Origin of the sequence: Morganella sp. GD04133 (genome assembly GCF_029835375.1) — a bacterium.
GTDB classification, from domain to species: domain Bacteria; phylum Pseudomonadota; class Gammaproteobacteria; order Enterobacterales; family Enterobacteriaceae; genus Morganella; species Morganella morganii_B.
In genome coordinates this window covers 1-57,671 of the sequence record NZ_JAODZS010000021.1, presented here as the reverse complement: position 1 = coordinate 57,671, position 57,671 = coordinate 1, and the positions used below count along the sequence as shown (strand labels likewise).

The 57,671-nt window shown below is 52.8% G+C and carries 52 protein-coding genes and 1 tRNA gene (1 of these 53 running past the window's edge); 20 read left to right on the top strand and 33 right to left on the bottom strand.

Annotation, left to right across the window (positions count from 1 at the left end):
• The 5 genes in view from N7387_RS11895 to N7387_RS11875 are tightly spaced (at most 42 nt apart) and all read right to left on the bottom strand, a layout consistent with a single transcriptional unit that may run on beyond the window.
• Positions 1-290, bottom strand: partial view of a TerD family protein gene (locus tag N7387_RS11895; protein WP_004238854.1) — the 5' portion only. It extends 289 nt beyond the left edge of the window; only the first 290 of its 579 coding nucleotides appear in the window; the start codon lies at positions 288-290; its stop codon lies off the left edge, out of view.
• Between the two features lie 42 nt (positions 291-332).
• On the bottom strand, positions 333-1,367 hold the full coding sequence (locus tag N7387_RS11890; protein ID WP_072871906.1) for a TerC/Alx family metal homeostasis membrane protein: 1,035 nt from the start codon (positions 1,365-1,367) through the stop codon (positions 333-335).
• A 22-nt stretch (positions 1,368-1,389) separates the two neighbouring features.
• The gene (locus tag N7387_RS11885) at positions 1,390-1,845 is read right to left on the bottom strand and encodes a tellurite resistance TerB family protein (protein ID WP_025153947.1); all 456 of its coding nucleotides are present in this window, start codon (positions 1,843-1,845) and stop codon (positions 1,390-1,392) included.
• Positions 1,846-1,864: 19 nt separating this feature from the next.
• Entirely contained in the window at positions 1,865-3,022 is a 1,158-nt protein-coding gene (locus tag N7387_RS11880) for a TerD family protein (RefSeq protein ID WP_262862558.1), read from the bottom strand.
• Positions 3,022-3,609, bottom strand: a complete 588-nt coding sequence (locus tag N7387_RS11875) for a TerD family protein (protein WP_262861561.1) — start codon at positions 3,607-3,609, stop codon at positions 3,022-3,024. Before N7387_RS11875 ends, N7387_RS11880 begins: the two co-directional genes overlap by 1 nt.
• A gap of 294 nt (positions 3,610-3,903) precedes the next feature.
• Between N7387_RS11875 and N7387_RS11870 the strand changes: the two genes are divergently transcribed.
• The 6 genes from N7387_RS11870 (at position 3,904) to N7387_RS11845 (ending at position 9,549) form a co-directional block, all read left to right on the top strand.
• On the top strand, positions 3,904-4,962 hold the full coding sequence (locus N7387_RS11870; RefSeq protein ID WP_279799148.1) for an ATP-grasp domain-containing protein: 1,059 nt from the start codon (positions 3,904-3,906) through the stop codon (positions 4,960-4,962).
• 7 nt (positions 4,963-4,969) lie between these two features.
• Positions 4,970-6,112, top strand: coding sequence for a phosphoribosyltransferase domain-containing protein (locus tag N7387_RS11865; protein ID WP_279799146.1), 1,143 nt, complete (start codon positions 4,970-4,972; stop codon positions 6,110-6,112).
• Complete coding sequence (locus N7387_RS11860; protein WP_279799144.1) at positions 6,102-6,887, top strand: hypothetical protein; 786 nt, start codon at positions 6,102-6,104, stop codon at positions 6,885-6,887. Before N7387_RS11865 ends, N7387_RS11860 begins: the two co-directional genes overlap by 11 nt.
• Positions 6,880-7,959: a cysteine protease StiP family protein gene (locus tag N7387_RS11855; RefSeq protein WP_279799142.1), complete on the top strand. Its 1,080-nt coding sequence runs from the start codon at positions 6,880-6,882 to the stop codon at positions 7,957-7,959. Before N7387_RS11860 ends, N7387_RS11855 begins: the two co-directional genes overlap by 8 nt.
• Positions 7,956-8,903, top strand: coding sequence for an HpcH/HpaI aldolase/citrate lyase family protein (locus tag N7387_RS11850; RefSeq protein WP_279799140.1), 948 nt, complete (start codon positions 7,956-7,958; stop codon positions 8,901-8,903). The genes N7387_RS11855 and N7387_RS11850 overlap by 4 nt, the downstream gene beginning before the upstream one ends.
• Positions 8,904-9,066: 163 nt before the next feature.
• A complete protein-coding gene (locus N7387_RS11845) occupies positions 9,067-9,549 on the top strand; it encodes a tellurium resistance protein TerW (protein WP_279799139.1) in 483 nt (160 codons plus the stop codon).
• A 53-nt stretch (positions 9,550-9,602) separates the two neighbouring features.
• Here N7387_RS11845 and fbaA read toward each other — a convergent pair whose 3' ends face one another.
• The 7 genes from fbaA to dnaQ form a co-directional block, all read right to left on the bottom strand.
• Positions 9,603-10,679 (bottom strand): class II fructose-bisphosphate aldolase, encoded by a 1,077-nt coding sequence (fbaA, locus tag N7387_RS11840; protein WP_025153957.1) that lies wholly within the window; start codon positions 10,677-10,679, stop codon positions 9,603-9,605.
• A gap of 79 nt (positions 10,680-10,758) precedes the next feature.
• Positions 10,759-11,922: a phosphoglycerate kinase gene (gene pgk, locus N7387_RS11835; protein ID WP_025153958.1), complete on the bottom strand. Its 1,164-nt coding sequence runs from the start codon at positions 11,920-11,922 to the stop codon at positions 10,759-10,761.
• A 69-nt stretch (positions 11,923-11,991) separates the two neighbouring features.
• Positions 11,992-13,014, bottom strand: a complete 1,023-nt coding sequence (epd, locus tag N7387_RS11830) for an erythrose-4-phosphate dehydrogenase (RefSeq protein ID WP_279799135.1) — start codon at positions 13,012-13,014, stop codon at positions 11,992-11,994.
• A gap of 265 nt (positions 13,015-13,279) precedes the next feature.
• Positions 13,280-15,274 (bottom strand): transketolase, encoded by a 1,995-nt coding sequence (tkt, locus tag N7387_RS11825; RefSeq protein ID WP_262862552.1) that lies wholly within the window; start codon positions 15,272-15,274, stop codon positions 13,280-13,282.
• A gap of 369 nt (positions 15,275-15,643) precedes the next feature.
• Positions 15,644-15,720: transfer RNA gene (locus N7387_RS11820), tRNA-Asp, on the bottom strand.
• Between the two features lie 166 nt (positions 15,721-15,886).
• Entirely contained in the window at positions 15,887-16,159 is a 273-nt protein-coding gene (locus N7387_RS11815; protein ID WP_279799133.1) for a YkgJ family cysteine cluster protein, read from the bottom strand.
• The gene (gene dnaQ, locus N7387_RS11810; protein WP_274370222.1) at positions 16,141-16,875 is read right to left on the bottom strand and encodes a DNA polymerase III subunit epsilon; all 735 of its coding nucleotides are present in this window, start codon (positions 16,873-16,875) and stop codon (positions 16,141-16,143) included. Before dnaQ ends, N7387_RS11815 begins: the two co-directional genes overlap by 19 nt.
• A gap of 61 nt (positions 16,876-16,936) precedes the next feature.
• Here dnaQ and rnhA point away from each other — a divergent pair, with 61 nt between their 5' ends.
• Positions 16,937-17,407, top strand: coding sequence for a ribonuclease HI (gene rnhA, locus N7387_RS11805; protein ID WP_262858938.1), 471 nt, complete (start codon positions 16,937-16,939; stop codon positions 17,405-17,407).
• Positions 17,408-17,410: 3 nt separating this feature from the next.
• Here rnhA and N7387_RS11800 read toward each other — a convergent pair whose 3' ends face one another.
• Positions 17,411-18,142: a class I SAM-dependent methyltransferase gene (locus N7387_RS11800; RefSeq protein ID WP_262858937.1), complete on the bottom strand. Its 732-nt coding sequence runs from the start codon at positions 18,140-18,142 to the stop codon at positions 17,411-17,413.
• 40 nt (positions 18,143-18,182) lie between these two features.
• On the opposite strand from N7387_RS11800, the gene gloB reads away from it, so the two are divergent.
• Both gloB and mltD read left to right on the top strand, forming a co-directional pair.
• The gene (gene gloB / locus N7387_RS11795) at positions 18,183-18,938 is read left to right on the top strand and encodes a hydroxyacylglutathione hydrolase (RefSeq protein WP_262858936.1); all 756 of its coding nucleotides are present in this window, start codon (positions 18,183-18,185) and stop codon (positions 18,936-18,938) included.
• Positions 18,939-19,021: 83 nt separating this feature from the next.
• Positions 19,022-20,419 carry a murein transglycosylase D gene (gene mltD / locus N7387_RS11790; protein ID WP_279799128.1) on the top strand — a complete coding sequence of 466 codons (1,398 nt, stop codon included), beginning with the start codon at positions 19,022-19,024 and terminating at the stop codon, positions 20,417-20,419.
• Positions 20,420-20,636: 217 nt separating this feature from the next.
• Here mltD and N7387_RS11785 read toward each other — a convergent pair whose 3' ends face one another.
• The 8 genes from N7387_RS11785 to dgt form a co-directional block, all read right to left on the bottom strand.
• Positions 20,637-22,022: a DASS family sodium-coupled anion symporter gene (locus N7387_RS11785; RefSeq protein ID WP_279799126.1), complete on the bottom strand. Its 1,386-nt coding sequence runs from the start codon at positions 22,020-22,022 to the stop codon at positions 20,637-20,639.
• A gap of 334 nt (positions 22,023-22,356) precedes the next feature.
• A complete protein-coding gene (gene eno / locus N7387_RS11780; protein WP_279799124.1) occupies positions 22,357-23,655 on the bottom strand; it encodes a phosphopyruvate hydratase in 1,299 nt (432 codons plus the stop codon).
• 73 nt (positions 23,656-23,728) lie between these two features.
• Positions 23,729-25,366, bottom strand: a complete 1,638-nt coding sequence (pyrG, locus tag N7387_RS11775; protein ID WP_072871922.1) for a CTP synthase (glutamine hydrolyzing) — start codon at positions 25,364-25,366, stop codon at positions 23,729-23,731.
• Between the two features lie 223 nt (positions 25,367-25,589).
• Positions 25,590-26,378 carry a nucleoside triphosphate pyrophosphohydrolase gene (gene mazG, locus N7387_RS11770; RefSeq protein ID WP_279799122.1) on the bottom strand — a complete coding sequence of 263 codons (789 nt, stop codon included), beginning with the start codon at positions 26,376-26,378 and terminating at the stop codon, positions 25,590-25,592.
• Positions 26,379-26,410: 32 nt separating this feature from the next.
• On the bottom strand, positions 26,411-28,645 hold the full coding sequence (gene relA / locus N7387_RS11765; protein WP_262883072.1) for a GTP diphosphokinase: 2,235 nt from the start codon (positions 28,643-28,645) through the stop codon (positions 26,411-26,413).
• 9 nt (positions 28,646-28,654) lie between these two features.
• Positions 28,655-30,037 carry a 23S rRNA (uracil(1939)-C(5))-methyltransferase RlmD gene (gene rlmD, locus N7387_RS11760; protein ID WP_279799121.1) on the bottom strand — a complete coding sequence of 461 codons (1,383 nt, stop codon included), beginning with the start codon at positions 30,035-30,037 and terminating at the stop codon, positions 28,655-28,657.
• A 347-nt stretch (positions 30,038-30,384) separates the two neighbouring features.
• Entirely contained in the window at positions 30,385-31,506 is a 1,122-nt protein-coding gene (locus N7387_RS11755; RefSeq protein ID WP_279799118.1) for a glutamate-cysteine ligase family protein, read from the bottom strand.
• A gap of 208 nt (positions 31,507-31,714) precedes the next feature.
• On the bottom strand, positions 31,715-33,226 hold the full coding sequence (gene dgt / locus N7387_RS11750) for a dGTPase (protein WP_279799116.1): 1,512 nt from the start codon (positions 33,224-33,226) through the stop codon (positions 31,715-31,717).
• Positions 33,227-33,341: 115 nt separating this feature from the next.
• Between dgt and mtnN the strand changes: the two genes are divergently transcribed.
• The 3 genes from mtnN to N7387_RS11735 all read left to right on the top strand — a co-directional run bounded on the left by mtnN (position 33,342) and on the right by N7387_RS11735 (position 36,023).
• Positions 33,342-34,043, top strand: coding sequence for a 5'-methylthioadenosine/S-adenosylhomocysteine nucleosidase (gene mtnN, locus N7387_RS11745; RefSeq protein ID WP_279799114.1), 702 nt, complete (start codon positions 33,342-33,344; stop codon positions 34,041-34,043).
• Entirely contained in the window at positions 34,040-34,846 is an 807-nt protein-coding gene (gene btuF / locus N7387_RS11740) for a vitamin B12 ABC transporter substrate-binding protein BtuF (RefSeq protein ID WP_279799112.1), read from the top strand. The genes mtnN and btuF overlap by 4 nt, the downstream gene beginning before the upstream one ends.
• A gap of 208 nt (positions 34,847-35,054) precedes the next feature.
• Entirely contained in the window at positions 35,055-36,023 is a 969-nt protein-coding gene (locus N7387_RS11735; protein ID WP_274370211.1) for a macro domain-containing protein, read from the top strand.
• Positions 36,024-36,073: 50 nt separating this feature from the next.
• Here N7387_RS11735 and N7387_RS11730 read toward each other — a convergent pair whose 3' ends face one another.
• The 6 genes from N7387_RS11730 to erpA all read right to left on the bottom strand — a co-directional run bounded on the left by N7387_RS11730 (position 36,074) and on the right by erpA (position 43,199).
• A complete protein-coding gene (locus tag N7387_RS11730) occupies positions 36,074-36,928 on the bottom strand; it encodes a DmsC/YnfH family molybdoenzyme membrane anchor subunit (RefSeq protein ID WP_279799109.1) in 855 nt (284 codons plus the stop codon).
• Positions 36,929-36,939: 11 nt separating this feature from the next.
• Positions 36,940-37,482 (bottom strand): DMSO/selenate family reductase complex B subunit, encoded by a 543-nt coding sequence (locus tag N7387_RS11725; protein ID WP_004235968.1) that lies wholly within the window; start codon positions 37,480-37,482, stop codon positions 36,940-36,942.
• An 11-nt stretch (positions 37,483-37,493) separates the two neighbouring features.
• Positions 37,494-40,073, bottom strand: coding sequence for a molybdopterin-dependent oxidoreductase (locus N7387_RS11720; protein WP_279799107.1), 2,580 nt, complete (start codon positions 40,071-40,073; stop codon positions 37,494-37,496).
• Between the two features lie 32 nt (positions 40,074-40,105).
• Positions 40,106-40,792: a molecular chaperone TorD family protein gene (locus N7387_RS11715; protein ID WP_262858923.1), complete on the bottom strand. Its 687-nt coding sequence runs from the start codon at positions 40,790-40,792 to the stop codon at positions 40,106-40,108.
• Positions 40,782-42,131 (bottom strand): radical SAM protein, encoded by a 1,350-nt coding sequence (locus N7387_RS11710; protein WP_279799104.1) that lies wholly within the window; start codon positions 42,129-42,131, stop codon positions 40,782-40,784. Before N7387_RS11710 ends, N7387_RS11715 begins: the two co-directional genes overlap by 11 nt.
• Before the next feature lie 723 nt (positions 42,132-42,854).
• Positions 42,855-43,199 (bottom strand): iron-sulfur cluster insertion protein ErpA, encoded by a 345-nt coding sequence (erpA, locus tag N7387_RS11705; RefSeq protein WP_025154003.1) that lies wholly within the window; start codon positions 43,197-43,199, stop codon positions 42,855-42,857.
• 239 nt (positions 43,200-43,438) lie between these two features.
• Here erpA and hemL point away from each other — a divergent pair, with 239 nt between their 5' ends.
• From hemL to N7387_RS11690, 3 genes are all read left to right on the top strand, one after another.
• The gene (hemL, locus tag N7387_RS11700) at positions 43,439-44,719 is read left to right on the top strand and encodes a glutamate-1-semialdehyde 2,1-aminomutase (RefSeq protein ID WP_262858921.1); all 1,281 of its coding nucleotides are present in this window, start codon (positions 43,439-43,441) and stop codon (positions 44,717-44,719) included.
• 158 nt (positions 44,720-44,877) lie between these two features.
• A complete protein-coding gene (locus N7387_RS11695) occupies positions 44,878-45,108 on the top strand; it encodes a hypothetical protein (RefSeq protein ID WP_262858920.1) in 231 nt (76 codons plus the stop codon).
• Positions 45,105-45,431, top strand: a complete 327-nt coding sequence (locus tag N7387_RS11690; protein WP_046895115.1) for a phosphotyrosine protein phosphatase — start codon at positions 45,105-45,107, stop codon at positions 45,429-45,431. Before N7387_RS11695 ends, N7387_RS11690 begins: the two co-directional genes overlap by 4 nt.
• Positions 45,432-45,442: 11 nt before the next feature.
• On the opposite strand, the gene N7387_RS11685 is transcribed toward N7387_RS11690, so the two are convergent.
• The 6 genes from N7387_RS11685 to N7387_RS11660 form a co-directional block, all read right to left on the bottom strand.
• Positions 45,443-45,892, bottom strand: coding sequence for a hypothetical protein (locus N7387_RS11685; protein ID WP_240182726.1), 450 nt, complete (start codon positions 45,890-45,892; stop codon positions 45,443-45,445).
• Positions 45,889-46,254, bottom strand: a complete 366-nt coding sequence (locus N7387_RS11680; protein WP_025154006.1) for a tlde1 domain-containing protein — start codon at positions 46,252-46,254, stop codon at positions 45,889-45,891. The genes N7387_RS11685 and N7387_RS11680 overlap by 4 nt, the downstream gene beginning before the upstream one ends.
• A gap of 226 nt (positions 46,255-46,480) precedes the next feature.
• Complete coding sequence (locus N7387_RS11675) at positions 46,481-47,053, bottom strand: molecular chaperone TorD family protein (RefSeq protein ID WP_279799095.1); 573 nt, start codon at positions 47,051-47,053, stop codon at positions 46,481-46,483.
• An 11-nt stretch (positions 47,054-47,064) separates the two neighbouring features.
• Complete coding sequence (locus N7387_RS11670; protein ID WP_279799093.1) at positions 47,065-47,967, bottom strand: DmsC/YnfH family molybdoenzyme membrane anchor subunit; 903 nt, start codon at positions 47,965-47,967, stop codon at positions 47,065-47,067.
• Positions 47,964-48,605 (bottom strand): DMSO/selenate family reductase complex B subunit, encoded by a 642-nt coding sequence (locus tag N7387_RS11665; RefSeq protein WP_279799091.1) that lies wholly within the window; start codon positions 48,603-48,605, stop codon positions 47,964-47,966. The genes N7387_RS11670 and N7387_RS11665 overlap by 4 nt, the downstream gene beginning before the upstream one ends.
• On the bottom strand, positions 48,602-51,022 hold the full coding sequence (locus N7387_RS11660; protein ID WP_279799089.1) for a DMSO/selenate family reductase complex A subunit: 2,421 nt from the start codon (positions 51,020-51,022) through the stop codon (positions 48,602-48,604). Before N7387_RS11660 ends, N7387_RS11665 begins: the two co-directional genes overlap by 4 nt.
• A gap of 388 nt (positions 51,023-51,410) precedes the next feature.
• Here N7387_RS11660 and N7387_RS11655 point away from each other — a divergent pair, with 388 nt between their 5' ends.
• From N7387_RS11655 to N7387_RS11635, 5 genes are all read left to right on the top strand, one after another.
• Complete coding sequence (locus tag N7387_RS11655; protein ID WP_279799087.1) at positions 51,411-52,196, top strand: helix-turn-helix transcriptional regulator; 786 nt, start codon at positions 51,411-51,413, stop codon at positions 52,194-52,196.
• 273 nt (positions 52,197-52,469) lie between these two features.
• Positions 52,470-55,517 (top strand): formate dehydrogenase-N subunit alpha, encoded by a 3,048-nt coding sequence (fdnG, locus tag N7387_RS11650; RefSeq protein ID WP_279799085.1) that lies wholly within the window; start codon positions 52,470-52,472, stop codon positions 55,515-55,517.
• A 9-nt stretch (positions 55,518-55,526) separates the two neighbouring features.
• A complete protein-coding gene (gene fdxH / locus N7387_RS11645) occupies positions 55,527-56,417 on the top strand; it encodes a formate dehydrogenase subunit beta (RefSeq protein WP_279799083.1) in 891 nt (296 codons plus the stop codon).
• Positions 56,410-57,066 (top strand): formate dehydrogenase-N subunit gamma, encoded by a 657-nt coding sequence (gene fdnI, locus N7387_RS11640; RefSeq protein WP_279799081.1) that lies wholly within the window; start codon positions 56,410-56,412, stop codon positions 57,064-57,066. Before fdxH ends, fdnI begins: the two co-directional genes overlap by 8 nt.
• Before the next feature lie 162 nt (positions 57,067-57,228).
• Positions 57,229-57,570, top strand: a complete 342-nt coding sequence (locus N7387_RS11635) for a hypothetical protein (protein WP_279799079.1) — start codon at positions 57,229-57,231, stop codon at positions 57,568-57,570.
• Positions 57,571-57,671: the final 101 nt, after the last annotated feature.

The following is a 57,671-nucleotide window of genomic DNA, read 5'->3' as shown; positions in this document are numbered from 1 at the left end:
ATATCCAGTTTGATGATCAGGGATTCATCATCACCATCGCCCTGGCCGGTGCGGTTGTCGCCGGTATGGGTGACTGAACCGTCAGATGAACGCAGGTTGTTATAGAAAATAAAGTCTGCATCACCACGCACTTTACCGGCGGCGGTCAGCAGAAAGGCAGAGGCATCAAGGTCAAAATCCTGACCATCTGTGGAACGAACATCCCAGCCTAAGCCAATCAGGACGTTTTTCATTGAAGGGGCTGTTTTGCTCAGCGACACGTTACCACCTTTAGAAAGAGAAACGCTCATTTCACTTACTCCTTAGTTAAATCAGTGACGGGTGGCGGATAATTACTTATCCGCACTTTCCGTTTTTTCCGGAAAAACAAAGCTGGCGATAATACCCAGTGCCAGAACCCCGAGCACCACGAACAGGCTGCTGGTGGCCGAAATATGTAATCCGTGACCCCAGAGGCTGTCTGTCGCATTCAGACCCAGTTTCACCGCGATAAAGAACAGCAGCGCAATAACCGCTTTTTCCAGGTGAACCAGATACTGCTTCAGTGCTTCCAGGACAAAATACAGGGTACGCAGGCCGAGGATCGCGAACATCATGGCGCTGTAAACAATCAGCGGCTCACGGCTCACCGCGATAATCGCCGGTACGGAGTCAAACGCAAACATCACATCGGACAGTTCCACCACCGCCACACACAGCATCAGCGGCGTGGCATACAGAGCGGCTTTTTTACCGCGCCCGATAGTGACGTCTTTGTTCTCCGGTTTTGCCAGTTCGGCATCCACTTCTTTCTGCGTCAGCAGGAAAGCGTGTCCGCTCAGCTTCGGCCAGATCGGGAACAGTTTTTTCACCATCCGGTAAGCAATGTGCTGTGAGTAATCTTCTATTTCATCCTGCTCTTCGCGGTTCCGCAGCATCATGACAGCGGTCCATGCAACGATCAGGGCGAAAATGACTTCCACATACGGCCCCAGGCTCAGCAGACCGGTCCCTATCGCCACGAAAATCCCGCGGAAAACGATAGCTCCGATAATCCCCCAGTACAGCACACGGTGACGGAAACGATCCGGAACCGAGAACCAGGAGAAAATCGCCATCATCACGAACAGGTTATCGACCGACAGCACTTTCTCAAGCGCATAACCGGTGACGAACAGGCTCGCAACCTCTGAACCGTGGTGGATATAGAGAAATCCGGCAAAACCCATTGCCACAGCAACCCAGAAAACAGACCAGATTGCCGCATTTTTCAGTGAAACCGGCTTATCGCCCCGGTGCATAAACAAATCAATAAAAATCGCACCGATTGCGAGGACGACGAAAACGGTGACTGTTTCCATCGGAAAACCGATATGTGTTGATTCCATAATTAACCCTTAGGTATAAAAATCAGAGACCGAATTCTGCCGGGTCAAACCCCAGGGCAGCGGCGATCTCTTTTACTGCTTTCTGCTCATCCTGATCGAAGTTACCGTCACTCTTCGCGACTGCAATCCCGACACGCACCGCTAACTGCGCTGCTTCCGGCTGATCCTTCAGCGCCAGGATATATTTCATGGTTTCACCTTTGCCGATTTCCATGTCGAAATCGAAACTGGTGACCAGTTTGTTGAAAAATGTAATCACTTCTTCGGTCTCAAAGACTTTCAGCTCTTCAGAGGATTTCAGAAAACCGATCATTTTCTGTTTTTCTTCCGCGCTGACCCCGTCACTGGAAACCGCGATACGGGCACAGACAGCGATTGTGCCTTCCATAAACTTACGGTTTCTGAAACGGCTGACCTGTTTTGTCAGCTCTTCACGGCCTGAATTAAACGCATTTTTGACCCGGTTAAGTATACTCATTGCTGTATCCTCACTTAAATTATTTCGAACCGGCTTTCCAGCGGAAACCCCACCCGAATGCTTCATCCATATCGCTTTGATTTTTAAAGAAACGGTTAAGACGTTCGACTGTTATCGCCCCGTTCTCATTGACCAGCCGGGCAATCGCGCACATGGTGCGGCGGTCGTCCCCTTCTGTCAGCCGGGTTTCCACCGGCGGCTGCTCCGGTACAAAGACCGTCACCACGCCATCGGTTTTGTCCCAGCTCGGTACGCCCTGATAAATAAAGGCGTAGATGAGGATCTGACGGATATGTTTCCACTCGCCGCCGTTGATATGCAGCCACTCACCTTCTGAAACCGCGCCGGTGCGATCATCGCCCTGCAACTGAATAAACGGTTCGCGCCGGTAATCGCCAAACGCATTACCCAGCGCCTGAATCACCGATTTCTGACCGTTTTGTAATTCAACAAATGCGCCCAGATCCAGGTCAATCCCTTTGTTACCGCCACCGAACACATTACTGAGAAAGCCCCCGGAACGGCTGTTCTGAGCATCCCGGTGCCAGTTCAGATTAATGCGGATTTCACCGAAATTATCCCGCTTGCTCAGACTGATTGACGGCTTTTCTTTGCTCAGCGATATCTTGCTTAAACTGATTTTGCTTTCTGCCGGCTTGGGGGCCGGTGCCGGTGCGGACTCTGCCGCCACATCCACCCCGAAGTGTTCCGCCAGCGGTTTCAGTCCGCCGTTAAAACCCTGGGCAACAAAACGGAATTTCCACTCATTATTACGGCGGTACAGTTCACCGAGGATCAGTGCCGCTTCCTGACGACCGGCGGTATCCACAATGCCGCTGAGCCGTTTTTCGTGATCTGCCTCAACCTGAACTTCCAGGCTGCGCAGACCGGCAACAGTCTGTCCGCCGTCACAGGTAACCACAAACGCGACTTTCTGCACATCCTGACGCAGACGGCTGACATCCACCGTAAAGACGGTATTATTGCCGTTCTGCTGCCAGCTGATAGTGTTGTCATCATTCTGCGGCTGGCCGTAGAAGACCATGTCCGGATCGCCCTGCACTTTGCCGTCAGCATACAGACGGAACGCAGAGGCATCCGCCGCCGCACCGGACAGCACCGTCACCCGCAGTGTTTTCAGCGGTACAGGCGCATTCGCCCCGGGCGTCATGTTCATCAGCGCACCACCGTACTGACGATGTCAGCAGACATGTCGTCAATCGTGCGGCCACGGCATGCAGCACCGTGTGCGGTAAAGTTCCACTCACCGCCGCTGCGGCACAGGGAGGCGATCACGATACCGGTGTGTGAGCCCTGTTCATTCAGCTGATAACGCACCAGCTCTTTACCACTCTGATCCAGCACACGGCAGAAGGCATTTTCCACATCGTTAAATGTCTGACCACGGAAGCTGTTCACCGTAAAGGCCAGATATTCGGTATTCTGCGGCAGACGGTTCAGATCCACACGGATCACTTCATCATCACCGTCACCTTCGCCGGTCAGGTTATCCCCTTCGTGGATCACGGATTGACAATCTGATTTCAGTTTACGGAACCAGATGGTGTCGAGAATACGACCGTTTTTATCCAGCAGGATACAGCTGGCATCCAGATCAATGGAATCGTTACCGCCGCCGAACAGCGAACCGAGAAAACCTTTCTTTTTCTGAACAGGATCCCAGCCGAGACCGAAATGCAGCTGATTTAATGCAGCAGATGCCTTGCTGAGAGATACCGTCTGATTCTTCGTCAATGAAACCATATTTTCATTCCTTAAACGGGAGATAAAACCCGGCAACAGATACTGGTGATAATGAATTTTAAAAAATCATATCATGACGGAGTTCTTTGGCAAGATATATTTCACACTAAATTAATAATGCAATATAAACATATAGTTAATATGAAAATAATGATATTGAAAATTATAGACAATGTCAGATTTTGTCAGCATATTGTCAATTTAAACATAATCATAATATGATTGACATGTTTATTAATCCTAAATAAACTCGCTACTAATCTATCGGATAAAACAGAACAGGAATAAACAATAATGGCGCATGCGATCTGGCTGACGGAAGGGCTCTCTTCCCAGCGTGATCTGATCCGGAATATCAGGCTGTTCGCGCAGACATTACAGGTTGATCTCACGATTTTTGCCTCTCACCGGCAGCCCCGTCACGAGATCCTGTCAGAGGCGGATTTTTCCCTGACTGAACCGGCTGACGATAACGATCGGCTGGGGTTTATCCTGTCTGTTACGGAGAAATACGGTATTCAGGCAATCCATGCCGGGCGGAATACCCCGTGGTTTGAAACGCACAGAAACACTATCACGGCTTCCGGCACCCGGCTGATAACCGGTGTCGCCTCTCTGTCTGATCACGCCGTGGCGGATGATAAAGTCCGCTTTGCTGCTGAGATGGCATCACACGGCCTGCCGGTTGTGCCTTCTGTACCGGTTACCTCTGCGGCGCAATTGCGTGATGCACTCACGCATTCCCCGTTTCCGGGTCTGCCGCTGTGCATTAAACCGGTTCAGGGCATTTACGGTGCCGGTTTCTGGCAGTTTGATGACAACGCGCCACCAATGGCCATGTTCACAAACCCCGAACGGCGGATCACCACACCGCAACAGTATTTGTCCGCCCTTGACAGTGCTGATAAATGCGCCCCGCAGGTACTGATGCCTTATTTGCCCGGCCCGGAGTATTCCGTGGATATTCTGGCTGATAACGGTGACGTGCTGGCTGCTGTTGCGCGGCGCAAAGAGGGTTCCCTGCAATACCTTGAGCATGACGGTGCCGCATTTGAACTGGCCTGCGCCTGTGCGCGGGTAATGAAGGCGGACGGACTGGTGAATGTGCAAACCCGCCATGACCATCACGGGCAGCCGCTGCTGCTGGAAATCAATATGCGGCCGTCCGGCGGTATCGGTTATACCGCGCTGAGCGGGGTGAATCTGCCGGGTCTGTTTGCCCTGCACAGTATCGGGCTGCTTAGTGCGGATGAGGTCAGAGACTATGACCGCACTGCATTTCGTCCGGCAATTGTCCGCCCGCTGACCGAAGCCGTCAGCTACCCGTCTGCCCTGAACAATGCAATACACTGAGGTCACTATGCCCGGTTTTACCCGTCCCGGTTACCACCGGTTCACACTGACAACCGGCACGCTGGAAGTCCGCAGCGATGCCACCCCGGAAACGCTGGATGCGTTGTTCGCAATCGCGGAGCGGCGTAACCCGAAACGGGCATTTCTGTTTGTCAGCAAGGTGCTTGGCCGCCATATCCCGGTCGAACCGGAAATCATGCGCGGTGTTTACCGCCGCCTCAGTGAGCAGTTTCCGCAGGATCTGCCGCAGCCGCTGCTGGTTATCGGTATGGCGGAAACCGCTGTCGGGCTGGGAGCGGGGGTATACAGCGAAATCCGCCGTCAGTATCCGGAATCTTTGTATCTTTCTTCCACCCGCCACCCGGCGGACGGCGAACTGCTGTGTGAATTTAAAGAGAATCACAGCCACGCCACCGATCACCTGCTCTATTTTCCGGTTGATCCGCATCTGAAAACCCGGCTGCAACAGGCAAAAACCCTGGTGCTGGCTGATGACGAAGCCACCACCGGCAATACGTTTACCAATCTGCTGACCGCACTGTATGAAAGCGGACAGCTGCCTGATTTACAACAGGTTGTGACTGTCACACTGACTGACTGGCGTGAAGCTCCTGCCGCCGTTCAGCACGGGCTGCCATTGCGGCATGTCTCTCTGATCAACGGCAGCTGGCGCTGGGAAGCGGATCCGGATGCGCCCCTGCCGGAGATGCCGGATGTGAATGTCAGCGCGGCGGGAACCGTGCCAATCCGCCGTCCGCAGACACGGGTACGGCTCGGTCTGCATGATCCGCACACCGATTTTGGCAGTACGGTGACGGCAGCACCCGGTGAGCGGATCCTGGTGCTCGGTTCCGGGGAATTTGTCCGGGAACCGTTCCTGCTGGCGGAACGGCTGGCAGAGGCCGGGGCAGATGTAAAATTCAGTGCCCTGACCCGCTCCCCGATAGCCCCCGGCGGTGCCATTGAATCCGTTATTTCCTTCACGGATAACTACGGACTGGGGATCCCCAATTATCTCTACAATGTGGCACATCAGTCATTTGACCGCATTCTGCTGTGTACAGAAACGGATCCGGCGGCGTTTGATCCGCAGTTATTACAGGCACTGGCCCGCTGCGCGCCGCTGACGGAGGTGATTTATGACGACTAAACCGGTGATCCTGAGCGATCTGGATGACACCCTGTTCCAGACAAAGCGCAAAATGACGCAGGAGCAGGCACTTACGCCGTTCTGCGCCGGTGCCGTTGATCGCACATTACAACCGCGCAGTTTTATGACGGAAGAACAGGCCATGCTGACAGACTGGCTGCTGGCGCATGCCGACCTCATTCCGGTCACGGCACGCGGTACGGAAGAACTCCGCCGCGTCACTATCCCGTTCCGTTCTTATGCGATCACCACACACGGCGCGGTGATCCTGCAACCGGACGGCTCACCGGAGCCGGTCTGGCAGTCTGAGATGCTGGCCGCCCTCGCCCCTTACCGTGAACGGCTGCTGTCACTTCAGCAGTTTTGTACTGACCTGATGGCGGAGCGCGGTATTGAGGCATGGGCGCGTATTAATTATGAGTACGATGATGTGCCGGTCTATCTGGTGATGAAGCACACTGACAGTACCCGCACAGCGGAACTGTATGCGGTTGCCGCAGAGATTGAACAACAGTTTCCGGCGGACGGGTTTTACATCCACCGCAACGGCAACAATATCGCCTGGCTGCCGGACCCGGTGGAAAAAGGCCATGCTGTTACGCACCTGCTGGCGTTATTACGGGCAGAGCGCGGCACTTTTCCGGTTATCGGCCTCGGCGACAGTCTGAGTGATTACCGCTTTATGAAACACTGCACCTGGTTCGGGATGCCGTCCCGCAGTCAGTTTGCGGAGGCGGTCGCCGCCCGGATTTTCAGTGAGGTATCCGATGTATAATTTTCCCCCGTTCTCAGGCAGTTATCTGCCGGATGATGTGCAGTTTCTGCTCCGGCCGGTTACCATTGATATGACCCCGGTGGATGTGAAAGAGCAGCTTATCCAGTCCGGACAGAAGCACTATTCTGATATGCTCAGCCAGGAGCCCGCCCCCACGGACTGGCATCTTGATCTGTTTAACCGCGCACTGAAAAAAGGCGCTCCGCGTCTGGCGCGGGATGTGAACGCCCTCGCCCGTACACTGGGTGACTATTTTGCGGATCAGCCGGTTGTGCTGGTCAGCCTGGTCCGCGCCGGTGTGCCGTTAGGCGTGATGCTGCATCAGACACTGCGTGATGCGGGAAAAATTTCACACCACTACGGCATCAGTATCATCCGCGATCGTGGTATTGATACGGCGGCGCTGGAGTGGATCGAACACCATCACGGCACCACCGGTATTGTCTTTGTTGATGGCTGGACAGGCAAAGGCGCTATCACCGGTGAACTGATCCGCTCTCTGAAAGACAGACCCGGCTACCCGGCCGATCCGCGTCTGGTGGTTTTGGCCGATCCTGCCGGATGCGCCTGGCTCTCCGCTGCGGATGATGACTGGCTGATCCCCTCCGGGATTATGGGAGCCCCGGTTTCCGGGCTTATCTCCCGCTCTGTCTGGTCAGATACCGGCCCGCACGGCTGCGTGCATTGTGAGCACTTACAACCTTATGAGTGCAGCCGGACACTTACCGATACCGTTGCGGCTTTACGCCCTCAGTATACGGCTGTTCCTGCCGCCGCATTTCCCGACCCGGACACCAAAACCGCACTGCGCGAAAAAAGCCGCGCAGTGATCACTGCACTGGCTGAACGCTGCAGTGTCACCGATCTGAACAGAATCAAACCCGGCATTGCCGAAGCCACCCGTGCCGTCCTGCGCCGGGTGCCGGATCACGTCTTTGTGCGCGACTGCACAGAGCCGGATGTGGAATTACTGCTTTATCTCGCCCGTCAGAAAGGGATCACTATCACGGAAGCCGGCGACGCCCTCGGGCAGTACCGCGCCGTCACTATTATCAGGAAGGTATCACCATGACCCGACGTCTCTCCCCGTGGAATTTAGGGGCCTCACTCTATATGCCCGCCACCCGCACCGATATCACGGATGCGATTATCAGTAACAAAATCAGCGGGCTGCGTTCACTGATTATTTGTCTGGAAGATGCGGTCAGTGAGGCGGATATCCCACAGGCGCTGAATAACTTACAGGATATTCTGACCGCGCTGACGGCGGAAAAACAGCGTGCCGGTAACCAGAACTGGCCGCTGGTCTTTATCCGCCCGCGTCATCCGGAAATGGGATTGTGGCTGCGCGGGCACTGCGATCTCAGTGCCGTTGACGGGCTGGTACTGCCGAAATTCACACAGAAAACGCTGCCGGTCTGGTGGCAGGTGGTACAGGATACCCCGCTGTGTATGATGCCGACGCTGGAAACAGAAGAAGTCTGTGATGTAGTGCAGATGCGGGAGCTGGCGCAGGTGCTCAAATCCCATCCCTGTCATGACAAAATCATTGCGTTGCGTATCGGCGGCAATGACCTGATGAATGTGATTTCCCTGCGCCGTCCGCGCCATCTCACCCTGTATGACGGCCCGATGGGTTATGTGATTAAAATGCTGGTCTCTGTGTTTGCGCCGCACGATTTTGCCATGACCGCTCCGGTCTGCGAGCATATTGATGATCACGATGTCATGACGCGGGAACTGGCGCTGGATATCGCTCACGGACTGGTGGGTAAAACGGCGATCCACCCGAATCAGGTGGCAGTGATTGAGCAGGCACTGCGGGTCTCCGCCGATGAGCACGCGGATGCACTGCGGATCCTCAACTCCACACAGGCGGTATTCAAATCACAGGGAGCCATGTGTGAACCGGCGACACACCGCCGCTGGGCATCTGCCATTCTGGCCCGTGCCCGGGTGTACGGGATCGCACAGCGAAAAACGGACGAACAGCCGTTTAAAACACAAAATGGCTGAAACTGAGGACAGAAATATCATCAAACTGAATATCCTGCACTATTATATCTGAATACCTTGATATATCCTGACCAGCTGATTAAATAGAACTGTTATGCGGAACAGCCGTTTCCGGCATAACAGCAGCCCGGTCTCTTTGTTTTTATACAGGTGTCCCCAGACTATGCAATTAAGCACACGACAGGTTCGTTTATTCACCCTGGCAACCCTGCTCGGGGCCGGAAAACCGGTTCCGTCAGATGAAATCCTGGCGACACTCCGCTGCTCAGAGGCAACGCTGACCCGCACATTCAAAGAGTTACGTGATACGTGGACAGCAGAAATTCGCTACCGCAAAGCCTCACACACCTATGAAATGACCGATCCGGGCACACTGGATCGCAAAACACTGAAAAAGATGAGTGAAGAGCTGGAGAGCCACAACGGGCAGAAATCGGTGTATTACCGCGGGAAAGTGTCACTGGATAAAGAGAAGAAGAAAGCGGTATCGCTGTCACTGACCGGCACAACCGTCCGGAAGATAGCGCATTTATCCATGCTGTCCGGTAAAAACCGCAGTGATGCGGTAGAGATGCTGGTCAATCTTCATATCGATGAGCTAATTGAATCGATAATCCGGCGCAATGAAAGTCAGCAGAAAAAATAATCCGTAAAAAAGCCCGGTAAAATACCGGGCGATTTTATTATTCACGCAACAAATTACAGAACGTTAACGCAGTTCAGCTCTTTGAATGCTTTTTCCAGACGTTCGATCATTGTCTGCTGACCGGCACGTAACCATGCACGCGGGTCATAGTATTTTTTGTTCGGCTTGTCTTCGCCTTCCGGGTTGCCCAGCTGACCCTGCAGATAACCTTCATTTTTCTGGTAGTAGTGCAGGATACCTTCCCAGGTTGCCCACTGAGTATCGGTGTCGATATTCATTTTCACCACACCGTAACCCACTGCTTCTTTAATTTCTTCTGCAGTGGAGCCGGAACCGCCGTGGAAAACGAAATTCAGGCTGTTGTGCGGCAGGTTATATTTCTCAGAAACATAGTCCTGGGAGTTACGCAGAATTTTTGGTGTTAACTGCACGTTACCCGGCTTGTAAACGCCGTGTACGTTACCGAATGATGCAGCGATAGTGAAACGCGGGCTGATGGCATTCAGTTTTTCATAAGCGTACGCCACGTCTTCCGGCTGGGTGTACAGAGCGGAGTTATCGAGGTGGGAGTTATCCACGCCGTCTTCCTCACCACCGGTGCAGCCCAGTTCGATTTCCAGGGTCATACCGATTTTCGCCATACGGGTCAGGTACTTGCTGCAAATCTCAATATTTTCTTCCAGTGACTCTTCTGACAGGTCGATCATGTGAGAAGAGAACAGGGGTTTACCGGTTGCGGCAAAGTGTTTTTCACCGGCATCCAGCAGGCCGTCTAACCACGGCAGTAATTTCTTCGCACAGTGGTCAGTGTGCAGAATGACCGGCACGCCGTAATATTCCGCCATCTGATGCACATGATGCGCACCGGAGATTGCACCCAGAACCGCAGACTGCTGACCTTCGCCTTTAAAACCTTTACCGGCGATAAATGCGGCACCGCCGTTTGAGAACTGAACAATAACAGGCGCACGGACTTTGGCCGCCGCTTCCAATACGGCGTTGATCGAGTCTGTCCCGACGCAGTTTACCGCTGGCAGTGCAAAATTATTCTCTTTGGCTACCGCAAAGATTTTCTGAACATCATCGCCAGTGACGACACCGGGTTTTACAAAATCAAAAACTTTAGACATGTCAAATTTCCTGTATTGGTCTTTCGGAAGTTGTCACGGGCAGCTCACACTGCCCGTTGTTGTCATCTGATTATGACTGTTACTGTTTTGCACGTTCTTCGAGCATCACAACGGCCGGCAATTTTTTGCCTTCGACGAATTCCAGAAATGCGCCGCCGCCGGTAGAGATGTAAGAGATTTTGTCCGCAATGCCGAATAAGTCGATAGCCGCGAGGGTATCACCGCCGCCTGCGATAGAGAATGCGTCACTGTCAGCAATGGCGTTAGCCACGATTTCTGTCCCTTTACGGAAGTTCGGGAACTCAAATACGCCGACCGGGCCATTCCACAGAATCGTTTTGGCATTTTTCAGGATATCAGCCAGGTGCTGTGCGGATTCATCACCGATATCCAGTACCTGTTCGTCATCTTTGATGTCATTGGCTGATTTCAGCACCGCTTCTGCGGTTTCGGAGAACTCAGTCGCCACACGGACATCAACCGGTACCGGGATATCACAGCTGCTGAGTAATTTTTTCGCTTCCGGAATCAGGTCATCTTCATACAGTGAACGGCCGACATTGTGCCCTTCCGCTGCGATAAAGGTGTTGGCAATACCACCGCCGACGATGATCTGATCCGCGATTTTGGACAGAGAGTCCAGTACGGTCAGTTTGGTGGACACTTTAGAACCGCCGACAATCGCCACCATCGGACGCGCCGGGTTATCCAGTGCTTTGCCGAGTGCATCCAGTTCCGCCCATAACAGCGGACCGGCACAGGCAACAGGCGCAAATTTTGCCACACCGTGAGTCGATGCCTGGGCGCGGTGAGCCGTCCCGAAGGCATCCATCACGAAAATATCACACAGTGATGCATACTGTTTTGACAGGGTTTCGTCGTCTTTTTTCTCGCCTTTGTTAAAGCGGACGTTTTCCAGTACCACCAGCTCACCGGCATTCAGTTCCAGACCGTTGAGGTAATCTTTTTCCAGGCGCACCGGGCAGCTCAGTTTATCTGCCAGATAATCAACAACCGGTTTCAGTGAAAACTCTTCGTTGTATTCCCCTTCAACCGGACGGCCGAGGTGAGAGGTCACCATGACTTTGGCACCCTGTTTCAGTGCGGCTTCGATTGTCGGGAGCGAGGCACGGATACGTGCATCAGAGGTAACTTTGCCATCTTTGACAGGAACGTTCAGGTCAGCACGGATAAAAATACGTTTACCCGCCAGATCCAGATCGGTCATCTTAATTACGGACATGGTGAATCCTCTTGTTGATTCTCTTATCAGTTAAATTGTGTTCAATTTTCTGCCGGGGCACGCCGTCCCTCAGTGAAAACCCGCCTCAGCCATTGCCAGAGTGGTATCCAGCATACGGTTCGCAAAGCCCCATTCGTTATCGCACCAGACCAGCATTTTTATCAAATGCTGTCCGCTGACGCGGGTCTGGGTACCGTCAACGATAGCACTGTGCGGATCATGGTTAAAATCCGCCGAGACTAACGGTAACTCTGTGTAGTCCACTATACCACGAAATGCCCCCGTCGCTGCGTTTTGCAGAAGGCGGTTTACCTCCTGCGTGGTGACATTCCCTTTTACGGTGACGCTCAAATCAATCGCCGTCACATTAATTGTAGGCACCCGGACTGAAATCGCCTCAAAATGATCTTCAAATTTCGGGAAAATCCGCCGGATCCCCGCAGCCAGTTTGGTATCCACCGGAATGATGGAGTGCCCGGCCGCCCGCGTGCGCCGCAAATCACTGTGATACGCATCAATCACCGGCTGGTCATTCATCGCCGCGTGAATGGTGGTCACTGTACCGGACTCGATGCCGAATCCCTCATCCAGTAATTTTATCACCGGAATGATGCAGTTGGTGGTACAGGACGCATTCGATACAATTTTATCCTGCGCCGTCAGTGTGTCATGGTTAACACCGTAGACAATGGTGGCATCCAGGTCATTACCGCCGGGATGGGAAAACAGCACTTTTTTCGCACCGTTAGCGATATGTGCCAGCCCGTCATCACGGGAGCCGTACACGCCGCTGCAGTCCAGCACCACATCCACACCCAGTTCCGCCCAGGGTAACTGATGAATATCCGCTTCATGCAGGATGCGGATGGTGTCATCACCGACTTTCAGTGTATTTTTATCTGTCAGCTGTACCGGTTTAAAAAAGCGTCCGTGGCTTGTGTCATATTGAAGTAAGTGTGCAATACCTTCGGAATTCGCCAGCTCATTAATAGCAACAACGGTAATCTGCGTATTACGCCCGGTTTCATACAACGCCCGCAGCACACTCCGCCCGATTCGCCCAAACCCGTTGATTGCAATTTTTATTGTCATAGTATCCTCAGAAATAGCCAAATTATCAGCGAACTAAGAATAACGGACTCACGGGTTTTTGTACGGGGTATTTATCATAGAAACCGCAATCTTTTTTATCCTCTGCGGCACAATCATAATACCCTTATTACTGAAACGGTTCAGCTTGATAAAGACAGGTTATGCTAAATGAAAAAAGATCGCAAGATAGTCAGAGGAACAGAAATGAAAAAAGCGCATTCGGTCAAAAAAACCGGAATGCGCTTTCAGAATCTGTATCAGCAGATTATTTCAGCAGAGCTTTCGCCTGAGAAACCACGTTTTCAACAGTGAAACCAAACTCACTGAACAGCTGACCGGCAGGTGCAGATTCACCGAATGAATGCATGCCGACAATGGCACCCTGCATCCCGGTGTATTTGAACCAGTAATCCGCAATACCTGCTTCGACAGCAACACGTGCGGTCACGGCTGACGGCAGAACAGATTCACGGTAAGCAGCATCCTGTTTGTCGAATGCATCGGTAGACGGCATGGAAACCACACGTGCTTTACGGCCTTCGGCTGTCAGCTGTTCGTATGCTTTCACGGCCAGTTCCACTTCAGAACCGGTGGCAATCAGGATCACGTCCGGCTGACCTGCGCAATCTTTCAGGATGTACGCCCCTTTTTCGATATCTGCCAGCTGCTGCGCGGTACGCGGCTGCTGTGCCAGATTCTGACGGGAGAAGATCAGGGATGTCGGGCCGTTTTTACGCTCAATCGCGTATTTCCAGGCTACCGCAGATTCCACCTGGTCACACGGACGCCATGTGCTCATGTTTGGTGTCACGCGCAGGCTGGCGATTTGCTCAACCGGCTGGTGAGTCGGGCCGTCTTCACCCAGACCGATAGAGTCATGAGTGTAAACAAAGATGCTGCGGATCTTCATCAGAGCCGCCATACGCACCGCGTTACGGGCATATTCAACGAACATCAGGAAGGTCGCGCCGTAAGGAATGAAACCGCCGTGCAGGGCGATACCGTTCATGATGGCAGACATGCCGAACTCGCGCACGCCGTAGTGAATGTAGTTACCCGCTTTGTCTTCATTGATTGGCGCAGAGCCGGACCACATGGTCAGGTTACTTGGTGCCAGGTCAGCGGAACCGCCCATAAATTCAGGCAGCACTTTACCGAACGCTTCCAGTGCATTTTGTGATGCTTTACGGCTGGCAATGCTGGCCGGGTTGTCCTGGAGGTTCTGAATGAAGGCGTTTGCGTCAGCTTCCCACTGTGCAGGCAGCTCACCGTTGACACGGCGGCGGTATTCACGGGCCAGTTCAGGGAAGGCTTTTTCGTAGTGAGCGAATTTCACATCCCACTCAGATTCAGCGGCAGCACCGGCTTTCTTCGCATCCCACTCAGTGTAGATTTCCTGCGGAATTTCGAACGGCGCATACGGCCAGTTCAGTGCTTCGCGGGTAGCGGCGATTTCCGCATCACCTAACGGAGAACCGTGTGCATCTGCAGTACCGGCTTTCTTCGGTGAACCGAAACCGATAACCGTTTTGCACATCAGCAGGGATGGTTTGTCAGTAACCGCTTTGGCTTCTTCAACGGCTGCTTTGATCTGGTCAGGATTGTGACCGTCAATGCCGCGTACAACATGCCAGCCGTAAGCTTCAAAGCGTTTGGCGGTATCGTCAGTGAACCAGCCCTGAACGTTACCGTCGATGGAAATGCCGTTGTCATCGTAGAAGGCAACCAGTTTACCCAGTTTCAGGGTACCGGCCAGAGAGCAGGCCTCGTGGGAGATCCCTTCCATCATACAGCCGTCGCCCATAAAGACGTAGGTGTGATGATCAACAATATCATGACCCGGACGGTTGAACTGCGCCGCCAGTGTCTGTTCCGCAACAGCAAAACCGACTGCGTTTGCGATACCCTGGCCTAACGGGCCGGTGGTGGTTTCCACGCCCGGTGTGTAGCCGTATTCAGGGTGACCCGGGGTTTTGGAATGCAGCTGACGGAAGGCTTTTAAGTCATCCATCGATACATCATAGCCGGTGAGGTGCAGCAGGCTGTAAATCAGCATTGAGCCGTGACCGTTTGACAGCACAAAGCGGTCACGATCACTCCAGTGCGGATTGGTCGGGTTGTGCTTCAGATAGTCGCGCCACAGTACTTCCGCGATATCAGCCATGCCCATTGGTGCGCCGGGGTGTCCGGAATTTGCCTTTTGCACCGCGTCCATGCTCAGGAAACGAATCGCATTAGCAAGAGTTTTACGAGAGGTCATTGTCTACTCCAGGTTCGGATAAAAAGCAGATACAGGCTATTTTCGCAGTGCCGCGCACGGATGGCAATCCTTATCACCGGTCAGAGGCAAAGGGTCGGGGCTGAAAAGACAACAATAAGACGTCAGGCGAGGCGTGTCTGAAGACAGAAACAAGACTTCGCACAGGCGGCATTTTCGCTGACTAAATCGTTTTAGCACCAGGTATTGCGCAACAGCGGAAGTGACCTATTAAACCCGATTACCACAATGAATAGCAAGCGGAAATACCGCATTCTGTGCGGCGGAGTGTCGCAGGCGAGGTCATTAAAAAATGAAACTGAAGAGTAAAAACAGAAAAGCCCTGACATTGCTGTCAGGGCTTCTGTAATCTGGCGGAACGGACGGGACTCGAACCCGCGACCCCCTGCGTGACAGGCAGGTATTCTAACCAACTGAACTACCGCTCCGTGTGTTCCTTTTCGGGAACGGTGCGGATAATACGATGCCGGTTCCCGTTCGTCAATACCTGATTTGTGTAAATCCATGCAATTGCACAGTTTTTCGCCTGAACAGACTGTTTTATACGGGTCACCGCACACGACACACGGTCTCCCGCAACGCAGTCACTCGTGTTCAGGGAGATGTTTGTTTTTCCAGATCAAGCAGATAAATCATGGCCTCATCCCTGCTCTCCCCGCACATTTCCCGCGAGGGCTGCAGTCCGCTGCAAACCACCGGACGCAGCGGTGAACCGAAAATCAGGCACAAATTCTGTGCGGACAACTGCACACAACGGGTATTAGCGGGTTTGCCGTCCGGCATCCCCGGAATGGGGGATGAGATGGACGGTGCGGTGCAGCAGGCACCACAACCGCTGCGGCAGGCGGTCAGCTCCGCCAGATGCACGGGTTCGCCCCTTTTTTCTCCGCCAGATCCAGACGCGCCTCGTGCGCGGCAATTTCCTCATCCGTGGCATATACCACCCGCAGACCGCTCTGCGGGCGGGTAACGCGCTGAATAGTCTGAACGTTCTCTTCGCCGCTGTTCTCATTATCCGCAGAAAACGCCAGTGATGTCTGGCCACCGGTCATTGCCAGATAAACATCCGACAGAATCTCGGCATCGAGTAACGCGCCGTGCAGCAGACGTTTTGAGTTATCTATCTGATAGCGGTCACATAAGGCATCGAGGTTATTACGCTTACCGGGGAAAAGCTGTCTGGCGAGCGTTAAGCTGTCGGTGATGGTACAGAATTCCGCCGTCGGCGGGATCCCTCGGTTCAGCTTGCGGAATTCATAATCCATAAAGCCGATATCGAAGGGCGCGTTATGAATCACCAGCTCTGCGCCACGGATAAATTCAATAAATTCATCCGCGATGTCGGCAAAAACCGGTTTATCCATCAGGAATTCATCACTGATCCCGTGTACACCAAAGGCTTCCGGGTCCACCAGCCGGTCAGGCCGGATATAAAGATGGAAGTTACGGCCGGTCAGGCGCCGGTTGATCACTTCAACCGCACCGATCTCAATAATATTGTGCCCCTCGTAGTGGGCACCCAGTTTGTTCATACCGGTGGTTTCGGTATCAAGAACAATTTGTCGTGTAATATCAGTGTGCATAATGGCGTTTTGTGTCAGACTCAGGTAATTGCCAATCAATCAGAGGAAGAGTCTACCAGAGATGAGTGACAAGGTAGAAATTTTCACCGACGGCTCCTGCCTCGGAAATCCGGGCCCCGGCGGCTACGGCGCACTGCTGCGTTATAAGGGCCATGAGAAAGCACTCAGTGAGGGCTTTTTTCTTACCACCAATAACCGGATGGAGCTGCTGGCGGCTATTGTGGCGCTGGAAACCCTGAAACGTCCGTGTGATATCGTGCTGACCACCGACAGCCAGTATGTCCGTCAGGGCATCACACAGTGGATCCATAACTGGAAGCGTCGCGGCTGGCGCAAAGCGGATAAATCCCCCGTGGTGAATGTCGATTTGTGGCAGCGCCTGGATGCCGCTATCACCCGCCATCAGATTGACTGGCAGTGGGTGAAAGGTCACGCGGGGCACCCGGAAAACGAACGCTGTGATGAGCTTGCCCGTGCGGCGGCAGAGTCCCCGTCACAGAACGATACCGGTTATCAGCCCGCCGCAGAATAATCCTCAGCGCCGTTTCAGACAGCGCGGCGGCGTCTGCTCACGGGCCGCGCCCACCACGTTATTCAGTTTCGGCCGCAGCAGGCGCAGCTTCTGCGGCGTGAAGGTCAGCGGCACCGTGCGTTTACGGGCCACAATCACGCCCAGACAACCGAAAATCCGTGCATAGCGGTTGCCGGCGCTGTCAGGGTTACACCACGGGATCGGGGTGGTAAGCCGGTGATACATAATTTCGTAATTGAGCAGACTGAGCCAGTCCAGCATACGGAACTGTGAAAACATCCGGCTGCACTGCGGCTCCCGGTTCAGACGCCACGGGATCAGTTTACGTGCCCCCAGCAGACTCAGCGGGTTAAAACCGCTGATAATCAGCCAGCCGTCCTCAATCAGAACACGGTCGGCCTCGCGCAGCAGCCGGTGCGGATCACTGCTGTAACCCAGATTATGTGCCAATACACAGACGTCTGCAGATTTGTCCAGAAACGGCAATTGCGCCGCCTCCCCGAATACCTGTAAGGTGTTACCCTGCGGTGCCACATTCACCTGATGCGGGATCATGCAGCTGCTGCTGTCAATTTCACAGCTCAGCGTGCCGACCTTAATCAGATGAAAACCAAACATTTTCGGCCACCAGGGCGCCAGTTGCGCTTCCAGCGATTGCCGGAAGCGGCGTCCGCAGGGAATATCGCACCACGAGTCCGGCATCGTCAGAGTTTTTGTCGCTCGTGCAGAAAACATGGCTTTATCCTTGATTCACACTCAGAAAGGTGAGGTATTTATGGAGCTTATCAGAATTTCCGCGTTATCAGATAACTACATTTGGCTATTACGGGATAATGCGCACACCTGTGTCATCGTTGACCCCGGCGTCAGTGAGCCGGTACTGAATACACTGCGGGAGCGGGGACTGACCCCTTCAGCCATCCTGCTGACACACCATCATGCGGATCACACCGGCGGCACGGCGGAGATTGTTTCACACTACCCCGGCCTGCCGGTTTACGGCCCCGCCGAAACCCTGCCGAAAGGCGCAAATCACTGCGTGCAGGATAATGATACGATTACCTGCGGCGGGCTGACATTTCAGGTCATGGCGGTGCCGGGACACACACTCGGTCATGTGGCTTATTATTGCGAACCGTATCTGTTTTGCGGCGATACGCTCTTCTCCGGCGGCTGCGGCCGTATTTTTGAGGGCACACCGGCACAGATGTTCCGCTCTGTCAGCCGTCTTGCGGCACTGCCGGATGAAACACTGGTCTGCTGCGCGCATGAATACACACAGTCTAACCTCGCCTTTGCGCGCGCTGTCTGGCCGGAAAACCGTGATATTCAGGCATATCAGCAATATATTGCAGAATTACGTCAGAATCATGAAGCCACACTCCCCGTCACACTGAAAACAGAAAGGAAAATTAATGTTTTTCTTAACTGTGATAATATTGATCTGCAACATAATTTATCATTAAGTAAACATACGGCGGCAGCTGAGGAAACTTTTACCGCTTTACGCGCAAAAAAAGATCAATTTTAGCCGTAATCGTTGTCAGGGCGGAATAACACCAGTATGATTGCAAAACCTACAGACTGAAGAATAATAATGCTGATTCCGCCAATATGAAAATCAACGCTACACTTCTTGCCGCCGCAATTTTGCTGGCGGGGTGTCAGACTGCGCCGCAAAAAACAACTCAAAAGTCTCCTTATCCTTCCGGTAACGGTTTTTTACTGACGACTCAGCAGATGGATGCCGCAAAGATGTCCTCCGTCAGTCCCGAAGAGGATATCTGGGGTTATATCCGTGATGAAATAAAAATGACTATCCCGGACAATGACCGTATCCGCAGCGAAGAACGTTCTTATCTCGCCAAAAAGAGCTATCTCCACGATGTGACACTGCGCGCAGAACCTTACATGTACTGGATCATCGGTAAAATCGATGAACGTAACATGCCGATGGAACTGGTTTTGCTGCCCATAGTGGAGAGTGCTTTTAATCCGCATGCCACCTCACCGGCTCAGGCTGCCGGGTTATGGCAGATTATCCCGAGTACCGGCAAAGCAAACGGGCTGAATCAGAACCAGTGGGTTGATGACCGCCGTGATGTGGCCGCCTCCACCACTGCCGCGCTGGATTTACTGGAACGTCTGAATACGATGTTCGGCGGAGACTGGGCACTGACCCTGGCGGCGTATAACAGCGGTGAAGGCCGTGTGCTGCGCGCGATGGAAGCCAATGCCGCTGCCGGAAAACCTACGGATTACTGGTCATTATCCCTGCCGAAAGAGACCATGGATTATGTCCCGCGTATTTTTGCCCTGAGCAATGTTATCCGCAACAGTGACCGCAACGGCGTGAATTTACCGGTGCCGGATGCAGAACGCGCCCTGGCACGGGTGAATATCGGTCAGCAGATTTCCCTGAATGTCGCGGCACAGCTGCTGGATATGCCGGTTTCCAGACTGAAAGATTACAACCCGAGCCTGAAACGCGGTGTGACCTCGCCGGCCGGCCCTCACTATCTGATGCTGCCGAAAACCAAAGTCGATCAGCTGATGAGCGCGTTATCTGATGACGCGGTACTTGATGATATCCGCACGGCGGTCGCGAAAAACAATCAGCGTACTGAACAGCTGAGTTCACCGGCAGTCCGTGCGCAGGCCGCGAAGTATAAAGTGAAAAGCGGTGATTCGCTCTACGCCATTGCTAACCGCCATAAGATGACCGTCGCTGAACTGAAACAGCTGAACGGACTGAAAAGCGCTGCGGTTCTGAAACCGGGACAGACATTGCAGGTGAAAGGCAGCCCGGTGGTGAAACCATCAAAAGCCGCCGCCAAAAATGCAATGCGTCTGGCGAAGTATAAAGTGCGTCAGGGGGATTCTTACTACAGCATCGCACAGCGTCATGGTGTGACACTGAAAGAGCTGATGTCCTGGAACAGTAAAGTCAAAATGAAGGATTTACATCCCGGCGTTGAATTAACCGTGTATGTTGCGAATAAACGCGGCTGATATCATCTCTCGTATCCGAAGCCCTGCCTGATGCAGGGCTTTTTTATACCTCATAATATCTGTATCTCTCTCCGGTTGTTCTTCTTCTCTTCCGCACTTCTGCGATATCAGTACATCTGCGCCGATATTCTTTGTTGCCGGTATAAAAAAACCCGCTGATCAATCAGCGGGTTTTCTGTGTTGAACTTTGCTTTCGTGTTTATTATCAGCGGTGCCGTTATACCCAGAACAGCCAGGCGAAAGCTGAGATAACGATAATACAGGCGATATTCAGTACCCCGCCGACCCGTACCATCTCGGACTGTTTGATAAACCCGGTACCAAAGACTATCGCGTTCGGCGGTGTCGCCACCGGCAGCATAAAGGCACAGGATGCACCGATACCGATAATCATGGTCAGCGCCATCACCGGCATTCCCAGGCCATCCGCCACACCTGCAAAGATAGGTACCAGCAGCGCGGCACTGGCGGTGTTACTGGTGAACTCCGTCAGTACAATGATAAAGGTGGTGACAGCGATAATAATCACCAGCCAGCTGCTGTTACCAAAGGAGGTTTTCATCCAGTTTGCCATCACTTCACTGGCACCGGAATCTTTCAGGATCATACTCAGTGTCAGGCCACCACCGAACAGGAACAGAACGCCCCACTCGGTGTTGTTCTGAATCTGCGACCAGCTTGCCACTCCGGTAATACCAATCAGCGCAGCGGCACTCAGGGCGATAATGGTATCGAAATCTTTAATTTTACCCAGTAAATCACTCAGCGGCGCACTGCCGATCCAGCAGATAACGGTCAGGCCGAAAATACCGAGTGTCAGCAGACGTTTTGGTGTCCAGCGAACCTGCTCCACTTCAATTTCAAAACGGGCGCCCAGTTTCGGACGTAACATCAGGTACATAATACCGAACATAATCGGCATCAGGATCAGTACCATCGGAATGCCGTATTTCATCCAGGTAAAGAAATCCATTCCCAGCTGGTTTGCAGCAATAATGTTCGGCGGGCTGCCGACCATGGTTCCCAGGCCGCCGATGCTGGCGCTGTACGCCACGCCCAGCAGCATAAACACAAACGTATTACGATCATGACGGATATCGAGGTTGCCGAGGATGCCCAGCACCAGCGGTAACATCATTGCAGCCGTTGCGGTGTTACTGATCCACATGGACAGCGCACCGGTCACACTGAACAGCAGGATCACTGCCGCCCATAAACGGCCACGGGCAATCAGCAGCAGACGGTTGGCAATCAGGCGATCCAACCCCTGAATATGCAGCGCTGTCGCCAGGGCAAACCCGCCGAAAAACAGGAAGATGGTCGGGCTGGCAAACGACTGTAATGCCTTACCGGCCCCCAGTAATCCGAGAAACACAGCCAGAATCGGGATCAGTAACGCCGTCAGCGTGACATGAATCGCCTCAGTCAGCCATAACACCGCGACAAATACCATCAGTGCCAGCCCGGCATTCTCTTTGTCGTTGTAGGGCAGATATTTCAGCAGCAGTATCAGCAGCACAATGTCCAGCGCCAGGATAATAAGTCCTTTTGTGTTAAAAGAACTCAGCCCGGTGGATTGGGTGAGCGTTTCTGAAGCGTCCATGATAATTCCCTCAGTAGAATGAAACAGTATTCACGAAACCGGTTGCTGTCATAGTTTAATAACCGGCACCTTTGCGTGAATGCTAAAAATGTTAAACAATTTATCTTCATGTAAAATATAAAAAGTATTAATGACAAAATACATCACAAATCGTCCGTTTTGCGATCTGGGGCAACAGAATAAGTAAAAAAACTTGTCATAGCATGACAAATGACCAGTTTTAGTCATTGAGGAAACGGATAGGAAGCGGGGAAATATTCGTAAGGTAAGATAACGGCGTCATAAAAAAAGGTGTGTCCGCCGGACACACCTTTTTTAACATTCACAGTAACAATTACTGACCTTTGATCTCTTTGCGGCCGTGGAACGGCGCACGTTCACCCAGCGCTTCTTCGATACGGATCAGCTGGTTGTACTTGGCAACACGGTCAGAACGGCTCATGGAACCGGTTTTGATCTGGCCTGCTGCGGTACCGACTGCCAGGTCGGCAATCGTGGCATCTTCAGTTTCACCGGAACGGTGAGAGATAACGGCTGTGTAACCGGCGTCTTTTGCCATTTTGATCGCAGCCAGTGTTTCGGTCAGTGAACCGATCTGGTTGAATTTAATCAGAATGGAGTTAACGATACCTTTTTCGATACCTTCTTTCAGGATCTTGGTATTGGTCACGAACAGGTCATCACCGACCAGCTGGATTTTGTCGCCCATGACTTTAGTCTGATACGCGAAACCATCCCAGTCAGATTCATCCAGACCATCTTCGATAGAGACGATCGGATACTCTTTGGTCAGCTCTTCCAGGTAGTGCGTGAATTCCTGAGAGGTAAAGGTACGGCCTTCGCCTTTCAGTTCATACATACCGGTTTCTTTGTTGTAGAACTCAGATGCTGCACAGTCCATCGCCAGGGTAACGTCTTTGCCTAACTCGTAGCCTGCTGCTTTAACGGCTTCTTTGATATCAGCCAGCGCTTCCGCGTTAGAACCCAGGTTTGGTGCATAACCACCTTCGTCACCCACCGCTGTATTCATGCCTTTCGCTTTCAGCACTTTTGCCAGGTGATGGAAAATTTCAGAACCCATGCGGACAGCTTCTTTCAGAGAAGGCGCGCCGACAGGCTGGATCATGAATTCCTGGATGTCCACGTTGTTATCAGCGTGCTCACCACCGTTCAGGATGTTCATCATCGGCAGCGGCATAGAGTATTTACCCGGAGTGCCGTTCAGTTCTGCGATGTGTGCGTACAGAGGTAAACCTTTTGATGCCGCAGCGGCTTTGGCGTTTGCCAGAGACACAGCCAGAATCGCGTTTGCACCGAAGTTGGATTTGTTTTCAGTGCCATCCAGGTCGATCATGATCTGGTCAACGTTCGCCTGATCTTTGGCATCCTGACCCAGCAGCGCCTGTGCGATCGGACCATTTACCGCGCCGACTGCCTTCAGAACACCTTTACCCAGGAAACGTGATTTATCACCGTCACGCAGTTCCAGCGCTTCACGGGAACCGGTGGATGCGCCTGACGGAGCCGCCGCCATCCCCACAAAACCGCCTTCCAGGTGTACTTCAGCTTCTACAGTCGGGTTACCGCGGGAGTCGATGATTTCACGGCCGATCACTTTAACGATTTTGGACATTAGGTTTTCCTCAGTACAAGTTAAATTTTCAGATAAGTAACCGGTACTTACGACCGGTCACTCACCTCACATCTTATTTTAGCAGACCTTTCTGGTTATCAGAGGCCGCTTTGACAAAACCTGCAAACAGCGGATGACCATCACGCGGGGTAGAGGTGAACTCCGGATGGAACTGACAGGCCACAAACCACGGATGGTTCGGGTTCTCAATGATTTCCACCAGTTTGTTGTCCACTGAACGGCCCGCAACCAGCAGACCCGCATCTTCAAGACGCTTCAGTAACATGTTGTTCACTTCATAACGATGACGGTGACGTTCAGTAATCGCATCTTTGCCGTACAACCGGCGAACCAGAGAATTGTTCGTCAGGTGGCATAACTGACCGCCGACACGCATTGTACCGCCGAGATCGCTCTCTTCGCTGCGGACTTCAATATTGCCGTCTTCATCGCGCCATTCAGTGATCAGCGCAACGACCGGGTACTTACAATCAGCATCAAATTCCGTGGAGTTCGCATCTGCCATACCGGCCAGGTTACGGGCAAAGTCAATCAGTGCCACCTGCATCCCCAGGCAAATGCCCAGATACGGAATGTTGTTCTCGCGGGCATAGCGGGCGGTCATAATCTTACCTTCCACACCACGGGAACCGAAGCCGCCCGGCACCAGAATCGCATCCAGACCCTGTAACAGTTCTGTACCGCGGGTTTCCACATCCTGAGAATCAATCAGTTTGATGTTCACAGTGACGCGGTTTTTCAGACCGCCGTGCTTCAGTGCTTCGATAACGGATTTATAGGCATCCGGCAGTTCAACATATTTGCCGACCATCCCGATGGTGACTTCACCTGACGGATTGGCTTCCTCATAAATCACCTGCTCCCATTCGGAGAGATCTGCCTCCGGAGCATTAATGCTGAATCGTTTACAGATATAATCATCTAATCCCTGGGATTTCAAGAGGCCGGGGATTTTATAAATGGAATCGACATCTTTCAGACTGATAACCGCTTTCTCAGGAACATTACAGAAAAGCGCGATTTTTGCACGTTCGTTAGCAGGAATCACTCTGTCTGAGCGGCAAATCAGCACATCCGGCTGAATACCGATGGATAATAATTCTTTCACTGAGTGCTGAGTCGGCTTGGTTTTTACTTCACCGGCCGCGGCCAGATACGGAACTAAAGTCAAATGCAGATATAAGGTGTGTTCACGACCGACTTCCGCCGCCATCTGACGGATAGCTTCCAGGAACGGCAGTGATTCGATATCACCGACAGTCCCGCCGACTTCCACCAGCACCACGTCATGACCTTCACCGCCACGGATGATACGGTCTTTGATTTCGTTGGTGATGTGCGGGATAACCTGAATGGTGGCACCGAGATAGTCGCCGCGGCGCTCTTTGCGCAGAACTTCAGAGTAAACACGTCCGGTGGTGAAGTTATTGCGGCGGGTCATTTTGGTGCGGATGAAGCGCTCGTAGTGACCTAAGTCGAGATCAGTTTCAGCGCCGTCGTTGGTGACGAAAACTTCCCCGTGTTGGGTCGGGCTCATGGTTCCCGGATCGACGTTGATGTACGGATCCAGTTTCATCATGGTGACATTGAGTCCACGGGCTTCGAGTATAGCCGCTAAAGAGGCTGCGGCAATGCCTTTACCCAGAGAGGATACGACCCCGCCGGTCACAAAAATATAATTAGTTTTCATGCTGAACCTGAAAGTTTAGGTGTAATAGATGATGGATATAACAGGACGGGAAAATAGTATACCCTAACCTTATTTTGGCGACAAATAATCTCGTCACCTCTTTTCGGTTATCCGTCGCTTCCGGGGCGGTAAAAACCGCCTTTTTACACTAACTAATCAACGTCTTACATTTTATAAAAAACTTTTCATTCTCCGGTAAAATCATTAGCTGAAAGCATTAAGCTCATTCCTCACGGTATTTAACATCCTGCCAACTTTTCTCCATTTCATCAAGCGTTGCTGATTCTATCGTCAGTCCGCGGGCGGCAATATCGCTCTCCACCTGGCGAAAACGGTTCTCAAACTTGCGGCAGGCTTTTTGTAACACCATTTCCGGTTTATGTCCCAGATGACGGGAAAAATTCACCACCGCGAACAGCAAATCACCCAGTTCTTCAGCCACACGCTCATCATTCACCTGCGGCTGATTCACTTCCTCCATCACCTCATCCAGTTCCTCATACACCTTACCGAGCACCGGCGGAAGTGTGTCCCAGTCAAACCCTGCTGACGCACAACGTTTCTGGATTTTATAGGCACGCATCAGGGCGGGCAGTGTTGCCGGGATATCATCCAGCAGGGAATACTGTGATTTTTCAGCACGCTCCGCACTTTTACGCTGCTCCCAGCCGGCAATAGCCGCTTCCGCGCCGATCCCCTGCTCACGGGCAAAAATATGCGGATGGCGGCGGGTCAGCTTATCACTGACGGCGGCGGCGATATCCTCAAAATCAAAACGCCCTTCTTCTTTCGCCATCTGCGCGTAAAACACCACCTGAAATAATAAGTCACCTAACTCACCTTTCAGATCGTCAAAATCTGCCCGCTCAATCGCGTCCAGAACCTCATAGGTCTCTTCCAGGGTGTACGGGGCGATGGTGGCATAAGTTTGTGCTTTGTCCCACGGACAGCCGTTTTCCGGGTCGCGTAACTGCGACATGATCGCCAGCAGGCGTTCAACTGATACAGACATGTGATTAATTCCTGAATATGATTTTCTGCCTTTTACTGAGTGTGACGTTTTGCCTCAATCACATCCGGCAGCTGGTTCAGTTTTGCCAGCACACGGCTGAGGGTCTGGATATTGTAGATTTCCATATCCATATCGATAGTGGCAATCTGCTGTTTTACATCACTGTGGCTGCGCACCCCGAGAACATTCACTTTCTCATTCGCCAGAATGGTGGTGATATCGCGCAGCAGACCGCTGCGGTCATTTGCCACCACCCGCACCACCAGGGAATAGCCGCTGGAGTAACTCGCACTCCAGACCGCTTCCACCAGACGTTCCGGTGCCTGCTCCTGCAATTCCGCCAGCTGTTCGCAATCCGCGCGGTGGATGGAAATCCCCCGGCCTTTGGTGATAAAGCCGACGATATCATCCCCGGGAATCGGCTGACAGCAGCGGGCAATGTGATGCATCAGGTTACCGACGCCTTCAACCACAATGCGACCACTGCTCTGGTGAGCCGGTGCCGGTTTGGCCGGCGGGGCTTTTTCCAGGGTTTTCAGCGCTTCACGATCGGCCTCTTCCGCCGTCGGTTTGTTCAGTTTGCTTTGCAGGAAGTTCGATAACTGGTTGATGCGGATATCACCCACACCAATACCGGCCAGTACTTCATCCAGCGAATGCACGTTATAACGGGCGATCAGCAGTTTTTCGGCTTCTTTCAGGCTGATATCCTGCGCGGCCAGTTCGTTGTCCAGCATCTGCCGCCCGGCGATAATGTTTTTATCACGATCCTGTTTGCGGAACCAGTTATGGATCTTGGCGCGTCCGCGGCTGGTGGTGACATACCCCAGGTTCGGGTTCAGCCAGTCACGGCTAGGGTTCGGCTGCTTCTGGGTGATGACTTCAATCTGATCACCCATCTGCAACTGGTAACTGAACGGCACAATACGACCGCCGATTTTTGCGCCGATACAGCGGTGACCCACGTCACTGTGGATGTGATAAGCAAAGTCCAGCGGCGTGGAGCCGGCCGGTAAATCCACCACATCCCCTTTCGGGGTAAAGACGTAAACGCGATCATCAAACACCTGACTGCGTACTTCATCCAGCATTTCGCCGGAATCAGCCATCTCTTCCTGCCACGCGATCAGTTTACGCAGCCAGGCGATACGGTTCTCGTAACTGCCGGTTTTCCCGCCGCCTGCGGTGCCTTCTTTGTATTTCCAGTGCGCAGCAACGCCGAGTTCCGCATCCTCATGCATCTGCCGGGTGCGGATCTGAATTTCCAGGGTTTTACCCGCCGGACCCAGCACCACAGTATGAATCGACTGATAGCCGTTCGGTTTCGGGTTTGCCACATAGTCATCAAACTCATCCGGCAGATGACGGAAATGGGTATGAACAATCCCGAGCGCGGCGTAGCAGTCCTGAAGGCGCTCCACCACAATCCGCACGGCGCGGACATCAAACAGCTCATCAAAGGAGAGCGATTTTTTCTGCATCTTGCGCCAGATACTGTAGATATGCTTCGGCCTTCCGTAGATCTCGGCCTGAATACCCTCTTCTTTCATGTCGTTGCGCAGGGTCGTGACAAAGTTATCAATATACTCTTCGCGATCAAGACGGCGTTCATGCAGCAGGCTGGCAATGCGTTTATAATCATCAGGGTGCAGATAACGGAAGCAGTAATCCTCCAGCTCCCATTTCAGCTGCCCGATCCCGAGACGGTTCGCCAGCGGGGCATAAATATTGAAACACTCTTTAGCCGCCAGGACGCGTTCGTCCTCACCGGCATCTTTCACTTCGCGCAGATGGGCTATCCGCTCTGCCAGTTTGATCACCACGCAGCGGAAATCTTCCACCATGGAGAGCAGCATACGGCGGATGTTATCCACCTGCACCGAACTGGTTTCGTCGTTATGGGTGGCTTTCAGCTGACGGATAGCATCCATATCCATCACACCTTTGACCAGCAGCCAGATAGCGGGACCAAAGGCTTCGCTTATCTCTTCCTCTCCGAGGACCTCCGCTTCGGCCAGCGGAAAAAGCAACGCTGCGCGCAGACTGTCGAGATCCATACTGAGGGTGGATAAAATTTCCACCATCTCAATACCGCGCCCCAACAGCAGCGCCGCATCCTGATGTCCATCAACCTTCTGATGACAGTAATGCCAGACCTCTTCCAGTTTTTCACCCGTCACCGGGTTATGCAGCCCGAGGCTGTTAATCCAGTGTGCCGGGTCAAACTCACCGGCCGGTGTTAAATGCGCACTTCTTACCGCGACCATACATTCTCCCTACTGACTGACCGGTGGTGTCTTTGTGAAAAGCACCATCGACTCCAAATGGCCGGTTTGCGGAAACATATCCAGCATGCGGACAGCATTCCGGTGATACCCGGCACCATGCAGAACCTGACTATCCCTTGCGAGTGTTGTGGGATTACAGGAAACATAAACGATGCGCTCAGGGGAAAGCGCAACAATATGCGGCATAATCTCAGCCGCCCCGGCACGTGCCGGATCCAGTAAAACTTTGTTAAACCCGGAAGCCGCCCACGGCTCCCCGGTAATATCCTGCGACAAATCCGCGTGATAAAATGCGGCATTTGCCAGATTATTGAGACGGGCATTCTCCCGCGCCGTGCGGACCAGCGCGTCCACGCCTTCCACCCCGACAACCTCACCGGCGCGTTCCGCCACCGGCAGCGTAAAATTACCCATCCCGCAGAAGAGATCTAACACGCGATCGTGTTTTGTCAGCTCCAACCAGTTCAGCGCCTGTGCCACCATCAGCTCATTCAGGGCACCGTTCACCTGGATAAAATCCTGCGGGCTGAACTGTAATGTTAACCCGGCTACCGCGTAATGCGGAGGATAAGGCGCACAAACTGCCACAGGCGCTGTACCGGCACTGCCCTGCAGATAAAGCGCGGTATTGTGTTCAGCACAAAACGCCGTCAGTGCGGATAAATCCCCATCACTGAGCGGCGCCAGATGACGCAGCACCAGCAGCGGGCCGCTTTCGGTATCCGCCAGTTCCGCATGACCGAGTGCCGGTGCGGCGGCCAGAGACGACAGACAGCGCTGTAAGGGTACCAGCAATGCCTCCAGACGAGGAACCAGCACCGGACACTGTGTGACAGCGACTGTTGATTTGCTCTGCACCTGACGGAATCCCATAGTCAGCTGTTTTGTTTTCGGGAAATACACCAGCGCCAGCCGCGCCCGGCGGCGGTAGCCGTACTCTTCCCCGCTCAGAACAGGAACCTCCCCGCACACCTCACCCGTTTCGCGGGTCAGCAGATACGCGAGATACGCCGCTTTGGTTTCCCGCTGCATGGCAACCGGAATATGCTGCTGCTGGCAGCCGCCGCACTGCCCGAAATGACGGCAGGCCGGTTTGCGGCGTGCCGGGTTATCAGACAGGCGTTTCACCACGCTGCCTTTGGCATAGTGGCGCTTTTCTTCCGTCAGCCTGACCTGTGCGGACTCACCCGGCATCAGATCCGGGATAAAAACAGTTTTTCCCTGAAGGCGGGCAATGCCCTGCCCGAGAGCATCGAGAGAGTCAGCGGTGACGGTGACAGTCCGGGACTGCCGCGGGGTCTGACGGGGCTGAGAATAAAATTGCGCCATAATGATAAAAAACGTTGTCTGTGAGGCCGGTGATTTTCCCATAAAGCAGCGTATTGACCAACGGATTCTTCGGGTACACTGCAAATAATACGTCATGAACCGGTAAAAAATGCGTGGCGCTGATTATATCATACTGCCGGATAGTGCCTCAGCACTATTTGTTAAAAGGATAAATGATATTTATCGTTACACATCAATGCTGCCGGTTTCATTATTTATAATGCCTGATACCGCACCACCCGCTGAATAATACGCAATATCAGCCGCTGATAAATAATAAATTTACATGAACTTACCGGTGCTGATTTTTTTGGCACAAAAAAAACCGTTATTTAAAAAATAACGGTTTCAGGCCGGTAACAATAAAAATCTATCCTGATATAACAATGTTACGCATTCAGATCCGGCCACAACCCGCCGAAATGCATTAACTCCCCGCTGACCAGAAAACGGGCGATCATGTCATCCGCAGGCGTGATTCTGTTTGCCAGCCGTTCGCTGAGTAACTGCAGCCGCCCCGCCTCATTCAGCAGGCCATGCTGCTCCAGCGCGCGCCGGGCCGCGTTCAGCAGTGTCTCAATCACGGTGGAAACGGTCAGGTCAGCAAACGGTTCACGGGCAATGGCATTAAAGCGGGCGTCCGGCTGCACACCGTAATTAAAGGCGATGGTATCATCCAGCACCAGCCCGAGGATCCACGCGCAGAATGCACCCAACAGCGCCGGGTCCGGAACCGCATCGAAGGCTTTGAATTCAATCCGCCCGTGCTCCCCTCCGTTACGTGCCGGATAAATAAAGTCATGCGGATACACTGCCGGGTTGGTCAGAAACCCTTTACAGGCCGGACGGTGACAACTGCGCAGTGCGGTACGGCGGGATAAACCGCCCCATAACTGCCCGTTTTCCAGCGGGCCGTTCAGAGAGAGCGCCACCAGATACGGCGCGAAAAAGGTCAGTTTTTCAACCGCATGCACGACACGGGTATCACTCATTTCCGGTACGGAAACATTGATATCCGGCCCGCAGGTCTGCATCACCAGATCCGCGTGGCGGAAAGCGGCATGCTCCTCACGAAATACTTTTTCCCACGCATTCAGCGGCGGATTAAACTGATAACGCGGCGAAACCGGATGATAAGCACTGATTGCCAGCCCCAGCCCGCACGCTTTCAGGCGCTCACTCAGCTGCACTTCAATGGTCTGCAGAGAATCCAGCGCCGCCGTCACCGAGTCTGCCGGTGGCGTGCGGATTTCAATCCCTTTGATAACCTGGCCGGTGAGCTGACCTTCCGGCGAAAAACGCTCGTCGCCCTCAACATACCAGTAACCGGCTTTGATACCCGCATCCCCTTTATGCAGCGAGGCGTCATCCATCCCCGGGCGGTTATTCAGTGCAGGTGCCAGCTCTGACAGGGTAATATTATCAAAGGATCGAATACCGGCGGCACTTTTATTCCGGTACTGTGTCAGCCAATATTCAAATTCAATCCCGACCCGATACTCTTTTTGCATACGTGATGTAATCCCGGTTAATACTTTTAGTGCAACGGTATAGCCCTGAAATGCATTCAGGCTGCGACAATATAATGTACAGATCCGCTACCGAATACAGTGAATCTATTTCAGCAACACCTGCGGATTAATCGTAGCAACAATTCCGGTAATATTGAACCGGAATTGTCAGGTCATTTGTGCGAAAGGGCTGCCATTAATCAGCAGGTTACTGACAAACGGAAAAACGCCGGTATTCTTCGTAAGCGTAGTGATCGGTCATACCGCTGATATAATCCTGAATCAGCCTGGCGCGGTAATAAAATTCCAGGATGCTCTGCTCTTCCGGCGGTTTATCTGCCAGTGCGGCAACGGCTTCCCCGTAGGCCGCCCGCTGCTTGCGTGACAGCTTATGTAACAGCCGCGTTTCGATAAAATAGTGTTTGTGGAAGTTTTCACGGACCAGATCGGCGAAATCCGCCTGCGGCATCATTAACAGTGGCCGGTAAAAATCCAGCAGGCCGTTGATGATTCGGAATCCCTGCAATTCCAGTTCTTCCACTTCGTGATGGGTAAACACATACTTAAACGCGACCCGTTTCAGGGTCTTCAGCAAGCGGTGCTCTTCACTTTTATCTTCCAGCAGCGCCTGATTGTAAGTGCCCGCAAACACTGCAGGCAGGTGATCAATAAAGCGTTGCGCAGTGTACGGCACCAGTTTATTGGTGATATAAACCCGCAGATACATAAAAAACTGATCCTGCGGGCTGCGGTGATGACTGCGGTTAAGCGACTGATAAGCCCGTTCCACCGTATCCCGGAACAGAGGGGAATCCGCTGAGCCTTCCAGAGCCTGCCACTCCTGACGCAGATACGTCACCAGCGTATCCGGGGTCAGAATACCTTTCTCCACCGCATCATCCAGATCAGCAATGCAATACGAAATATCATCCGCCGCTTCCATAATATAACTGAGCGGGAAACGGCAGAATTCACCGAGCTGTAATTCATCACGCAGCCGCTGAATCAGCGTATTTTCAGACCAGTAATAACCCGGTTTCTTGGTGAGATAATCAAATTCCGCCGGCACCGGATCCAGCTGCCAGGCGGGACGGGTATATTTCAGCACACTGCCTATCTGGGCAAATGTCAGATTCAGTTTCAGCAGATGGTGTGCCATCCGCATTCCCTGGGCATTGCCCTCAAACTGACACAAATCCCGGCGCAGCTGACGGCGCAGATGATCTGCCTGCGGCGAACCGGTCAGGCGCAGTGCGGCAATCTGACAATTATCCTCATCTCCGGTCTGCGGCTCGCCCAGCAGGTTACTGAACCATTTCTGAATTGCCGCCTCGCCAAAATGCCCGAACGGCGGATTGCCGATATCATGCATCAGACACGCCATTTCAACCACACTTTCAAACGCATCCGTACGCTCATCCAGGCCGTATTCTTCCAGTTTTTGTGCTTGTTTCAGCTGACTGAGGATCGTTTTGGCGATATAACGCCCGACCTGCTGCACTTCCAGGGAGTGTGTGAGACGGCTGCGGACGGCGGAATTCTGCTCCAGCGGAAAGACCTGGGTTTTCTGTTGCAGACGACGGACAGCGGCAGAATTGATAATACGGCCGCGATCACTTTCAAATGCCTGATTCACCAGAAACTCTTGTGCGGATCCCGCCGCAGAAGCACCAAACTGGCGGTGAAAATTCAGCTTCTTTTTAAAATCAATAACCGGCACGTCGCCTCCGTCTTCTTATCCGCACGGGAAAAGACACCACCCGCCGGGATTCGGTGATAAACTGTTGCTAATCCGTTATTATGCAGTTCAATTTCTATTCAGGGAGTATGACATAATGAAAGTCGGTATCATAGGTGCGATGGAGCAGGAAGTAACCCTGCTGCGTGATCAGATTACCAACATGCAGACCCTCCGCCACGGCGGCTGCGAAATCTATACCGGTCAGATTAACGGTGTTGATGTTGCACTGCTCAAATCCGGTATCGGCAAAGTGGCGGCAGCGATCGGTACCACCCTGCTGCTGGAACTGTGCAAGCCGGACGTGGTGATTAATACCGGTTCTGCCGGTGGCCTCGCGCCGCACCTGAATGTCGGCGATATCGTTGTCTCCTCGGAAGTCCGTTATCACGATGCGGATGTCACGGCCTTCGGTTATGAGCCGGGCCAGATGGCACAATGCCCGCCGGCCTTTATCGCCGATGCCGGTCTTATCGCACTGACTGAAAAATGTATTCAGACCCTCGGCCTGAACGCGGTGCGCGGCCTGATTTGCAGCGGTGATGCCTTTATCAACGGCGCAGAGCCGCTGGCGCGTATCCGTGCCGCCTTCCCGTCAGTCGTGGCAGTGGAAATGGAATGTGCGGCTGTCGGCCACGTCTGCCATCAGTATCAGGTACCGTTTGTGGTGGTTCGTGCAATTTCTGATGTGGCAGATAAAGCCTCGCATCTCAGTTTTGATGAGTTTCTGCCGCTGGCAGCAAAGCAGTCGTCTCTGATGGTGGCGGAAATCCTCGCCAATATTGATTCACTGAAATGATCAGACGATCATTGCGCTTCGCCGGTCTGCTGTTTCTGCTGGCATCCGCCGGAGCACAGGCAGCGGCACAGCGGGTGATCGCCCTCTCCCCGTCACTGGCGGAGATGGCGTATGCCGCCGGTCTGGGGGATAACCTGGTCGGTGTCAGTGCCAACGCGGATTACCCGCCGGAAGCGAAAAACATCGAGCAGGTGTCCAGCTGGCAGGGACTGAACCTTGAGCGCATTATTGCCCTGAAACCGGATCTGATCATGGCCTGGCGCGGCGGCAACCCGCAGCGCCCGCTGAGTCAGCTGGAACATCTCGGGATCAACGTCGAGTATTTTGATCCGCGCAACCTTGATGAGATTGCGGATGATCTGGATCGCCTCGCGCCCTACAGCCCGCAACCGGCACTGGCGGAAAAAACGGCTGCCGATATGCGCAGCGGGATTGACGCCCTGAAAAACCGCTACGGCGATAAACCGGAAAAACGGATTTTTCTCCAGTTCGGCCAGAACCCGATTTTCACCGCGTCCGGCACCACCCTGCAAAGTGAAGTGGTGACACTGTGCCGCGGTAAAAACGTGTTTGCCGACAGCCCGGTGCCCTGGCCGCAGGTTAACCGCGAGCAGGTACTGACCCGCAGACCGGACATGATCCTTATCTCCGGGGATAACCGCGAAGTGGAGAATGTAAAGCGCTTCTGGTCTCCGCAGCTTGATGTGCCGGTGATTACAATTAATGCCGACTGGTTCCAGCGCGGTACCCCCCGGCTGTTAAAGGCGGCGGAAGAATTGTGTGAGAAAATAAATAACACCTGATATGAATATATCATGTTAATAATATGCCGCTTATTATGCGGTATATTCTCTTTTTTATTTTATTATATTTAATTCAGCTTTCTTTTGTCATTATTACTTATTCTTTCAGCGACTATTCTTATTCCGTAAACCCAAGAAGATTCCGATACCCGTCAGCGCCGGAGCAGGCGACAATGCCACAGACTGAATAAAGAAATGGACTGTAACGATGATTAAATACCTCAAAGGTGATTTACTGAGATCTGACGCTCAGGCGTTGGTCAATGCCGTTAATTGTCAGGGCATTATGGGAAAAGGAATTGCCTATCAGTTCAAACTGGATTATCCGGTAAATGCACGCGCCTATGAAGCCTTATGCAAAGAAAATAAAATAAGTGCCGGTCAGTTATCAGTAACGGATGAACGCGGCCGCATTATTATTAACTTCCCGACCCGGAATCAACCGGATTCCCCTTCCGGTTATGAATTTATCGAAAATGGTCTGCGCGAACTGAAAGCTCTGATTAAAAAGCAGGGACTGAAATCCGTGGCTATTCCGGCACTCGGCTGCGGCAGCGGCGGGCTGGAGTGGCGTCAGGTGGATAATCTGATCCAGACACATCTCGGTGAATTAACGGATACCGACATCATAATCTATCCGCCGGTCAAATATATTGATGACAGCATCAGCCCGCATCATGTGCTGGTCTGGTGGATTGATAACTGCCTGCTGATCCCGTCACGCTACAATCTTTATATTGCCCTGTATATTTTGCAGCGCCTGAACGGCATGACACTGTTTACATTCAGCGGCACCATCAGCAGGCTCTATTCCGATGATGTTGATCGCTATGTGAATGATCTGCGTGACCGGATTGCGCATTACGGTCTTGATTTTAATACCGTGATCGATGTGCAGATTAAGCTAAACCGTGAACACCCGGAAAACCCGCTGCCGGTCTTCGATCACTATCTCAACCGGGTCATGGGATCACTGAATCCGCTGACCTACAGTGATCAGTCTTTGCTGCTGGCAATGATGATTGACGGATTATTGCAGGGTAAGGGGATCAAAGAGATCACCACCATTCTGCGTGAGCGCTATCAGGCGCGGGATATTGATTTTGTGTTGTTCCAGGCGAAAAACGGCGGCCTGCTGAAAGACAATATCTTAGGGGATGTCATTCTGACCCGCTGATAAAAAAATCCGGACGTGAAAGCGTCCGGATTTTTGTTTCGTACAACGCATTACGCGCCGAGTGAAAAGAACACCACACGCCCGACCGCTTCACCGGCAAATACACAGATGACCGCCAGAGCCATCATCAGTGTGCCGTGAGTGACCTGTGCATTTTTCTGACACAGCAGACGACCGGCAAAAAACATCCCCAGCCCGATCAGCACCACACGGATGATATTCAGGTTCAGCAGCCCTTCCGGCATAACACGCGGCGTCATCCCGGCGTAGATTGGCCCACCAATATTTCCGAGCAGTGATAATGCGCTCAGCAGCATCAGCAGCAGTCCGGTCACACCGGCGGCGAGGGAAATCTTCACCACACGCTGAATCAGCACATCCTCACGGGCAAAGCCCAGTGCCGTCACCAGCAGCAGACCGGCGATCATCCCGCCGGTCAGCAGCACTGTGCCGAAGAATCCGGCATAGGTAAACAGCCCGCCCCACAGGTTAAACAAGGTGTTCGCATACAGTGCGGACATGGCATACATATACACCAGCCCTGCCGCCGCACTTAACAGCAGCAGGAAGCCGTTCACCTTCTGTTTTAACAGCAGCAGCGCGACACTGAAGAACAGCAGCGCCATATAAATGGCGGTCGCCCAGACTTCACGGCTCATCCATGACGTCGAGACGTGCAGCATGGTGTAAAACATATGGAACGGATTCCCCATATGGAACAGGGAGCCGAGTAATCCGGCACAGCCCAGCAGGAAAGAAGCAACCAGCGGAACACGCACCCATTTCATCGCAGTGCGGGCATCCGTACAGCCGAACAGACGGAAATAACAAAGTAACGTGATCACCAGACAGCCGACCGAAGCCTGCATAAATAAGGTGAATATAACAAGAGGCAGTTCATGCATGATCATTCTCCTTATCCTTTGGTGCCGACAACCAGGTTCGGCCGGGTAATGGATGAGCTCGGCAGACCGCCGATATCGGCATTGGTGCCGTATTTTTTGCGCAGTTCGCTGATCAGGCCGAACTCAATGGCGCGCATCGGACAGGAATCCACACACATCGGATTGCCGCCCTGCTCCCGCAGATCCAGACAGGTATCACACTTGGTCATCATGCCGATCGCCGGATCAAACTGCGGTGCTTCATACGGACAGGCCCAGGTACAGTAACGGCAGCCCACACACTTATCATGATCCACCAGCACCACCCCGTCCTCTTCCCGCTTATGCATCGCGGTTGTCGGGCAATGGCTGACGCACTGCGGATCGTCACAATGGTTGCAGGCAATGGAGAGGTGCCAGCGGCGCGGGCGAGGATATTCCCCGGCCTCGATATCATACACCCGGCGGAAATTACGCCCGACCTCGAGATCGTTCTTATCCTTGCACGCCACAACACAGGTTTTGCACCCGATGCAGGCGGCGACATTTATATAAAATCCAACTTGGTTATCCATGTCTGTGCCCCTTATCCGATAATCCGCTGCGGCAGACGCGCATCGTCAGTTAATTGCTCACCGTGCCATTTTTCGATATTACACAGCATCGTGTTCCACCCGGAGGTGCCCAGTCCGGTCGGTACCTGAATGGTCAGGGTGTTATCCGCCCCGGCCATATCAATCCCGGTGGTTTCATCCACATTGGTCCAGCTGCCGTGCGGCAGTGCAACCACCCCCGGTTTCATGGTCTGGGTCACCAGTGCCGGACGCAGAATTTTGCCCTGCGGGCTGGTCACAAGGACGGTTTCGCCCTGTTTAATATCCAGACGTCTGGCATCGGAGGCATTAATGTAGATCGGGCTCGGCCACTGCTCGCGCAGCCACGGCACGTTATCAAGGGTACTGTGTGAACGACGCAGATAGTGCGGGTTATAAACCTGGAACGGATAATCCCCTTTCTCTTTTTTGCTGAAATCTTTAAAGCTGGCTTCATAACCACTGGCTGACGGGATGTATTCGGCAATCGGCGGTAATTCTGTCCAGCCGCACTCTTTCGCTTTCTCCACCAGGGTTTCGCAGTAGATTTCAAACTTACCGCTCGGCGTCGGGCGCGGATTCGCCGCCGGATCGCGGATAAAGTCCTCATACGCGATATAACCGTAATTATCATCCGGGGTGCGCTCCACCTGATACTTCCCTTTGGTCAGGAATTCATTCAGGGTGATGCGCCCTTCCTGCGGCGTACCGGTTACCTGCCACTCATCAATATCTGCCTGAGTGATGGTAAACAGCGGCGCTTTGGTGACACCATCCTCAGTAATAATGGTTGCACCGTTGAGTTTATTGAAGAACTGCTGTTTTTCGGAGATCGGGAAGATCTCATCCACATTGACACCCAGGCGTTTACCCAGCTCTTTGGCGATCCACTGGTCGCTTTTCGCTTCATACAGCGGCTGAGTCACATTCACCGCAGCAATGATAACCTCACGGTTACTCGGGTTAAGAATGGTCCCCTCACGCTCCCACTCAGTTGTTACCGGCAGGATCACATCGGAATATTTTGCACAGGTATGCGGGACATACGCTGCGGTTGCAATAAATTCCACGCCGCTGCGGTAAGCCTCGATTCCCTTCATAATGTTGGCGCGGGTTTGTAAGGTGGCGTTAAACGGATGAAAAATCATCTGAATATTGGCATCCACATCCCCGACGCCGCGCTGACGGAATTTTTTCTCCAGCAGGGCGCGGTTCAGTTCGTTGTGGTTGATTTTCAGAGTGACCGGGTTTTTCACCGCCGGTAAGCCGTTCGCCCCGGCCATCACCAGACGGGTACCGTTGTTCCCGGCAGCATAGTGACAACACGCGCCGGTCATGCGGCCCGGGCGGCCCATGTGTCCGGTCATAAACCCGAGTGTTGAGAATGCCTGAACCCATCCCTCACCGTTATGAATACGTGCCGGTGCCCAGCCGGTTAACAGCGCCACGCGCTGTGTGCCGCCGATCTGACGCGCCAGTGAGCGGATGTCCGATGCGGAAATACCGCAGATATCCGCCGCCCATTCCGGCGTGGTTGGCTTGCCGGTGTAGGTGCCGAGCAGATAATCCTTAAAGTTTTTCTTCGGATCCGCCCCTGACGGCATATTGCTCTCATCAAAACCGACGGTGCAGCGGCGCAGGAATTCCCAGTCGATCAGCGGATTTTCCGGGCTGTCCATCTCCAGCAGCGCATGCATGATCCCCAGAGCAAGCGCGTGGTCTGTCCCCGGGTTGATCGGATACCAGTCCGCATCCATCAGCTCTGCGGTGGCGGTATAGCTCGGGTCGATACTGATAAAACGCGCCCCGGCTTTTTTCGCCTGATAATAGTTATAAGTCGGGCTGCCCGGGCTGGACCACGCCGGGTTCGCGCCCCACATCACAATCAGCTGTGAGTTGCGCATATCAAAACGGTCATTGGTGCCGAAGGTGTAGAATCCCTCCAGCAGCCCCAGATGGGCCGGGGTTTCAAACCATGCGCCCCAGGAGGTGGTGCCCCAGTCGCCTGTAAAACCCCCGGCGGCGGAGAACACACTCTGGAAATCTGTGCCGTTACCGCCGGTGACCCAGAGGGATTCATTGCCGTATTGTCCGGTGATGCGCTTGGTTTCGGAGGCCACAATATCCAGTGCCTCATCCCAGCTGATACGCACCCATTGGTCACGTCCGCGCAGCGTTTTGTCCCCGCCGCCCGGTGCCCAGTTTTTGCGTTTCATCGGGTATTTCAGGCGATCGGCTCCGAACACCTGTTTGCGCTGGGAACGACCGCGCAGACACCCGCGCTGCTGCGGGAAGTCAGGGGAATCCGCCACCACATCATCGGTTTTTTGTCTGACCACCACACCATCGGCCACCAGTGCTTTGTTAACACAGCGCCCGCCGCAGTTATGCCAGCAGGCGACAGGTTTCCACTGCCCTTTCGCGGCAGTCGCTGCCGCCGGAGTGGTTTGTGCCGGTGCCGGGGTGGCCGCGTGAAGTTGTCTGCTTAACGGCAGTGCCGCCATGGCGGATGCCGCCGACGTCCATTTCAGAAATGAACGGCGGGTTACGCCGGTTTTCTGTCTGTCTGACATTGCTCTTACCTCATCATCAGGTTTTTAAATTATTATTGTAAGTTTATTAATTCATTGATTTTTTTATAATCACTCCGGACAAAGACCTCCAGAAGTGAGCTGAGTTGCCGGTAAAATGCGGTTTCCGCATGATTATTCAGCTCACGGCAAAACGGCGTGATAAACGCCAGCAGATGTGCCTGCATAAAGTCAGAAGAAACCGCCAGCGGCGCAGTGATGCGCTCACACATCACCTGTTCATGGTCAAGCGCCTGTGACGCCTGTTCACTCAGCTTCCAGAGAAAATCAAGCTCATAGCCGATGTGATCTGCCGCCTCATACTCCGTTTCCGGCAGATGAAAACCGTTCTGCTGATAAAAGGTTTTCACATTCAGGGTACTTTCCTGAAACAGCAGTTTGTCGCGGGAGACATAAACCGACTCCCACGGCGGTGCAGGCGGCGATTCCGGCCCGATAAACAGGCGCGTGAAATCCCAGTGCAGCGCCTCAAAATCAGATGCCCCCTGTTTAAGCATGCGGGTATTCAGATCATCCTGCATGGCATCGAGTGCATTGCGCATGGCGGGTAGTGCGTCATCTGCCGGAAACAGTGACAATCCCTCATCACGCAGATAAACCAGCAGTTCAGCTGTCGGTTCGTCCGTCAGCAGACGGCGCAGGACGTCATAAGCAAACTGACGCGCATACAGATAATCCGGATCCCGGTCATCACTGTTCACACATACCTCCGTGGATATCGTCGGGCGAAAATTCAGCGGGCGTGGTGAGTTCAACCCGCACTTCTTTAATCAGGGGATTGCCCTGCTCATCGGCTTCCGCAATGTGGGATGTCAGCAGAACAGGCAGTTCAGGGATGTCTGCCAGGCGCATAATCGATTCAGGGTTGAATTGTAAAAAACCGTGCAGGAGATCTTCACGGAACGGAAGATCCGCCTTACGCAATGCAGCCGCAACAGCAGCACAGTCCTCACCGAACACTTTGGCGCTTTTGAAAAAGTAATCACGGGAAGAAAACAGGTAATACGGCTCCGCGCTGATAAAAGCATTGCTCTGATACACCTGGCCGGTGTGTTTGTTTTCCAGCGAGCAGTAATGGACACCAACGGAAAGCTGATTTTCGAGGGCAAACTTCAGCACCCGCAAACAAGCCAGTTCACTGTCTGCTACCGCCAGCCCGCCGGCGTACCAGTAGTTGTAATAGACTTCATAAGGCGGATTTTTCAGGGCAAAGCCCCGTTCCTGATAGGCCGGGCTGTTGGTCAGCGGGAAACAGAATTCCAGCAGATTGATACCGTCCACGCCGATAGCATCCAGTTTCAGCAGCAAATCATGCATCTGCTCCTCACTGCCCGGGATCACCGGCATTTCCACCATCACATCGGGGAAAATCTCCCGTGCCAGCGCTATCCGGCTGAGAATCTTTTCAATTTTCTCCGGCGGATCATCAATTTTGATACTGAAACGCACCTCTTTCAGACCGGCTTTCGCCAGTGCCAGCGCGGTATTGCGATCCAGCGGATCACCGGCGGTGTACAGCCGGGTATGAACGCCGGGCAGTTTCGCCTGTACCGTTTCAAAAAAGCGGATACTCTCCTGACGAAACAGCAGCGGCTCACCACCGGTCAGCGCAATGTGGGTCAGCGGATAGCCCTCTTCGGCAATCGCACTCACTTCACCAATAGCATCCCGCATCTCATGCTGAAAACCGTCGTAATTTTCCTGATTCGGATTGAAGCAGAAATAACAGTCGCGGTGACATTTCAGGGATACAAACGTGGTGTAACTGCCCTCGCCGGTACGGCACTGCACACAGGCGGATGACAGCCAGCGGCTGTGGATGCTTTTGCCGTTGTTGGCAAACACCGCGCCCAGTGCTTTCACCTCACGGCGCAGCGCGTCCGTTTCGGCCTGACGCCGGTACGGCGATTCAAAAGGCAGCCCGTACTGTGCGATGGCCTGCTGCGTCTGTTTTTCAATCTCCAGATAACGCAGCACATACCGCTGTAATGCCGCATTATGTTGTAAAACCGGGGTCTGTTCTGTCAGCGGGTAAATCATGGCAGATTCCTTAACGTACTCGGCCGGAAACGATCCGGCGGGTATCACAGGCTGAGATAAAATAGTCCGGTATATCCCCGCATTTATTTTTCATATTTTCAGACGTGATGGATGTAAACAGGTCATATTTTTATATGTTCAGTGTAAATCAGTGAGATACAGACATATTGCGCGGGATCAAGATGAATCCAATTTAGCGATATAAATAACAATATATAACGATGGGTGCTATTAATCCTGACTGAACATAATAGCCGCCGGAACATTTAAATAAAAAATCGTTATAAATCAAATAATAAATGAATTTTTTATTACTGCATAATCGTGATGAAAAAGCATGATATTTAATAAATAATGAATTTAAACCTTATCTGATAATAAGTGTATTCTGACTGAAAAGTGTTAAATAATATTTTTTTGTTTCATTTTATTAATTCATCAATTTATCTGACAAATAATACGGATATTCTCCCGGAATATAGCAACGCTGTCACTGCTTGCGAGTCCCCTTTTTAGCCGGAGATCCCGGTTTTTACTGCAACGCGGAATAAAATCACATTACGTGACCGATTTTCCCTGCACAAGGCCGGATATAAACAATTATCCTCTTTTTCTTTATGGATACAGGCTACAGGTCATCACCCATTTTTCTTCAGCAATACTTATCGGCATAAAAAAACGGGCGCTTTCCGGGCGCCCGTTTTTTTGTTGTCTGCGGATACGTCAGATACTGAAAGAAGAACCGCAGCCACAGGTTGTTTTGGCATTCGGGTTGGTGACGATAAACCGTGAGCCTTCCAGCCCTTCGGTATAATCCACACAACCGCCGACCAGATATTGCAGGCTCATCGGATCAACCACCAGCGCCACGCCTTCTTTCTCGATGGTCATGTCGCCGTCATTGATGGCATCATCAAAGGTGAAGCCATACTGGAAACCGCTGCAACCGCCGCCGGTGATATACACACGCAGACGCAGGTTCGGATTTTCTTCATCCGCGATTAAGATTTTTACTTTTTTAGCTGCCGCATCAGTAAATTGCAGGGGCATTGCTGCATCATCGCTCATTTATTACTCCAGACTGGCCGCGACCAGTAAACACACGCAGAAGCTGACCGCTTCCGGACACTACTGCTGATTATCCACCACCTCCGGCAATCGTTCAAGTTTCGTCACACAGAAAGCACAGTGTCCACAATATTAATAAGGATATAGTTATCATGAGGATAATGCGATAAGTTGGATTCACCGCCGCTCTCCTTTACAATAGCCGCAATTTCCCGCTCACCGACTGACAGGAGTCCTGCATGAGCCGTTCTGAAAATCTCTATACTGAAGCACAACATTTTATCCCGGGTGGTGTGAACTCACCGGTTCGTGCCTTTAACGGTGTCGGTGGTACGCCGCTGTTTATCGAGCGCGCCAACGGGGCTTATATTTATGATGTCGACGGCAAAGCCTATATCGACTATGTCGGCTCCTGGGGGCCGATGGTGCTGGGGCATAATCACCCGGCCATCCGCACCGCTGTCATCAACGCGGTGGAAAAAGGGCTGAGTTTCGGCGCGCCGACTGCTGACGAAGTGGAAATGGCCAAATTCGTTACCGAACTGGTACCGTCCATGGATATGGTGCGCATGGTGAACTCCGGTACCGAAGCGACCATGAGTGCGATTCGTCTGGCGCGCGGCTACACCGCCCGCGATAAAATCATCAAATTTGAAGGCTGCTACCACGGGCACGCAGACTGCCTGCTGGTCAAAGCCGGTTCCGGCGCACTGACCATCGGTCAGCCGAACTCTCCGGGTGTACCGGCAGACTTTGCCAAACACACTCTGACCTGCACCTACAATGATCTGAATTCTGTCCGTGAGGCATTTGAAAAACATCCGCACGATATCGCCTGTATCATTGTCGAACCTGTCGCCGGAAATATGAACTGTATACCGCCGTCAGCGGACTTCCTGCCGGGCCTGCGCGCCCTGTGTGATGAGTTTGGCGCGCTGCTGATTATCGATGAAGTAATGACCGGCTTCCGTGTCGCCCTCGGCGGTGCGCAGGCACATTATGATGTTGAGCCGGATCTGACCTGTCTGGGTAAAATTATCGGCGGCGGAATGCCGGTGGGTGCTTTCGGTGGTCGCGGTGAGATCATGGAAAAACTCGCCCCGACCGGCCCGGTTTATCAGGCAGGGACCCTGTCCGGTAACCCGATCGCGATGGCGGCAGGTCTTGCCTGCTTACAGGAAATCGCTCAGCCGGGTGTGCATCAGCGCCTGACCGAACTGACGGATATGCTGGCAGACGGCCTGTGCGAAAAAGCCCGTGAAGCAGGTATTCCGTTTGTGGTTAACCATGTAGGCGGCATGTTCGGCCTGTTCTTTACCGATGCACCGGCAGTCACCTGCTATCAGGATGTGATGAACTGCGACGTTGAGCGCTTTAAGAAGTTCTTCCACCTGATGCTGCAACAGGGCATTTACCTGGCGCCATCCGCCTTTGAGGCCGGATTTATGTCTGTCGCGCACAGTGACGAAGATATCCGCAAAACCATTGATGCAGCCGCTTACGCTTTCTCTGAGCTGTAATGCCCGCATAATCTGTCACGCCCGGCATCTGCCCGGGCGTTTTTGTTTTTCAGCTTGCTTTCTGCTTTTTTTTGCTTAAAATTCGCAGTGTTAGCCCACTCTTTTCCGTATTACCGCGGCTGCTGAACCCGGTAATTCAATGCTGAAGAGAGAAAAAGATGGATAACACCCGAAACCGCGCCTGGCGCAGATTTAAAAACCGTATCAATAAGTCCCGTGATCAGAAGCACGATGCATCGTTATATGATTATCCGGCGGAGAAATGCTGGAAAATGATGTACGGACGCAGTGAAAAAATGATCCGGGCGGCTCAGTTGGGCATGGCATATCCGCAGGTCAGTCAGGCGGTTCTGACACGCAACGCCTGCGACGAGGAAAAGAATCGATGAATGTCCTGTTTATCTGCAGCCGCAATCAATGGCGCAGCCCGACAGCCGAACATCACTGGCGGAATCACCCGCAGTGGTCTGTCCGTTCTGCCGGTACCAGCCGCAATGCAAAACGCCGGGTTACCCCGGCGTTACTTCAGTGGGCTGATGTGATTTTTGTGATGGAGCAAAAACACAAAAACCGCCTGAAAGCGGAATTTACCCGCCTGCTGGATCACAAACCGCTTCATGTCCTTGAGATCCCGGATGATTACCATTACGGTGATCCGGCGCTGATCGCCCTGCTGGACGATCTGGTGCCGCCGTATCTTTCCGCTGACTGAATATTACCGGATCAGAATTCCCGCTGCTCTGTCAGCCAGCCGTTAAAGTGCACCGAGCACTCCTCTTTGTCGGCCAGTCCGGAGGCGATAAAGATATTCTTCTTATTCTCTTTATTCACATACGTGATCCGTAAAACCAGGTTATACGCCGGGTTAGCGGAAAACAGTTTCTTATAGGATTCCGGTGAGCTTTTGGATTTGTCTGTCAGGGAATCATAGGTTTCCTGCGCAAGCTGAGAAATCAGCAATTCCCCGGCCGGTTGAGCAGACAGAATTTCTGTTTTGGTTTTGCTTTCATCAATCTGTTTCAGATCAATGTGAAGCGTATGCTCCATCACTATCTGCATTTCCCGGTCAACCGAGCGGCCGGGTTTGCTGCATTCACTGACAACATCCGGTGCGGCAAACAACGGCGTACTGACCAGTGCTAACAGCAACGGTGATAAATATTTCAGTTTCATTCGACAATCAGCTCCGTATCACCACTGTCCACGATTTCTTTTCTGCGGGATTTTATCAGCACAATACAACCGGTGGATGCCGTCCCGGGATTACTGACACTGTCTCCGTGGATCAGAAATCCTGCCCGGCCGCACATATCATTACCGGCATCCGGCGTTAATCTCAGGGTATAGGCACCGGCCGTGCTGTGGGTGAACGGCGCGCCGATGGTGTATGTTCCGCGCGGCAGCGGTCCCTGATTCGCTCTGCACTCATACGCAGAATCATTTTTGTACCCTTCAGCACCAGCGTATTCCGCATAAAATTTATGTACGCCGTCCAGTGAGAATGCCCGTGTTGCAACATCATATTTCCATGCCATTTATGAATATTCCTTATCCGTTAAAAGCAATTATCATGATATAAATTTTATATTTTCAAAATCATAAGAATAATAGCACCAGAAAGATAAATTAACAGTGACATCCGGCTAACTGGGAATCCGGCTTAAAAAGAAATACGTAATACAACAGATGAAAAAAGACGCCTCCGGAGAAAGAGGCGTATAAAATGACGGGCAATGTAATCAAACCGTATCACTGTGAATATTATGCTTTTATAAATGATTGCACGGTGGTCAGCGCCAGCCGGGTCAGGGCTGAGTAAAACGGGCTGTTTCCGTGTGTATCCAGCCGCTGCGCATAACGCGGCAGCCAGTTCATCAGATGCTGACTGAGTAATGTGTTCACCGCCGTACCCCGCATTTCAGATGCCAGTACTGCTGCCTGGAATAAAATCAGCCCGATATGGTCAGCCGGTTCCGGATACGGTGTTTTCAGTTTCAGCCGCTCCTGTTTTAAGAACGCACTCAACGCAAGGGTTGAATCCCCCTGCAGTAATCCCTCCGCATCCAGATACACCGAGCCCCAGGGCGGAGCTGGTAACGTCCCCGGCCCGGCAAACAGCGACTGCCATGCGGATTTCAGTACCTCCCTGCCCTCACCCGCCGTGCGGCTCAGTTGTGAACACAGTGTGTCATCTACCTCACACGGCCACTGCTGCACAAATCCCGGCAGGGTAAACAGGCGCATAGCGGCCCGGTTGCTGTCATCATCCGGCGGGAACAGATAACAGATCCCCAGCACGTTAAACGCGGCTGCATAGTGAGCTGTTTTACTCATTACATCCCCCGTCAGATATGAATGTAATAGAACACATAGCGCAGCATAAACTCTGCCGCAATGGTCAGCAGACAACCGCTGATAAACCCGGTGCAGACCGGTAAACCGCTGCGTGCTTTTTTCTGAGCCCGCACCAGCGAGATACCGCAGAGTGCCACCCCCATCACCGCCGCGGCCCAGACACCAATCCGCAGCCCGGCAATACTGTCATACGCTTCAATAGGTGACAGCGGGAATGTGATTGATGTGTGTGTCAGCTGCGTGCGGGTCAGGTAATGTGCATAAAACGGCTGATACAGCAGACGCCCGATCAGACTTACCGCCATCACTCCCCACAGCAGCCACTGCTGTGATAATGACAGTGCGTCAGCAGGCAGTGTCATCCCGGCCCTGTGTCCGGCTTTCCGGATCATTATCACCACCAGCACAAACAGGACAGCACCGAGTGTCAGTGTTGTACCGTAAAACATCAGATAGGTGTTGATGTCATTCCAGGTCAGAATCGAGGTGTAGCGGTAAATCGATGCCATACAAAAAATATCCGCCAGCCCGATAGCCATTGCGCCGCCGTATAACAGGAAAGAGAATTTTCCCGTTTTCCACAGCCAGAGAAAACTGACACCGAGCGCACCGACAAACGCAGCTGTCACTACCACTTCACGGCTGAGCCAGGCACTGAACACATTATTAATCGCATTCGGTGCATTGAGCGGCACACCGAGGTGGGTAATTGACGCAGCAGAACCGACCCCCGCAATGGCGCAGATAATAAAAATCGTCAGCATCATAAAGCGCTTAAAGCTGTCTGCCGGGAGGCGGCGGCTGAGATGCACGGCAAACACCCCGCTCACAACGCACAGCCCCGCCGCCGCATTCATCATGTAAGTGAAAATTAACAGTGACCACTCATTCATTTTTCTTTTCTCTCACTGTTCATGTCATCAAAATTTGCGCCCTGATGCGGATTGATCACCAGATTCGGATGCGTGATTGACGGATCCGGCAGTCCGGTCACGTAATCAAGGTCACCGTATTTCGCCCGCAATTCCTCAATTGGCCCGAACTGGATCGCCCCGAGCGGACAGGTGCTGACACACACCGGCTGCTCACCGTTTTGCTGAAGATCAATACAGAAATCGCATTTCGACATCTGTTTCGTTTCCGGATCCATCTGCGGTGCGCCGTACGGACACGACCACGCACAGGCACCGCAACCGACACATTTATCGGTATTAACCATCACAATGCCGTCCCCTGCCCGCTTATGCATTGCGGTTGTCGGGCAGTTACGTACACAGATCGGATCTTTGCAGTGGTTACAGGAGATGGAAAGCGTATAGGCGAACACGTTATTAATCAGTGCGCCGTTTTTATTGCGGCTGTAGCCGCCGCCGGTCATTTCATACACACGGCGGAAGCGGCGGCCGACATCAAGATTATTCTTGTCCTTGCACGCCACCTGACACGCCTTGCAGCCGGAGCAGCGGGCGGAATCAATATAGAAACCTAACTGTTTGTCACTGACTGCCGGATAAACGATGAATTTGCTCATGCTTTTTCCACCTCAACTAGTAGTGTCTGGTGCGCGTTGCCGTGGGCGAGCGCGGTACTGCGTGACGAGGTGAGCACGTTGGCACATCCGCCCTGATCAATGCCGTTGCTGTCCGGCTGCCACCAGGCACCGGCCTGTAATGCCACCACCCCCGGCATAATGCGCGGTGTGATTTTCACCGCGATCATGGTGATCCCGCGGTCGTTATGCACTTTCACTTTTTCGCCGTCACTGATGCCGCGATCAGCCGCATCTGCCGGGTTGATCCACAGCTCCTGGCGCTGCACTTCCTGTAACCACGGGTTGGCAAACTGGGTGGAGTTCGCGCGGTTGCGCCCTTTCCAGGTGATCAGCTGTAACGGGTATTTCCCGGTCAGACTATCTTCCGGCCCTTCTGTTGCCGGAACGTAATGAGACAGCGCCGGGATCTCCGGATTGTGCATGTCATACAGGCGTTTGGAGAAAATCTCGATTTTGCCGGACGGGGTCGGGAACGGGTTGTTTTCCGGATCCTGAATATTCTGCTCAAACGCGACGTTCTGCGTATGCGGACGATGCGTTAATAAATGACGGCGTTTGACCAGCAGTTCATCAAAGGTTGGAATGTTATCTTGCGGGCGCTTCTGTGCCGCATCATTGACGAGAAACGCTATCCAGTCGCGATCCGTTTCATGGCCTTCAGTAAATTCATCACGGACACCCAGTTTCTCTGCCACTTCGCACAGCCAGTCATAGTCCGTGCGCCGTTCAAACTCCGGTTCAATGGCTTTTTCAGACAGGATCAGGTAATCGCCGTAACTCCAGGTGCCGCCAATATTCCAGCGTTCCAGAAAACTGGTTTCCGGCAGCAGCAGATCGGCATATTTGGCGCTCGGCGTAAGATAGAGATCACTACAGACAATAAATTCGACTTTCGATTCATCCGCCAGCACGCTTGCGGCATGAAGAATATCGGTGTTCTGGTTGGTCATGTAGTTACCCGCCATCGAAAAAATCATTTTGATTTCGGTGCCGAGTTTGTCTGCATTTTTCAGCCCGTTCTCCGGGGTCACCAGGGTTTTGTCTTCACACGCCTGCACCCAGTTGGTGATGTTGATTTTGGCTTTGACCGGGTTATCAAACAGTGCCGGACCGGCGATAGTTTTGCGCAGTTCCGGATTCAGCGCCATGCCGTAACCCGCCGCCCAGCCACCGCGTACACCGACATTACCGGTGATGGTTGCCAGCAGCGTGGCTCCGCGCGCACTGCGCTCACCGCAGATATGGCGCTGCGGTCCCCAGCCCTGCATCAGCACCGCCGGTTTGGTTGTGGCATATTCACGCGCCAGCTGACGGATAGTGTCCGCAGGGACTTTGGTGATTTTTTCTGCCCATTCCGGGGTTTTGGCAACGCCATCTTTTTTACCGGTCAGATACGCTGACAGCGATTCATTATCCGCGACACCTTCCGGCATCTGGTCTTCACTGAATCCCAGGGTGTATTTATCAATAAATGACTGGTCATGAAGATTTTCTGTCACGATGACATACATCATCGCATCCATCATCGCATTGTCGGTCGTCGGCAGGATCGGTATCCACTGATCCGCCAGCGAAGAAGCGGTATCGGAATAGCGCGGATCAACGACAACAAATTTGGTGCCGTTCTTTTTCATTTTCTGGAAATAGTGGTTACTGTGCCCGAAAATCGTTTCGTTCGGGTTATGCCCCCACAGGATCACCAGCGGCGTATTTTCCAGGGTATCGAGTGTGCTGCCGCTGGCCGCCGTGCCGTAGGTATAGGGCGTAGCCGCCATGGTGTTGCCGTTACTGACGGAATGGTAGTTTTCCAGAAAGCCGCCGGTCAGATTAAACAGGCGGCGCAGCATATTTGCGCCGGAAAAAATCCCGCCGGTCACCCCGGTACTCAGGCTGACAAAGCGCGATGCCGGGCCGTATTTGTCACTGATGCGCTGCCATTCGGCGGCAATCAGGCTGGTGGCTTCTTCCCAGCTGATACGTTCAAAACGGCCTTCACCGCGCTTACCGACCCGTTTCATCGGGTATTTCAGGCGATCAGGATGATAAATAAATTTCCGGTATCCGCGTCCGCGCACGCAGGCCCGCATGATCGGCATCTCTTCATTGAGTTCCGCATCCGGCCGGGTTGTGATGCGGATAGCTTTTCCGTCTTTGATATGCGCGCGGATATCACATTTCCCGCCGCAGTCAAAGCTGCTGCAGGTCGGTACAATGCGCACGCCGTCATCCGTCTGATGAACCGGAATATGGGCCGGATCGGCCGGTACGGATGCAATACTTTCGGATGCCAGAAACGGCACCGCAGATAATACAGAACTGACCTGTATAAAGCGGCGGCGGCTTATTTCGCCGGGCGCGGCGGATGTTTCATTATCGTGGCCGGATTGATGACTCATAATGGATTTACCCCGGGTGAGAAACAGAGTGCGGTATTTAAAACATCAGTAAATAATAAATATTATTTAATTTTAAATGACCGGAAATAACTTCACGCCACCGGTAATCGCTTAATAACCGGAAATAATGATAATCTGTATAAACAGAATGGCGGCAGCAAAATAGTAATGGATTAATATATTGCCGCCATGCGCAAATCAGACAACGGCATTTGAATTCCGGCCTGTTTCCGGTTACTGTTAACCGAACGTTTTCTATTTGTTACCGTAATAATACAGATGTGGCGTCCGCATCTGTTATTGTCACAAAAGCCCTGTTTTGCGGTGGCGGGATCTGATATAACACCCGCCGGTTTTTATTTTCAGCCAGATACGGAGCGCGGCACTCATGAGAAATATTCCGTTAAAAAGCGTGGATAATATCGCGCGGGATGTCATTGCGCTCGGCACTGATTATCTGCCCGATACCCTGCTGGAATACCACGCCCACCGCCGGGCACAGTTTTTGTATCCGGCCACCGGGCTGATTGAAGTCAGTACCGCAGACGGTGAGTGGGTGATCCCGCCCTCCTGCGGGGTGTGGATCCCGGAACAGGTCGCCCATGAAACCCGGATGCTGAATGTCAGTACCCGCAGTCTGTATATCGAACCGGCGGCAAAGCCGCGTCACGCCGCCAGTTGTGAGGTGGTGAGTGTCTCCCCGCTGCTGCGCCAGCTGCTGCTGGAAGCGGTGGATATCCCGGCGGAATATGATATTCAGGGGCGTGACGGTGTGCTGATGCAACTGATCCTCTGCGAGCTGGCGCGCATGCCCCCGCTGCCGTTTTTCGCCCCGATCCCGCGTGATGAGAAACTCGGCCGTCTGTGCCGTGAATTTATGCGCAAACCGCTTATCACCTCACAACCGGGAGAGTGGGCGGAACAGCTGCACAAAAGCGAGCGCTCTTTCAGCCGTTTTTTCCGCGCCCAGACCGGGATGTCATTTTCAGAATGGCGGCAGCAGGCGTGTCTGCTGAACTCGCTGTCTCATATTCTGTCCGGAAAATCGATTACCGAAGTGGCGTATGAGCTGGGTTACAACAGTGCGGGGGCATTCTCAATTATGTTTAAAAAACAGATGGGGCAATCCCCTTCCCATTTTAAAAATGACGATTCGGATATCCGCCATTTTTAAATTGTTTTTTAACAAATATAATGTGTGTATGATAGCCGGAATATAATTGATTTATTTTCTTGTTTTCTTTTTTTGCGTATTTTGTTTAATTGATCTGAATCAAATTTAAATTTACCTTACTACCACTTTGTGATTATTTACAAAACACGAAAAACCCCAATTAATCATTATTAAACATCAAAGTTCACTTTCATTGATTTCAGGCAATATAAATTCAACCTTTGCTGATATTCTCCTCACTATTTTTTACAAATAAATAAAAAAGAGGATGCGATGAATTTCAGCCGCAGACAGTTCTTTAAGGTTTGTGCCGGCGGTCTCGCCGGAACAACTGCCGCTGCATTAGGCTTTATGCCGTCAGTAGCAATGTCCAACGTCCGGGAATACAAATTACTCCGTTCAAAAGAGACCCGTAACACCTGTACCTACTGCTCCGTCGGATGCGGATTACTGATTTACAGCATGGGTGATGGTGCCATGAATGCCAAATCAGCGATTTTCCACGTCGAGGGCGACCCGGATCATCCGGTCAACCGCGGGGCGTTATGCCCGAAAGGTGCCGGTCTGCTCGATTATATTCACAGTGAAAGCCGTCTGCGTTATCCGCAGTACCGCGCGCCGGGCTCCGATAAATGGCAGCGCATCAGCTGGGATGACGCATTTGAGCGTATCGCCCGTCTGATGAAAGCCGACCGTGATGCCAACTTCATTGAGAAAAACAGCGAAGGCACCACGGTAAACCGCTGGCTGACCACCGGGATGCTCTGCGCCTCTGCCGCCAGCAACGAAACCGGGATGTTAACCCAGAAATTTACCCGTTCTCTCGGGATGCTGGCAGTCGATAACCAGGCGCGTGTCTGACACGGACCAACGGTAGCAAGTCTTGCTCCGACATTTGGTCGCGGTGCCATGACCAACCACTGGGTTGATATCAAAAACGCCAACGTCGTTGTGGTAATGGGCGGGAATGCTGCGGAAGCACATCCTGTCGGTTTCCGCTGGGCGATGGAAGCAAAAAACAACAACGATGCCACACTGATTGTTGTCGATCCGCGTTTTACACGGACCGCATCAGTGGCAGATCACTACATCCCTATCCGTTCCGGAACCGATATTACATTCCTTTCCGGTGTGATCCTGTATCTGATGGAAAACGGGAAATTCCACGACGAGTATGTTCGCCATTACACCAATGCGCCGTTACTGATCCGTGAGGATTATGCTTTCAGCGACGGTTTATTCAGCGGCTACGATGCTGAAAAACGCCGTTACGACAAAACCACCTGGAATTACCAGTTCGGTGAAGACGGCTATGCCCTGCGTGACGACACCCTGCAGAACCCGCAGTGTGTGTGGAATCTGCTGAAAACGCATGTCAGCCGTTATACCCCGGAGATGGTGGAAACAATCTGCGGCACGCCGAAAGCTGATTTCCTCAAAGTCTGTGAGATTCTGGCCTCCACCAGCCCGGCCAACCGTGCGGCGACGTTCCTGTATGCCCTCGGCTGGACACAGCATACCGTCGGCGCGCAGAACATCCGTACCATGGCAATGATCCAGCTGCTGCTCGGTAACATGGGTGTGGCGGGCGGCGGCGTGAACGCCCTGCGCGGTCACTCCAATATTCAGGGTCTGACAGACCTGGGTCTGCTTTCCACCAGCCTGCCGGGTTATCTGACCCTGCCGTCCGAAAAACAGACGGATCTCACCAGCTATCTGAACGCCAATACGCCGAAAACCACGCTGCCGGGCCAGGTCAACTACTGGAGCAACTATCCGAAGTTCTTCGTCAGCCTGATGAAATCCTTCTACGGCGATGAAGCAACCAAAGAGAACCAGTGGGGCTATGACTGGCTGCCGAAGTGGGATCAGGCTTATGACGTGCTGAAGTATTTCGACATGATGAACAAAGGCGAAATCAACGGCTATATCTGTCAGGGCTTCAACCCGGTCGCGTCCTTCCCGGACAAAAACAAAGTGGTCAGCTGCCTGAGCAAACTGAAATACCTGATAACCGTTGACCCGCTGAGCACTGAAACCGCGAGCTTCTGGCAGAACCACGGTGATATGAATGATGTCGATACCGCATCCATTCAGACCGAAGTGTTCCGCCTGCCGTCCACCTGTTTCGCGGAAGAAGACGGCTCGATTGCCAACTCCGGTCGCTGGTTACAGTGGCACTGGAAAGCGGCAGATGCCCCGGGGGAAGCCCGTACTGACGGTCAGATCCTTGCCGGTATTCTGTGGAAAATGCGCGAGCTGTATCAACAGGAAGGCGGTCAGGGTGTTGATCAGCTGATGAAAATGTCCTGGGATTATGTGCAGCCGTTCAATCCGGAATCCGACGAAGTCGCCAAAGAGAATAACGGCGTGGCCCTTGAGGATCTGTATGATGCCAGCGGCAATTTGCAGGCGAAAAAAGGTGAGCTGCTCAGCTCCTTTGCGCTGCTGCGTGATGACGGTTCCACCGCGTCCTCCTGCTGGATCTACACCGGCTGCTGGACGGAACAGGGTAACCAGATGGCGAAACGGGATAACAGTGACCCGTCCGGCATCGGTAACACCCTCGGCTGGGCCTGGGCATGGCCGCTGAACCGCCGTGTGATCTATAACCGCGCCTCTGCCGATCCGCAGGGTAAACCATGGGATAAGAACCGTATTCTTATCGAATGGAACGGCAAAAAATGGGTCGGTAACGATATCCCGGACTTCAACGCCTCTGCACCGGAAGCGGGTGCCGGGCCGTTTATCATGCAGCCGGAGGGCTTAGGCCGTCTGTTTGCCATTGATAAAATGGCGGAAGGGCCGTTCCCGGAACACTACGAGCCGTTTGAAACACCGATTGGTACTAACCCGCTGCATCCGGAAGTCGTATCCAACCCGGCCGCCCGTATCTTTGAGGATGATAAAAAACGTCTCGGAAATCATACGGAGTTCCCGTACGTCGGCACGACTTATCGCCTGACCGAGCATTTCCATACCTGGACCAAACATGCGCGGCTTAATGCTATCGCACAACCGGAACAGTTTGTGGAAATCAGTGAAACTCTGGGCGCAGCCAAAGGGATCCGCAGCGGCGATAAAGTGAGAGTCAGCAGTAAACGCGGCTTTATCCGCGCGGTTGCGGTGGTCACACCACGCCTTCAGACACTGATGGTGGACGGTAAACCGGTCGAAACGGTCGGGCTCCCGATCCACTGGGGTTTTGAAGGTGCCGCCCAAAAAGGCTTTATCACCAACACACTGACGCCGGGAGTCGGTGACGCCAACTCGCAAACGCCTGAATTCAAAGCGTTCTTAGTCAACATCGAGAAGGCGTAAGGAGGAATTATGTCCATGCAATCTCAAGACATTATCAAACGTTCTGCGACCAACAGCATAACGCCGCCTCCTCAGGCCCGTGACGACAAGTTTGAAGTCGCCAAGCTGATCGATGTGTCCACCTGTATCGGCTGTAAAGCCTGTCAGGTGGCCTGTTCCGAGTGGAATGACATCCGGGATGACGTCGGGTTCTGTACCGGGGTTTATGATAACCCGACTGATCTCAGCGCCAAATCCTGGACTGTCATGCGGTTCAGCGAAACCAAAGAGAACGGCAAACTGGAGTGGCTGATCCGCAAGGATGGCTGCATGCACTGTTCGGACCCTGGCTGTCTGAAAGCCTGTCCGTCTGCCGGTGCGATTATTCAGTACGCTAACGGTATCGTTGATTTCCAGTCAGAACACTGCATCGGCTGCGGCTACTGTATTGCGGGTTGCCCGTTCAATATTCCGCGTCTGAACCCGAAAGATAACCGGGTGTACAAATGCACACTCTGTGTTGACCGGGTCAGCGTGGGCCAGGAGCCGGCCTGTGTGAAAACCTGTCCGACCGGTGCCATCCATTTCGGCACCAAAAAAGAGATGCTGGAAGTGGCGGACGAGCGCGTGCAGAAGCTGAAAAAACGCGGCTTTGCCAATGCCGGGGTCTACAACCCGGACGGTGTCGGCGGCACACATGTGATGTATGTGCTGCAGCACGCGGATAATCCGGAGCTCTATCACGGGCTGCCGAAAGATCCGCAGATTGATACACCGATTGATCTCTGGAAAGGGGTACTGAAACCGCTGTCGGCTATCGGGTTTATCGCCACCTTTGCCGGACTGGTATTCCACTATGTGGGGATCGGCCCGAACAAAGAGACGGACGATGAGGAAGAGGAGGAAACTCACCATGAGTAAGAAAAGCAAAATGATCGTCCGCACGAAATTTATTGATCGTGCCTGTCACTGGACAGTGGTGATCTGCTTTTTCCTGGTCTCCTTATCCGGTATTGCGCTGTTCTTCCCGACACTGCAATGGCTGACGGAAACCTTCGGGACACCGGCAATGGGGCGTATTCTGCACCCGTTCTTTGGTGTGCTGATTTTCATCGTGCTGATGTTTATGTTTTTCCGCTTCGTTAAGCACAACATCCCGGACAGAGAAGATCTGCCGTGGATTAAAAACATTATCGAAGTGCTGAAAGGCAACGAGCACCATGTGGCACGTGTCGGTAAATACAACGCCGGACAGAAAATGATGTTCTGGAGCATTATGAGCATGATCTTCGTCCTGCTGGCCACCGGGATCATCATCTGGCGCCCGTACTTTGCGCACTACTTCCCGATGTGGATGATCCGCTGGAGTCTGCTGATCCACGCAACGGCGGCTATCGTCCTGATCCACGCCATCCTGATCCATATGTATATGGCCTTCTGGGTGAAAGGGTCGATCAAAGGTATGGTGGAAGGTAAAGTCAGTCGCCGCTGGGCGAAGAAACATCACCCGCGCTGGTATGAAGAAGTGGAAGCCGAAGAAGCGGCTGAGGAAGCGAAGCAGAAGAAGTAATCGTCACCGGCTTATCACTGTGAACTGCGCCGCAAACGTTCAATGCAACGAATGCGGCGCAGTTTTTTTATGGTTTAATTTCTGTCCGGAATAGTAACGGATTTTGCAGGTTGGGAATAATTATTGGTCTGGTGAAGTCTGTACCAGCGTTAAGGAGATGCTATGGGTGTTGAATTTCATATAACGAGAGCTGAATTTTGGGCAGAAAATGAAGATGCGCAAATAACCGCTGATGAATGGCTTAACTACATTAATAACGATAATGAATTAAACAGATATATTATAAACGGCGATTACCACGCCTTGTGGTCCGGCCCCTCGTTGTACGAAGAATCATGGCTTGACTGGAGCGAAGGTAATATTTATACCAAATGGCCAGATACATACCTGTACAGAAAGATGTTGCAGATTGCAAGGCACCTTAATGCCCGCCTGATGGATGATGAAGGTACGATTTACAGTGACGAATCACAGTGGGAGTATGATCCGTCAACTTACGCTTAACGTCTGCTTTTGGCTTGCAGAGGACAGGCCGGGTGGTTATGTAAGTACACCCGTTTCAGTTCCACACACTTTTTGAGATTTCGTTGTTTTCAGCTAATAAC

Excerpts from the sequence above, each read along its gene's own strand:
- N7387_RS11890 (WP_072871906.1), bottom strand. The coding sequence starts at position 1,367 with ATGGAATCAACACATATCGGTTTTCCGATGGAAACAGTCACCGTTTTC.
- N7387_RS11885 (WP_025153947.1), bottom strand. The coding sequence starts at position 1,845 with ATGAGTATACTTAACCGGGTCAAAAATGCGTTTAATTCAGGCCGTGAA.
- N7387_RS11880 (WP_262862558.1), bottom strand. The coding sequence starts at position 3,022 with ATGAACATGACGCCCGGGGCGAATGCGCCTGTACCGCTGAAAACACTG.
- N7387_RS11875 (WP_262861561.1), bottom strand. The coding sequence starts at position 3,609 with ATGGTTTCATTGACGAAGAATCAGACGGTATCTCTCAGCAAGGCATCT.
- N7387_RS11870 (WP_279799148.1), top strand. The coding sequence starts at position 3,904 with ATGGCGCATGCGATCTGGCTGACGGAAGGGCTCTCTTCCCAGCGTGAT.
- N7387_RS11865 (WP_279799146.1), top strand. The coding sequence starts at position 4,970 with ATGCCCGGTTTTACCCGTCCCGGTTACCACCGGTTCACACTGACAACC.
- N7387_RS11860 (WP_279799144.1), top strand. The coding sequence starts at position 6,102 with ATGACGACTAAACCGGTGATCCTGAGCGATCTGGATGACACCCTGTTC.
- N7387_RS11855 (WP_279799142.1), top strand. The coding sequence starts at position 6,880 with ATGTATAATTTTCCCCCGTTCTCAGGCAGTTATCTGCCGGATGATGTG.
- N7387_RS11850 (WP_279799140.1), top strand. The coding sequence starts at position 7,956 with ATGACCCGACGTCTCTCCCCGTGGAATTTAGGGGCCTCACTCTATATG.
- N7387_RS11845 (WP_279799139.1), top strand. The coding sequence starts at position 9,067 with ATGCAATTAAGCACACGACAGGTTCGTTTATTCACCCTGGCAACCCTG.
- fbaA (WP_025153957.1), bottom strand. The coding sequence starts at position 10,679 with ATGTCTAAAGTTTTTGATTTTGTAAAACCCGGTGTCGTCACTGGCGAT.
- pgk (WP_025153958.1), bottom strand. The coding sequence starts at position 11,922 with ATGTCCGTAATTAAGATGACCGATCTGGATCTGGCGGGTAAACGTATT.
- epd (WP_279799135.1), bottom strand. The coding sequence starts at position 13,014 with ATGACAATAAAAATTGCAATCAACGGGTTTGGGCGAATCGGGCGGAGT.
- tkt (WP_262862552.1), bottom strand. The coding sequence starts at position 15,274 with ATGACCTCTCGTAAAACTCTTGCTAATGCGATTCGTTTCCTGAGCATG.
- dnaQ (WP_274370222.1), bottom strand. The coding sequence starts at position 16,875 with ATGCACACTGATATTACACGACAAATTGTTCTTGATACCGAAACCACC.
- rnhA (WP_262858938.1), top strand. The coding sequence starts at position 16,937 with ATGAGTGACAAGGTAGAAATTTTCACCGACGGCTCCTGCCTCGGAAAT.
- N7387_RS11800 (WP_262858937.1), bottom strand. The coding sequence starts at position 18,142 with ATGTTTTCTGCACGAGCGACAAAAACTCTGACGATGCCGGACTCGTGG.
- gloB (WP_262858936.1), top strand. The coding sequence starts at position 18,183 with ATGGAGCTTATCAGAATTTCCGCGTTATCAGATAACTACATTTGGCTA.
- mltD (WP_279799128.1), top strand. The coding sequence starts at position 19,022 with ATGAAAATCAACGCTACACTTCTTGCCGCCGCAATTTTGCTGGCGGGG.
- N7387_RS11785 (WP_279799126.1), bottom strand. The coding sequence starts at position 22,022 with ATGGACGCTTCAGAAACGCTCACCCAATCCACCGGGCTGAGTTCTTTT.
- eno (WP_279799124.1), bottom strand. The coding sequence starts at position 23,655 with ATGTCCAAAATCGTTAAAGTGATCGGCCGTGAAATCATCGACTCCCGC.
- pyrG (WP_072871922.1), bottom strand. The coding sequence starts at position 25,366 with ATGAAAACTAATTATATTTTTGTGACCGGCGGGGTCGTATCCTCTCTG.
- mazG (WP_279799122.1), bottom strand. The coding sequence starts at position 26,378 with ATGTCTGTATCAGTTGAACGCCTGCTGGCGATCATGTCGCAGTTACGC.
- relA (WP_262883072.1), bottom strand. The coding sequence starts at position 28,645 with ATGGTCGCGGTAAGAAGTGCGCATTTAACACCGGCCGGTGAGTTTGAC.
- rlmD (WP_279799121.1), bottom strand. The coding sequence starts at position 30,037 with ATGGGAAAATCACCGGCCTCACAGACAACGTTTTTTATCATTATGGCG.
- N7387_RS11755 (WP_279799118.1), bottom strand. The coding sequence starts at position 31,506 with ATGCAAAAAGAGTATCGGGTCGGGATTGAATTTGAATATTGGCTGACA.
- mtnN (WP_279799114.1), top strand. The coding sequence starts at position 33,342 with ATGAAAGTCGGTATCATAGGTGCGATGGAGCAGGAAGTAACCCTGCTG.
- btuF (WP_279799112.1), top strand. The coding sequence starts at position 34,040 with ATGATCAGACGATCATTGCGCTTCGCCGGTCTGCTGTTTCTGCTGGCA.
- N7387_RS11735 (WP_274370211.1), top strand. The coding sequence starts at position 35,055 with ATGATTAAATACCTCAAAGGTGATTTACTGAGATCTGACGCTCAGGCG.
- N7387_RS11730 (WP_279799109.1), bottom strand. The coding sequence starts at position 36,928 with ATGCATGAACTGCCTCTTGTTATATTCACCTTATTTATGCAGGCTTCG.
- N7387_RS11725 (WP_004235968.1), bottom strand. The coding sequence starts at position 37,482 with ATGGATAACCAAGTTGGATTTTATATAAATGTCGCCGCCTGCATCGGG.
- N7387_RS11720 (WP_279799107.1), bottom strand. The coding sequence starts at position 40,073 with ATGTCAGACAGACAGAAAACCGGCGTAACCCGCCGTTCATTTCTGAAA.
- N7387_RS11710 (WP_279799104.1), bottom strand. The coding sequence starts at position 42,131 with ATGATTTACCCGCTGACAGAACAGACCCCGGTTTTACAACATAATGCG.
- erpA (WP_025154003.1), bottom strand. The coding sequence starts at position 43,199 with ATGAGCGATGATGCAGCAATGCCCCTGCAATTTACTGATGCGGCAGCT.
- hemL (WP_262858921.1), top strand. The coding sequence starts at position 43,439 with ATGAGCCGTTCTGAAAATCTCTATACTGAAGCACAACATTTTATCCCG.
- N7387_RS11695 (WP_262858920.1), top strand. The coding sequence starts at position 44,878 with ATGGATAACACCCGAAACCGCGCCTGGCGCAGATTTAAAAACCGTATC.
- N7387_RS11690 (WP_046895115.1), top strand. The coding sequence starts at position 45,105 with ATGAATGTCCTGTTTATCTGCAGCCGCAATCAATGGCGCAGCCCGACA.
- N7387_RS11685 (WP_240182726.1), bottom strand. The coding sequence starts at position 45,892 with ATGAAACTGAAATATTTATCACCGTTGCTGTTAGCACTGGTCAGTACG.
- N7387_RS11680 (WP_025154006.1), bottom strand. The coding sequence starts at position 46,254 with ATGGCATGGAAATATGATGTTGCAACACGGGCATTCTCACTGGACGGC.
- N7387_RS11675 (WP_279799095.1), bottom strand. The coding sequence starts at position 47,053 with ATGAGTAAAACAGCTCACTATGCAGCCGCGTTTAACGTGCTGGGGATC.
- N7387_RS11670 (WP_279799093.1), bottom strand. The coding sequence starts at position 47,967 with ATGAATGAGTGGTCACTGTTAATTTTCACTTACATGATGAATGCGGCG.
- N7387_RS11665 (WP_279799091.1), bottom strand. The coding sequence starts at position 48,605 with ATGAGCAAATTCATCGTTTATCCGGCAGTCAGTGACAAACAGTTAGGT.
- N7387_RS11660 (WP_279799089.1), bottom strand. The coding sequence starts at position 51,022 with ATGAGTCATCAATCCGGCCACGATAATGAAACATCCGCCGCGCCCGGC.
- N7387_RS11655 (WP_279799087.1), top strand. The coding sequence starts at position 51,411 with ATGAGAAATATTCCGTTAAAAAGCGTGGATAATATCGCGCGGGATGTC.
- fdxH (WP_279799083.1), top strand. The coding sequence starts at position 55,527 with ATGTCCATGCAATCTCAAGACATTATCAAACGTTCTGCGACCAACAGC.
- fdnI (WP_279799081.1), top strand. The coding sequence starts at position 56,410 with ATGAGTAAGAAAAGCAAAATGATCGTCCGCACGAAATTTATTGATCGT.
- N7387_RS11635 (WP_279799079.1), top strand. The coding sequence starts at position 57,229 with ATGGGTGTTGAATTTCATATAACGAGAGCTGAATTTTGGGCAGAAAAT.